Here is a 57,671-nt window from a genome sequence, read left to right as displayed (position 1 = left end):
CATCCGCGCGGTCGGCACGGTCACCGTGCGCGCCGGCGACCCCACCGGGCAGCCGTGTGCGCCCGCGCACGCCGCCGGCGGGTCGCGGTGAGCGGCGAGCCCGGGCGTCGCCGCAAGTCGCCCGACCAGGTCACCATCGTCGACGTCGCCCGGCACGCCGGGGTCGCCGTGAGCACCGTGTCGTACGTGCTCAGCGGCAAACGGGCCATCTCCGAGGTGACCCGCACCCGGGTGCTGGCCAGCATCCGGGAACTGGGCTACCACCCGAACGCCGGGGCGCGTGCCCTGGCCAGCCGACGCGCCAACACCATCGCCCTGGTGCTGCCGCTGCGCGCCGGCATGCAGGTGCCGGTGGTGATGCAGTTCGCCATCGCGGTGGTCACCACGGCCCGCCGCTTCGACCACGACGTCCTGCTGGTCACCTCCGACGAGGGGCCGTCCGGGCTGCGCCGCATCGCCGGCAGCGCGATGGTCGACGGGATGCTGGTGATGGACGTCGAGCTGGACGATTCCCGGGTGCCGCTGCTGCGGGACCTGACCCGGCCCAGCGTGCTGATCGGCGTACCCGCCGACCCCACCGGCCTGACCTGTGTGGACCTCGACTTCCACCGCGCCGGCCAGGTGTGCGTGGAGCACCTGGCCCGGCTGGGGCACCGCCGGGTGGCGCTGCTCGGTGCCCCGGCCGCCGTCTACGACCGGGGCACCGGTTTCGCCCACCGCACCCGCGCCGGGGTGTCCGCCGCCGCCGACCGGCACGGCGTCACCGTGGTCACCCAGCCGTTCGAGGAGGGGCCGGCGTCGGTCCGGCAGGAGCTGGCCGCCCTGCTCGACCGGCATCCCGACCTGTCCGCGCTGGTGGTGCAGAACGAGGCGGCCGTCGGGCCGGTGCTGGCGGCCCTGCCCACCCTCGGCCGGCAGGTCCCGCAGGACATGTCGGTGGTGGCGATCTGCCCCGACCCGTTCGCCGAACAGGCCGCGCCCCGGCTCACCTCGGTGCCGGTGCCCGCCGAGGAGATCGGTCGGCAGGCCGTGGCGCTGCTGATGCGCAAGCTGCACGACGAGCCGGTGCCGGAGGTGACCCTGCTGCCGCCCCGGTTGACCATCCGGGACAGCACCGCCGCACCGGCGGTGCGGACCCACCGGTGAGCGGTGGCCCCGCCCGGCAGACGGTGCTGGCCCGCCCTCGGCGACAGGCCGCAGGGCAGCCGTCCGTCCGGGTGCCCGGTCACAACGCGTCAGGCCGGCACAGGCCGGGATGCCGCTCGCCCGGCCGGGCGAACCACGCCACGTCACCGGGCATCGTGGCCGTGTCCAGGCGCAGCCGCGCCCACTCGTTGAGCTCGGGCAGCTCGTCGGGGGCGAACCAGGCCACCTCGGTGGACTCGTCGCCGTCGGCGCGGGCCTGCCCGCCGACCGGCCGGCACCGGAACCAGACGTTGAGGTACTCGCAGGCGTCGCCGTTGGGGTAGACCACCGGGTGGGTGGCGAGGCCGGCGATCCGGTCGACGACGACCCGTACGCCGGTCTCCTCCCACACCTCGCGGACGACGGCGTCGGCGGGTTGCTCACCCGGGTCGACCACCCCGGCGGGCAGCGACCAGCGGCCGTTGTCGCCCCGGCGGGCCAGCAGCACCCGGCCGGCGTCGTCGTGCACCACCCCGGTCACCCCGGGCAGCATCAGCAGGTCGTGCCCGATGTGGGCGCGCAGGGTGGCGATGTACCGGGAGACGGTCACCGGCCCACGGTAGCGGTCGCGGTGCCGGCGCGGCGGAACCGACCACCGCGGCGACCGGTCGCGGAGCCCGTCCCCGCGGGGGTGGGCGGCCGGGGTGGGCTGGCCGTCGACGCCCCCGGGCAGGCTCTAGACTTGCCCGTCGATGGACCCGCAGCCCACCCCCACCGACCTGCGTCCCTGCGCGCACTGTGGACGTGACGTGCCGCAACGCGCCGGCGCGGGACGCCCGTTCCGCTACTGCCGGGACAACGACGGCGCCTGCCAGCGGGCGTCGCGCAACTCGCGGATGCGCCACCGCAACGCCCCCGGCCTCCCCGGCCAGGTGGCCCGCACCTGGGAGGCCGTCGACCGGCTCGACCAGGTGGTGGAGACCCTCACCGAGGCGCTGCACGCCGAGCTGTCCCCGGTCGGGGTGGAACGGCAGCTCGCCCAGATCCGCGCGGACGCCGCCACCCAGATCGCCGAGGCGCACACCGCCCGCGACGAGGCCCGTGAGGCCGCCGAGACGGCCGCCGCCGAGACCACCCGCGCCCGGCAGGAGACCCGGGCCGCGACCGCCGCCGCCGACGCGGCGCAGACCCGCGCGGCCCAGGCCGACAGTCGGGCCGCCGACGCGCAGCAGCGGGCCGCGCAGGCCGAGGCCGCCACCGAGGCGGCCCGCCGCGACGCCGCCGCCGCACAGGCGCTGCGGGTACAGGCCGAACGCGACCGTGACGCCGCCCGCCACGAGCTGCGGACCCTCCGCGGTGAACTCGACGCGCAACGCCGACACGCCACCGACCTGACCGCCGAACGCGACGCTGCCCGCGCCGACGCGGCCCGGCAGCAGGCCGACGCGCAGCGGGCCGTCGACGAGGCCACCGCCGCCCGGGAGGACGCTCAGCGGGTCCGCGCCGACGCCGCGGCGGCCCGCACCCGGGCCGACAGCGCCGCGCAGCAGGCCCGGCGGGCCGAGGCGACCGCCGACACCGCTCAGCGGGACGCCGCCGCCGCGCGGGCCGACGCCGAGGCCGCCCGGCAGGAGAGCGCCGCGCTGACCGCCCGCGCCGCCGAGGACCTGGCCGCCGCCCTGGCCCGGGTGGACACGCTGACCGCCGCGCTGGCCGAGGCGCAGGCCGAGGTCAGCGCGGCGCACCGGGCGACCGCCGCCGACCGGGCCCGGCTGGCCGAACTGGACCGGCTGCTGCCGGCGGCCCAGGCCGACCGCGACGCCGCCCGACGACGGGCCGATCAGCTCGCCGACCAGGTCAGTGACCTGGCCACCGCGTTGGCGCGGCTCGGCGGCCCCCCTCAGCCCGGCTGAGGAGGCGACCCCGACGGCCCACCCGGGGCCGGGTCCGCGTCGGCCGGGGCGGCCCGCACCTCGACCCGGGTGTCGTGGAAGGTGGGACCGCCGCCCAGGTCGGTGTCGCGCACCGCGGTGACCGCGTTGACGGTGCTGCCGCCGGGGCTCAGCCGCGCCCAGTACGCCTTGTAGGTGAACGCCAGCCCGGGGCGGGTGGCGTCGTCCACGGCGACGGTGGCCAGGAACTCGCCCCGGTCGTTGTACACCCGGGCCGGGTCGCCGTCGGCCAGGCCCCGGGCGGCGGCGTCCACGGGATGCAGGTGGATCCGGGGCGGCCCGGTACGGCCGAGGTGCCAGGGCAGCGACGCGAACGTCGAGTTGAGGAAGAACCGGCCGGCCGGGGAGATCAACGCCAGCGGGAACCGGCGGGCCAGCGCCGGGTCCGCGACCTCCACAGGTGGGGTGTACCCGACCAGCGGATCCACCCCCTGCGCGGTCAGCCGCGAGTCGTGGAACCGGGCCCGCCCGTCGTGGCTGGGGAAACCTCCCCGCGCGTACGGCGCGCAGCCCGCCGTCACGCCGGTGGCCCGCAGGTAGGTGCGGCGGGACAGCTCGTCGTAGTCGATCCCGGTGCCGTCGAGCAACTGTCGGGCCAGGTCCTCGTCGCTGTCGCGCAGCCGGGGATGGTCCAGCCCGAGGGCGGCGGCGATCCGGCGGAAGATCTCGGTGTTCGGCAGCGCCTGCCCCGGCGGTTCGAGCACCGGCCGGTTCAGGGTGGCGTAGTGGTGACCGTAGGAGGTGTGCAGGTCCAGGTGCTCGGGTTGCATGGTGGCCGGCAGCACCACGTCGGCGAAGTCGCAGGTGTCGGTCCAGCGCTGCTCCAGCACCACGGTGAACAGGTCCGGGCGGGTCAGCCCCGCGCGCAGCCGGTTCTGGTCGGGGACGGTGGCCACCGGGTTGGTGTCGAAGACCACCAGCGCGTTCACCGGCGGATCGGCCTCCCCGGTGAGCGCGGCGGCGAGCCGGCTCATGTTGATCGACCGGGCCGGCGGCGCGGGCATCCCGGCGGGCCGGGCGACCCGGTCGGCGTCGATGCGGTGATGCCCGCTGGTGGTGGCCAACGCCCCACCGCCTGGATACCGGAAGTCCCCGGTGAGCAGCGGGATCGCCGCGATCGCCCGGACCGCCTGCCCGGCCCCGGCGTGCCGCTGCAGACCGAGCCCGATCCGGATGGCGGTGGGGCGGCTGGTGGCGATCCGCGCGCCGAGGCGGCGCACCACGTCGACGTCGAGGCCGCACTCGGCGGCGGCGCGTTCGACCGGCCACTCGTCCAGGCGGGCCGACATCCGCTCCCAGCCGACGGTGTGCGCGGTCACCCACTCCCGGTCGACGCCGCCGAGGTCCCGCACGTGCCGCATCAGCCCCAGGGCGAGCGCGGCGTCGGTGCCGGGCAACGGCGCGACGTGCTCGTCGCTGCGGGCCGCGGTGTCGGTGCGCAGCGGATCGACGGTGACGACGTACGCGCCACGCTGCTGGGCCTCCCGCACGAACGGCCAGTGGTGCAGGTTGGTGGAGAGCAGGTTGGCCCCCCACAGGACGATCAGGTCGGCCTCGACCACCGACTCCGGTTCGAAACCGACGGACCCGCCGTACACCGACCCCAGCGCGGCCCGGGACGCGGCGGTGCAGATGGTGGTCCGCAGCCGGGACGCCCCCAGGTGGGCGAAGAGCCGAGGACCCATCGACCAGCCCTGCACCAACCCCATGGTGCCGGCGAAGTAGAACGGCAGGACCGACTCCGGGCCGTGCACGCGGATGCTGGCCCGCAGCCCGTCGGCGACCCGACGGACCGCCTCGTCCCAGCCCGCCGGCCGGTACGACACCGGCCCCACCCCCTTGGGGCCGACCCGGACCAGCGGCGTGGTCAGCCGGTCCGCGCCGGTGACCGCGTCGAGGTAGCGGTTGACCTTGCCGCACAACGCGCCCCGGGTGAACGGGTGGTCCGGGTCGCCGCGGAGTCCCACCGGCCGCCCGTCGGTGACGGTGAGCTGCCAGACGCAGGTGTCCGGACAGTCCAGCGGGCACGCGCCGGGATGCACCGAGGTGGCCATGCCGCGGATGCTATCGCCGCCGGGACCGGCCGGGTGCCCCGCCCGGCGCACGCCGCCGGGACCGGCCGGCGTGGCACCGCTCGTCACCGCCCGCGGGGCGGCCCCAGCGGCTAGCATTCCGGTGCACACCGATGCACACCCGGCCGGGGAGACGACCCCGCCGGGACGGTGCGGTGGCCGGTTACCCTTGCCGGGGTCGTCCCACCCCGTCGGGCGGGAATGCCCCGACGGCAGCCGGCCGTTACACCGGTAGACCAGCACCACGAACGAGGGGAAGTCGATCATGGGCGAGCGTATGCTGCGCGGAAGCCGTCTGGGCGCGGTCAGCTACGAATCCGACCGCAACACGGAGCTCGCGCCACGCCAGACCCGCGAGTACCTCTGCGCCAAGGGCCACCAGTTCGAGGTCCCCTTCGCCGTCGACGCCGAGGTCCCCACGACCTGGGAGTGCAAGTTCGACGGCAGCGTCGCCCGGCTCGTCGACGGCACCGAGCCGGAGCAGAAGAAGGCCAAGCCGCCGCGTACCCACTGGGACATGCTGCTGGAGCGGCGCTCCATCGCCGAGCTGGAGGACATCCTCGCCGAACGGCTCCAGGAGGTCCGCACCCGCCGCGGCCGCGCCTGACCGACCACGCACACGACGGCGCCCCCGGGAACACTCCCCGGGGGCGCCGTCGTGTCGTCACCCGCCCGCCCGGATGTCAGGGCCGGCGCGGCTCCACGATCTCCCCCTCGATGGCCTGACCGCCGTCGACCACCGGCGGAACCACCACGTCGTCAGCGTCCACCGGCGACGCCGCCGGCTCACCCTGGCGCACCCGCACCGTCCGCGGGCCGAACAGGTCACCGGCCACCATCGACGACACCCGCCGCTCGGTGGCCCGCTGCACTCCGGACCGGACCAGCCGCCGCACCGGCGGCACCAGCAGCACCACCCCCACCAGAGCACTGAGCAGACCCGGAACGGCCAGCAGCAACGCCCCGGCCAACCCGACCAGACCATCGGTCACCTGCCGGCCAGGCGGCTGCCGGGACTCCACCGACGTGCGGAAGCCCCGCCAGGCGCGCATCCCCTCCCGGCGCAGCAACACCAGACCCAGCAGCGACGCGGCGAACACCAGCAGCACCGCCGCACCGAAACCGACGGCCCGGCCCACCACGACGAACACCGCCAACTCCGCCACCACCGCCAGCAGCAGCACCAGTGGCACGAACCTCAGGTATCGGCGCATCTCACCTCATCCGCGTCACGCGGTGCCTGCGCACCACCACCGGCCGGACAACGCCGGGGCGGCAGGACCGCCCCTCCAGCATGCCACGGCCCACCTCACGGCCACCGGTCGTGACCGCGACGCCGACGGTACGGCCGCCGGTCCCGCAACCCCCAGGTGGTGATCCGCCACAACGCCTCCGCCACGATCAACGGGCTCATCTTGCTCGCCCCCCGCTCCCGCTCGGCGAACGTGATCGGCACCTCCACGATCCGCACCCCCGCCCGGTGCGCCAACCGCGACAACTCCACCTGGAACGAATACCCCTGCGAACACACCGACTCCAGCCGCATCACCCGCAGCGCCGACAACCGGTACACCCGGAACCCGCCCGTCGCGTCGGACACCGGCACCCCCAACGCCACCCGCGCGTACAGGTTCCCGCACCGCGACAACACCAGCCGCCGCCACGGCCAGTTCACCACCCGCGCCCCACCCACCCACCGCGACCCGATCACCACATCGGCGTCCCGGGCCGCCGCCAACAGGGCGGGCAGGTCCTCCGGCGCGTGCGAACCGTCCGCGTCCATCTCCACCACCGCGTCGTAGCCGCGCTGCCGCGCCCACCCGAACCCGGCCAGGTACGCCGCCCCCAACCCCTGCTTACCGGACCGGTGCAGCACGTGCACCTGCCCGTCGGTGTCGGCCATCGCGTCCGCCAGCACCCCCGTACCGTCCGGGCTGTCGTCGTCGGCGACCAGCACGTCCACCGCCGGCGCCGCCCGACGGACCCGGGCCACCACGTCGACCACGTTGTCGGCCTCGTTGTAGGTGGGAATGACCACCAGCACCCGACCCACCCCCGGCTGCCCCGCGACTGCCCCGCCCACGGTCCACCCCCGTCCTGCCGGCTCAACCGGCGACGGTGACCTCCCGCCGCCGGCGCAGCACCCCCGCGACGGCCAACGCCGCCACCGCCAGGCCCACCAGCGCCGACTCCGGCCACCCTCCGGCCCGGGTGGCCGGGGTCCGCCCCTGCGAGAGCGTCACCTGCCGCACCACCACCGCCCGGGTGTTGAACCCGGTGGCGTCGCTTACCCGCCCGTCCGGGGCCACGAACCCGGACACCCCGACCGTCGAGGCCATCAACGCCGCACGACCGTGCTCCACCGCCCGCAACCGCACCATCGCCAACTGCTGCCGGGCCTCCGCCACGTCGAACGTGGCGTTGTTCGTCTGCACCACCAGCAACTGCGCCCCACCGTCGACGGTCTCCCGCACCAACCCGTCGTAGGCCACCTCGAAACAGATCACGTCACCGAGCACCACCGCGCCCGCGTCGACGACCCCCGGGGCCACCCCCGCCACGAAATCGGCCCGCACCCGGTCGACCTGCGACGACACCATCCGGGCCAGCGACCGCATCGGCACGTACTCGGCGAACGGCACCGGATGCCGCTTGGTATACATCTGGGTCAGGTCCGGACCCGTACCCGGCCGCCACAGGATGCCCGCGTTACGGACCTCACCCGCGCCGGGACCGGACAGCACCGCACCGACCAGGATCGGCGCACCGATCGCGTCCGCCGCCGCGGAGATCCGCGCCCCGGCCGCGGCACTACGCAACGGGTCGATGTCCGACGAGTTCTCCGGCCACACCACCAGGTCCGGACGCGGCACCGCCCCCGCGGCGACCTGCCCGGCCAACTTCACCGTCGCGTCGACGTGGTTGTTGAGCACCGCCTGCCGCTGGGCGTTGAAATCCAGCCCCAACCGCGGCACGTTGCCCTGCACGATCGCCACCCGCACCGACCGGCCACCCCCACCGGCACCCGTGGGCACCGCCAACCCCACCCCCACCAGCACCAACAACCCGGCGGTCACCCCGGCCAGCGGCCGCCACACCCCCTCCGGGGCCGACCACCGCCGCCAGCCCCCCACCACCAGCAACCCCCCGGCCACCGCCACCACCCCGGTGACCAGCGGCGCCCCACCCAGCCACGCCCATTGCAGCAACGGCGACTCGTCCTGGCTGAACGCCAACCGGCCCCACGGGAACCCGCCGAACGGCGTGCGGTCCCGCAGCGCCTCCTGAGCCACCCACAACACCCCGGTCACCGGCGGCCACACCCACCGCCACCGGTCCACCACCGGCGACACCCACGCCGTCGCCGCACCCAGCAACGCCAGATAGCCGGCCTGCAACAACGACAGCAACACCCACGGCAGCAGCCCGGTGTGCAGATTCGTCCACGCCAGCAACGGCGCGAACAACGCCACACCGGTCAGGAACCCCAACCCCGCGCCGGCCCGCAGCCGACGCCGGTGCGCGGCCACCGCCAACCCGGCCACCCCCACCGGAGCCAACGGCCACCACCCGTACGGCGGAAACGCCAGCAGCAGCGCCACCCCGGCGGCCACCGCCACCGGCACCGCCACCCGCAGCGGCAACCCCGCACTGGCCGCCCGTACCACCACCGGGGCACGGGTCTCGTCCCGGTCGAGCGTCGTCACCGGCACCTCACCACGATCACGGGGCGAAGGCTACCCGCCCCGACACCACCACCAGGCAGGGCCACGACCGCAGCCGACCCCGCCCCCGGCGACCCTGACACAACGGACACCGGGAGCAGGTCACCGCCAGGGACACGAAATCGGGGCGCGGCCTAAGCCGCGCCCCGATGCTCCCAGGCCCTCCCCGGCCGGTGGGGCGAGAACGAGCGGCGCCGACCTTCGGACCGACCAGGCGGTGGACTGGCTGCCCCCGCCGGGCCGTTGTCTACTGGCCGTACCCCTCACCCTGCCCGTACACCGGTAACCGCGGCCGGTTCGCGCCGCCCCGCCGACCCCCGCCCGCTGGACCTGGCCGCCGCGACGAATGCACCTACGATGTCGCTCGGCCAGCGGACGAAGGGACGAAGCGAACAACAGCCACTTCCCGTGGTAGGACTCAAAGACGGTACGGCCTACACCCCCGCCACTGTCAACCCACCCCCGGCCAGTCGCCCCCGCCGACCCGGCGTGTCGCGTCGGCGGGTCTCAATCCCCACCGAGATGCCGCCGCAGCAACGCCCCCGCCGCCACCGGATGCTCCCCGGCGAGCAACCCCCCGGCGGCCAGCACGTAGTCCACGTCCACCACCGGCCGCGCCGCCCGCGGCAACGGCCACCCCCCAGCATGATCGGTGAGCACCCGCGTCAACACCCCCACCGCAGCAGCCGGATCGGCGTGACGCAGCACACCACCGGAACCCACCAGCAACCGCACGTCCCGCAGATCCCGACCCGCCCGCTCCCCACTGCCCGCACCCCGGGCATGCCGACGCAACGCCACCGTCGCCGCCAACCCCGCGATCCGCCCCTCCACCAGCCGGTCCCCGTCACCCGCCGGCAGGAACCCCGGATCCGCCGCCCGTACCGCCGCCGCAGCCGCCAACGCCTCCTCCCCGGCGGCGTCGAGCAGCCGCTCCTCCACCGCCGCCCGCACCACCCCCGGCGCACTCCACCGCATCCCCAGATCCCCCTCCACGGTCCGCGCCCGCCACCACGTCCCGGCCACCTCCCGGCCCGGCCCCCCGGCCCGCTCGTCCGGCGTCAACACCGAATACACGTCCGTCGTCGCCCCACCCACGTCCACCACCACCAGATCCCCACCCACCGCGTCGGCCAGGACCTCCACCCCGGTCAACACCGCATCCGGCGTGGCCGCCCGCACCAACCGGGCGAACCGGTCACCCCGCGACAACCGCTTACCCCCGATGACGTGCCGCAGGAACACCTCCCGGATCGCCGCCCGCGCCGATGCCGGCGCCAACACCCCGATCCGCGGCAGCACGTTGTCCGCCACCGTCACCGGCACCCCCGCCGCCGACAACACCGCGGCCAACCCGTCGCGTACCTCGACGTTGCCGGCCAACACCACCGGCACCCGCCACCGCGCCCGCGCCAACCGGGTGGCGTTGTGCGTCACCGTGTCGACGTCCCCCCCATCGGTGCCGCCCACCAGCAACACCACGTCCGGCCGGGCCGCCCGCAACGCCGCCAGATCCGCCGCCGCCAACCGGCCGGCCGCCACGTGCACCACGTTCGCCCCCGCCGACAACCCCACCCGCCGACCCGCCTGCGCGGTCACCAACGGCTCGTAACCGACCACCGCCAGCCGCAACCCACCCCCCGCCGACGAACACACGTACCAGGGCAACGTCGCCGCACCAGCCGCACCGGCCCGGCCCACCGCCGCCGCGACCGCCGCGTCCAGACCGTGCAACACGTCCGAGCCCACCGTCGTCGGCACCGACGCCGCCCCCGCCAACGCCCCCGCATCCAGATCGACCACCGCCGCCTTCGTCCAGGTCGACCCGACGTCGGCGCAGACCACCCGACTCACGCCGCCGCCGGCACGACCACGGTGCCCGTCGCGGTCACCGCCACCAACGGCTCCGCCAACACCTCCGCCGCCGACCCACCCCGATCCGGCCGCCCCCGGCACACCACCCGCGCCACGAAATCGAGCGTCCGGCTCCGGGTACCCACCCGCACCACCGTCGCCGTCACCTCCACCACGTCACCGGCCCGCACCGGCGACACGAACTGCACGTCCGCGTACGACGCGAACAACCCCTCGTCACCATCGGTACGGACACACACCTCCGTCGCCACGTCACCGAACAACCCCAACACGTACGCCCCGTCCACCAGGTCCCCCGCATAGTGCGCGTGCGCGTACGGCACGTACCGCCGATGGGTGACCGTCAACCCGACCCGCGAATCACTCATACCCTCGCCCTTCCACCCGTGATCAACGCATGCACCAGATACGACGCCACCTCACCCGGAGTGGTGCCCCGACCGAAGATCCGGTCCACCCCCAACTCGGCGGTCATCGTCTCGTCGAACCGCGGCCCACCCACGATCAGCAACGGCCGCCGCCCCGCCGGCATCGCCTCCCGGAACGCCGCCGACATCTCCCGCGTGTTGTGCAGATGCGCGTCGCGCTGCGTCACCACCTGCGACACCAACACCGCATCGGCCCGCTCCACCCGGGCCGCCTCCACCAACTCCGGCACACTGACCTGCGCCCCCAGATTGGTGACCTTCAACTCCCGGTAGTACTCCAGGCCCTTCTCCCCCGCGATGCCCTTCACGTTCAGGATCGCGTCGATACCCACCGTGTGCGCGTCCGTACCGATACACGCACCCACCACCGACAACTTCCGCCGCAACCGCCGCTTCACCACCGCGTTGACCTCCTTGGCACCCAGCAGCGGAAAATCCCGCTCCACCACCTGCACCGCCGACAGATCCACCAGATGGTTCACCCGCCCGTACACCACGAAAAAGGTGAACCCGTCACCCATCGGCTTCGCGTGCACCACCATCGCCGGATCGATGCCCATCCGGTTGGCCAACTGCACCGCCGCACCCTCGGCCCGCTTGTCGTGCGACACCGGCAACGTGAACGACACCTGCACCATGCCGTCCCCCGTGGTGTCCCCGTACGGCCGCACCACCCGCTTGCCCGCCGCCGCCTCCACGCCCTTACCGGCCGCGACCGCGCCCGAATCCACCGCGCTCACGCCGGCTGCTCCAGGATCTCCGTCGCCGGGTTGTAGTAACCCGCCTCGTGCCGCGCCACCCCGGCCAGCCCCTTACCCCGGTCCGCCGGCCGCTTCATGATCCCGAACGTGCCCTCGGCGATCGCCGTCAACAACGACTGCTCACCGATCCGCTCCAACAACTCCACCGCCTCACCCAACACCCGGTTCGCCCGCTGCTGGATGAACCCACCCGGCGCCGGCACGAAATCCTCGTGCAACCCACCCGCCGCACCCAACACGTACCGCACGTTCTGCAAGGCGATGTCCCGATCCGACAACCACGGCGTCACCACCGCCTCCGTCATCATCCCCACCAACAGAATCCCCTGCCCCGTCATCGCCCCCGCCAGATTGAAGAACCCGTCCAACAGATTCCCCCGGAAGACGTCCCCCGTCATGTGCTTCGTCGGCGGCATCCACTTCAACGGCGCATCCGGAAACAACTCCCGCGCCAACAACGCATGCGCCAACTCCAACCGGAACGACTCCGGCACATCCGGATTGATCTCGAACGCGTGCCCCAACCCCAACTGCCAGTCCGCCAACCCCGCCTCGTACGCGAAGAACTCGTTGAGCAACTGCGACACCGTCACCGTGTGCGCCTCGTCCACCGCATCCGCCGTGGTCAGATAATTGTCCTCACCGGTGTTGATGATGATCCCCGCCCGCGCGTGCATCTGCCGGGAAAACCGCTGGTCCACGAATGTCCGCACCGGATTGATGTCCCGGAAAAGAATCCCGTACATCGAATCGTTGAGCATCATGTCCAACCGCTCCAGACCGGCCAACGTCGCCATCTCCGGCATACACAACCCCGACGCGTAATTCGTCAACCGCACATACCGGCCCAACTCCCTCGACGACTCGTCCAACGCCGCCCGCATCAACCGGAAATTCTCCTGCGTCGCATACGTCCCCGCGAAACCCTCCCGCGTCGCCCCCTCCGGCACATAGTCCAACAACGACTGCCCCGTCGACCGGATCACCGCGATCACGTCCGCACCCGCCCGCGCCGCCGCCTGCGCCTGCGGAATGTCCTCGTAGATGTCCCCCGTCGCCACGATCAGATAGATCCACGGCCGCCGCGGCGGATCCCCGAACCGCCGCACCAACCGGTCCCGCTCCACCCGCCGCCGATCCACCCGCCGCATCCCCGCCGCCACCGCCCGCCGCGAAGCCCGCCGCGCCGCCGTCGCCGCCTTCCCCGACGGCACCCCGAACCGCACCGACCCCGCCGCCGCCTTCTGCGCCAGCAACGTCACCTCCGCGACGCCCTCCCGCGCCATCGCGTCGAACACCGGCACCGCCACCCCATGCCCCAACCCCACGTCCGCCACCACCGCGTCCACCAGCCGGTTCACCCACGGAATCCCATCCGGATCCGCACCCGACACCCCGGCCAGCCGCAACACCGCCCGCTCCACCGACACCGTCGTGTGACTCCGCGCCAGATCCACCACCGGCTGCCCGGCCCGACGCGCCAACTCCCGCGCCCGACCCACCAACACCGGATCGAGACCCAACTTGCCCGGCCCCGCCACACCCAGGGATCGCTCGCTCACGACACGCCTTCCTCGAAGATGACCTCACCACGCAACACCGTGCGCCGACACACCGGCAACGGCGTCGGATCCGCAGGCCCCCGCAACTCCGGATCCGCCGCCAACACCACCGGCAACCCCCGCTCCACCCCCGCCGGACTCGACCACACCGCGAACGTCGCCGGCGCACCCAACGCGATCACCCCCTCGGTGTCCCGCCGCACCGCCCGCCACCCACCCCGGGTGTGCGCCGCGAACGCCGCCCGCACACTCATCCGCTGCGCCGGACTGTGATGCGCCGCCGCCGCCCGCACCGACCCCCACGGATCCAACGGCGTCACCGGCGAATCCGACCCGAACGCCAACGCCACCCCCACCGCGTGCATCGCCCCCATCGGATTCGACTCCAACGACCGGTCCAGACCCAACCGCGACTCGTACATCCGACCCGCACCACCCCACAACCGGTCGAACGCCGGCTGCACACTCGCCACGATCCCGAACTCCACGAACCCGGCGATCAACCGCTTACTCATGATCTCCGCATGCTCCACCCGGTGCCGGGCCGCCCGCACCCGCTCCGTCCCTAACGTCGCCGCCGCCCCCGCGAACCCCGCCAACACCGTCGCGATCGCCGCGTCACCGATCGCATGGAACCCGCCCTGCACCCCGTGCGCCGCACAGTCCACCAGATGATCACGCACCTGCTCGGCACTCAGATAACCGTGCCCACAACCCTCACCATCGAGGTAATCCCGCGACAGGTGCGCCGTCCGCGACCCCAACGCCCCGTCCGCGAACAGATCACCACCCGCCCCCACCGCACCCAACTCCCGCGCCCGCGCCGCCCCCGACAACTCACCCCAGTACCCGTACACCTCCGGCAGACCCACCCCCGACAACCGCAGCAACCCGGTGAAATCCTCCTCGTCGGAGATCTGCGGACCACCACACTCGTGCACCGCCGCGATCCCCAACGACGCCGCGTGCGCCAACGCCACCCGCTGCGCCGCCACCCGCTGCGCCCGACCCACCGAACCCTGCGCCGCCGCCCGCACCACATGGTGCGCGTCCCGCCGCAACCACCCCGACGCGTCGAAACCCGGCATCGCCGCCGCCTCCGGACACGCCGCCAACAACGCCGACGACACCAACGCCGAATGGATCGACGCCTGCGACAGGTACACCCGCCGGCCACCCGCCGCCCGGTCCAACTCCCCCGCCTCCGGCAACCGCCGGTCCACCCAACCCGACTCGTCCCAGCCGTGCCCCAGCACCACCGCATCCGACGGCAGACCCGCCGCGAACGCCGCCACCGCGTCCAGCAACCCGGCCGCCGCCCGCACCGACGACAGACCCAGCCCCGACAACACCAACCCGGTGTCCGTGGCATGCACGTGCGCGTCCACGAACGCCGGCGTCACCAACGCCCCGTCCAGCTCCACCACCCGGTCGGCGGCCGGCGCCTCCGCGTCCCCACCCAACCAGGCGATCCGCCCGTCCCGCACCAACAGCGCCGTCGCGCTCGGCTCCGCCGGACAGTGCAGCACTCCACCGCGGTACAACGTCGAGGGATTCGTCATGGCACTCAGTCTGCCGCCAACCGGGACTCGAACAGCGCACGTACCCCCGGCTCCGACCGCACCAACCCCAACGCCAACTCCGCATGACCCGGCACGAAACCGTTGCCCACCAGCATCGTCACGTCCGCCGCCAGCCCCTCCGCACCCAACGCCGCCGCCGCGAAACTCGTCGCCATCGAGAAGAAGATCACCGTGCCGCCCTCCGCCGTGGCCAACACCGCACCGTGCTCACACCCCGGCACGTCCACGCACACCACCGTCACGTCCGCCGGCCCACCCAACGCCGAGGTCACCGCCGACGACAACGCCACCGGATCCCGGGCATCGGCCAACGCCACCACCGACGCCACCCCGGCCGCCGCCAGCGCGTCCCGCTCCGCCTCCACCGGCACCACCCCGACGGTACGAGCCGCACCCGCCCGCCGCGCCGCCACCAACGACAACGACCCGCTCTTCCCGGCCCCACCGACCACCGCCACCGTCACCGGCGACCCGTCACCCGCGCGCTCCCGCCGCGCCACCTGCTCACCCACCACCCGCGCCGTCAACGCCGGCGCCCCACACACGTCCAACACCGCCAACGCCAACTCCGCGGGCAGATCCGCCGGCAGCACCGCCGCGATCGACCGGGCGAACAGGATCGCGTACCCGTCACACGGCACCTGCTCACTGCGCCCGTCCCAGCGCGCCAACCCGTCGAGGATCGTCAACGGCGTCAGGGTCAACGACACCAGCGTCGCCACCCGGTCACCCACGGCCAACCCCAGCGGCGACCGGCGACCGACCTCCTCCACCGTGCCGATCAACATCCCACCCGACCCGGTCACCGGATTCTGCATCTTGCCCCGGGTCGACACGATCTCCAGCACCTCGGCGCGGACCTTCTCCCCGTCCCCGCCGTGCCGCTGCGCCAACTGCCGGAAACTCGCCGCGTCGAGGTTCAGCCGCTCGACCCGGATCCGCACCTCGTTCGGGGCGATCCGCGGATCGGCGTCCAACCGCCAGGCCGCCTGCGGCAGCACCCCCGCCGGTTCCACGACACGGTGCAGACCCACCGGTGACGTCACGCCTACCTCCCCTCGTCGCCGCGCGAAGCCCCGGCCAGGACTCGCATCGCGGGAAAACTTACGGCAGACTAATTTCTTCGCCGGATATTTTCCAGTAGCCTTCGGATTCACCGATCATCGCACCAGCCCGCCGGCCACCCCGGCCACGCACCACGAGGAGGGGCCGTGACCCAGACCCACCCGATGGAGACCATCCCCGGCCCCCGCCCCGCACCGGTCGCCGTACCGACCGCCGGTCAGCCCTACGAGTACCGCCGCAGCCCCCTGGTCGAACCCGACTGGACCCGCTTCCCCGGCTGGCGCCACGTCACCCGTGAGCAGTGGGAGAACGCCCAGTGGCAACGCGTCAACTGCGTCAAGAACATCAAGCAGCTGCGCGCCGTCCTCGGCGACACCGTCGACGAGACCTTCTACACCGACCTGGCCGCCGACCAGCAGGCCCTGGCCACCATGTCGATGCTGGTGCCACCCCAGATGATCAACACGATGGTGCCGTTCGCGCCGCTCACCACCGACGCCTTCCGCGCCGACCCCATCCGGCGCTACATGATCCCCATCGCGACCGACCGGCGCACCGACTGGCCGTCACACCCCTACGCCAGCCGCGACTCGCTCCACGAACACGACATGTGGGTCGCCGAGGGCCTCACCCACCGCTACCCCACCAAGGTCCTCGCCGAGCTGCTCTCCACCTGCCCGCAGTACTGCGGGCACTGCACCCGGATGGACCTGGTCGGCAACTCCACCCCCGCCGTCGACAAGCTCAAGCTCACCCTCAAGCCCGTCGACCGCTACGACGCCCACATCAGCTACCTCAAGGCCCACCCCGGCGTCCGCGACGTCGTCGTCTCCGGCGGTGACGTCGCCAACGTCCCCTGGCGCAACCTGGAGACGTACCTGATGCGGCTGCTCGACCTGGAAACCGTCCGCGACATCCGGCTCGCCACCAAGGCGCTGATGGGCCTGCCCCAGCACTGGCTCCAGAACGACGTGGTCGAAGGCCTGGAGCGGGTCGCCCGCACCGCCGCCCGCCGCGGCGTCAACCTGGCCATCCACACCCACGTCAACCACGCCCAGTCGATCACCCCGCTGGTCGCCAGGGCCACCCAGACCGCCCTCGACGTCGGCGTCCGCGACGTCCGCAACCAGGGCGTCCTCATGCGCGGCGTGAACGCCACCGCCCCCGACCTGCTCGACCTCTGCTTCGCCCTCCAGGGCGAGGCCGGCATCCTGCCCTACTACTTCTACATGTGCGACATGATCCCCAACGCCGAACACTGGCGGGTTCCCGTCTGGCACGCCCAGCAGCTCCAGCACGACATCATGGGCTACCTGCCCGGCTACGCCACCCCCCGGATCGTCTGCGACGTCCCCTTCGTCGGCAAGCGCTGGGTGCACATGCTCACCGAGTACGACCGGGAGCGCGGCATCTCCTACTGGACCAAGAACTACCGCACCTCCATCGAGTCCGCCGACCTGGAGGCGCTCGACAAGCGGTACGCCTACTACGACCCGATCGACACCCTGCCCGACGCCGGCCGACAGTGGTGGGTCACCCACCGCGACGACTGAGCGGTGCCGTCCGTCGCCCCCGGGACCGACCGGTCCCGGGGGCGACGACGTTCACGCCCCGCGTGGGGCGTACATGATCACCGCGACGCCGAGCAGGCAGATCGCCGCGCCGGTCAGGTCCCACCGGTCCGGCCGGAAGCCGTCCACCACCATCCCCCAGGCCAGCGAACCGGCCACGAACACCCCGCCGTACGCGGCGAGGATCCGGCCGAAGTTGGCGTCCGGCTGGAACGTCGCCACGAACCCGTAGACGCCCAGCGCGACCACCCCGCCGGCGATCCACCACAGTCCCCGGTGTTCCCGCCAGCCCTGCCAGATCAGCCAGGCGCCACCGATCTCGGCGAGCGCGGCCAGGGCGAACAACACCAGCGAACGGGCGACCAGCATGACCGCACGCTAGCGCGGGTGACCCGCCGGTTCTCCCGCAGGGCGATCACCGGCTACCTCGGTGCGGGGATCGCGTCCCATAAGCAAACGAACTGCGCCGCAGGCGCTGGTGTTTCGGGGTGCGCCTTGGCGCACTACCCCTAGGCCATCCTAGGACGCTAGGGTGTGCTGACGACGGCCCGGCTCTCCAGGGTGCAGGCCGGGTGCGGCAGCGCACGCGCGCCGGCCCACCGCTGCAGCCGGCACGAACTCATGCGCCGGGTCGTCGGTTGTCGCGGTTGCTGAAGTCGGCCACGACAGCCCAGCCGAGCGCTTCGACCACGCCGGCGGCGGTCACCGCGTTGATGGCGTTGCCGACGAAAGGGATCCAGCCCAGTGGATGATCGCGTGGCACTTCTGTCGATCCTTTTCGGAGAGTTCCATCCGGGTCGCCCTTCTGCCGGCCACGGCACCTTCCGGCGGCGAGGCACTCGATGACGACTGACGGACGGCTTGCTACCACGGTTCCAGGGCCGCCGGGATGGCTCTGGCGAAGACCGAGTCCGGGCCGAGGGTCCGTTCCAGGTCCCGGCGGAGTGCGTCGGCTTCGGCGAGGGCACGCTCCCGGTCACCGCTGCGGTTGCGCCAGCGGATCAGCAGGAGCCGGCTGTCCAAGGTGTGCGGATGCTCCGGTCCGAGCGCGGCGAGGCGGTCCGCCAGCAGGCGCTCCATCCCGGCGACCGCCGCGTCGAGCTGACCGCTGCGGGCGACCCACTCGTGGAGTTGGTGCCGGGCGGAGAAGGTGCTCGGATGCCCGGGCACCGCGCCCTGAAGGTGTTCGGCGAGCGCCCGGTAAGCCTCGACGGCGCGCTGGATCTCGCCCATCTCCCCGCGGTGGCGCATGGCGGTGGCGCGAGCCCGGAGGGTGTCCGGGTGGTCCGGGCCGACCCGGGCCTCGGTCTCGCGCAGCGCCTGGTCGTGCAGTTCCCAGGCACCCTGGAAGTCGCCACAGTAGGAGCGGAAGTTGGCCAGGTGGTTGCGGTTACTGATGGTGTCGCGGTGGTGTGGTCCCTGGATGCGGATGCGCTCCAGGTAGAGCTGTTCCAGTTGCTGCCGGGCGACGTCGAGGTCGCCGCTGTGGCCCCGCCAGACCGCCGCGCTCTGCCGGGTCTGCATCAGGTCGGGATCCTCGGGGTCGAGCACCTCGGCCTGATCGGCGTAGAGCGACTCGAACGCGTCAGCGGCCTCGCCGTGCCGCCCGGCCTGGGCCAACCACCAGGCGAGGTATCCGCGGCTCTTGAAGGCCAGCACAGAGGTGCCGCCGGTGGTCCCGTCGTGGACCCGGGCGTCGATCTGCCGGAAGTGTTCGACGGCCGCCGCCGCCTGGCCCGCCTCGCCCAGGCTCCGCCCCATCCGGAACAGGACCTCGTGTGGTTCCGGCGTGAACAGTGCTTCCGGTTCGCGCCGGTAGAGGACGAAGGCGTTGGCTCTGAGCATCCGGTCGAGCGCGGACCCGGACGGTGGGGCCGCCCAGCAGTCGAGGAGAGCCTGTGCGGCGGTCTGTGCCACCTCGTAGCGGCGCGCAGCCGACATGAGTTCGGCGGTGGACCGCTGGTGCAGGACGTGCACCCGCAGGATCCGGGTCTCCGCGGTCGCGTCGTCGACGGCGATGTCGAGCAGATTGAGGCGGCGGAGGTTGCGCACTCCGTCCCGCTGGGCGTCGCGGCGCAGATCCTCGTCCGCAGACGGCATCAACGCGGTCGCCGCCGGTGTCCGCAGCACCGATTCGGGTACGCCGTTCGGGTCGAGGACGCTCAGGATCTGCAACACGGTACGGGCCGTTCCAGCCGGATGCAGTTTGTCGGCTTCGACGACCGACAGCTCCAGCGCCGCGTCCAGGCCGACCGGATAGTCGTCGGGTAGCGCGCTGGGCTCCGGGATGAGGTCGGCCAGTCGACGCCGGGTGTCGGCCCACCGGGCCCGGAAGGTACGGCAGTCCAGCTCCCGGTCGCACATGTAGGTGCTGACCTGGGCCAGCGCCAGGGGTAGGAAGCCGAGGTCGTGGGCCAGGCCGGCGAGGTCGTCGTCGCTGCCGGCGTCGGCGGGGAGTCGTGCGCGCAGGAACGTGACGGCCTGGTCGCGGCGGAACACCCCGACCTCCACCCGTCTGCCGTAGCCTCGCAGACCGTCGTCCTGCCGGCGGGTGGTGGCCAGGGTGATGCCGCGTGCCGACGGCAGCGGCCACAGCCCCCGTACGTGGGAGATGTCGCTCAGGTCGTCCAGGACGACACACCACCGGTGCCGGGTGCCGGCGAGCCAGGTACGCAGCCGGTGGGCCATGAGTTCCGGGTCCTGGTAGCTCGCTCCGGTCAGGTCGGTGGCGGCGGCGGCCATGCCGGAGACGATCGTGTCGCGGGCTCCGGCGGAGATCCAGATGGCCAGGTCCAGGTCACCCGCGGCCAGACGCCCGCGGATGTACTCGGCAGCCGCCTGGGTTTTTCCGACACCACCGGTGCCGGTCAGGATGAAGGACCCGGCCACCCGGTCGACCAGTGGGTCGAGCCGCTCCTGGAACGCCTCGACGGCCCCCGGGATACTGCCGAGGCGGCGCGGCCAGATCCGTCCCTCCTCGTCGGCGACGGCGTTGGCGATCGTCCGGCTCCCCTGCCCGAGGACGATGAGCCGCTCCTGCAGCCGGTCGTAGTGTCGTTCCCAGACACCGAGATCGGGCTCGCCGGGGCGTCCGGCATAGGCGTGCGCTGCCCGGACGATCTGCTCCACCATCTCGGGCTTCGGGTGGGTCCTGCCGTTCAGGATGCGCTCGATCGTGCTTTTGGACAGGCTCGCCCCGAGCGCGTCGATCCCGAGTGCCAGCTGTCGGTACGACGGACCGCCCGCCCCGGCCACGAACTCCCTCAGCTGGCGCGCGAACCAGAGCTGGATCTCGTCCACCTGGTTGCCCTGCTCGCTCGAAGGCATGGCGATTTCCCCGCTCGATCCGGTCGCACCGGAGAATGTCCGACCGCCGCGGTGCGAGGGGCACTTTCCGGATCCACCACGTCATTCCATCAAGGACGGTCGGACGTCGACGTCGTCCGGTCGGCTGATTTCCCCCGCCGTACCCGCTGCCCGAGCCGGCCCACCGCCCAGCCGGCGGTCGCCAGGGCCGACACCAGCTTCGCCGTGAGGATGATGTCCGGTACGTGTGCCCAGAGCTCGTTGATCGACATGACGCCTGCTCCCTTCTCCGTGGATGTCTCCCAGGTTGGGGCCTCCAGGGGTGTCCCAGGTCGTAGTGGGACACCCCTGGAGGACAGGACCGACGCCGACGAATCACGGTGGTCCGGGCACACGGCGGCACAGGGGCCGGCACCGTTCCTCCCGGTTACCGGTCTGCGGCGTACCTCAGCCGTGCCCGCAGGCACCGCGGGGCTGGTTGACTGGGGGGATGAGCGAGATCATCCTGATCCGGCACGGCGAGACCGACTGGAGCGCCAGCCGCCGGCACACCTCGTACACCGACCTGGAGCTGACGCCCGACGGTGAGCGGCAGGCCCGGGCGCTGGCCGGGGTGCTCACCGGCCGCCGCTTCGCCCGGGTGCTCGCCAGCCCCCGCCGACGCGCCCGGGACACCGCCGAACTCGCCGGCCTCACCGTCGACGAGATCGACGAGGACCTGGCCGAGTGGAACTACGGCGCGTACGAGGGGCGGACCACCGCCGACATCCAGCGGGAGCGCCCGGACTGGACCATCTGGACCGACGGCTGCCCCGGCGGGGAGTCCCCCGCCCAGCTCGGCGTGCGGGTCGACCGGCTGCTCACCCGGGTCGCCCCGCTGCTGGAACTCGGCAACGTGGTGTTCGTCGGGCACGCGCACACCCTGCGGGTGGTCGGCGCCCGCTGGATCGGCCTGCCGGCGTCCGGCGGCGGGAAACTACGGCTGGACACCGCCACCGTCTCCGTCCTCGGCCACGAGCACGGCCGACCGGTGATCCTGCGCTGGAACGGCGGGTGAGCCGGCCCGTCCACGGCACCGAATGCACGCCGGGGGCTCAGCCGCCGTCGCGGGACCGCCGGGGGGTCGCCGCCAGCGGGATCTTCGGCGGTCGCGCCTCGTAGGGGGTGGACAGCACCACCGTGGTACGGGTGGTGACGTTCGCCGCGGTGCGGATCTCCTGGAGCACCCGCTCGAGGTCGGCCGGCCCGGCGACCCGCACCAGCAGCAGGTAGAAGTCCTCCCCCGCCACCGAGTAACAGGAGTCGATCTCGGGCAGGTGGGCCAACCGCTCCGGCGCGTCGTCCGGCTGGGACGGGTCGAACGGCCGGATCGCCACGAACGCGGTCAACGGCAGGTCCAGCGCCTCGAACGACACCCGGGCGGTGTAGCCGCTGATCACGCCGCGCTGTTCCAGCCGGCGGACCCGCTGGTGCACGGCCGAGACCGACAGGCTGACCTTCTCGGCCAGGTCCGTGTACGACAGGCGGCCGTCGGTGGTCAGCGCGGCGACGATGGCACGGTCGATCTCCTCCACGCGTGCAACCTACCCGGTGGCGCGCGGGCGCGGCGACGGCCTCCCGCCCCCGGTGACGCTCAGCGGGCCCGGCGGTCGCGCACCGCGTCGGCGGCGAAGTGCAGCACCTCCGCCAGATCCTCCTCGTCGAGGAAGGGCAGATCGGTGAGGATGTCCGTCACCGACATCCCCTCCGCCATCATCGCCAGCAGGGTCGCCACCGGGATCCGGGACTGCCGCACGCAGGGTGCGCCGCCCATCACCTCGGGGTCGACGGTGATCCGGGGGAAGGTCACCGGCACAGGTTAACCCTTCGCCGACTCAGCCCTTCGCCAACGCCCGGGAGATCACCAACCGCTGGATCTGGTTGGTGCCCTCCACGATCTGGAGCACCTTGGCCTCCCGCATGAACCGCTCGACCGGATGGTCGGCGACGTAACCGGCGCCGCCGAGCACCTGCACCGCGTCGGTGGTCACCCGCATCGCCACGTCGGTGGCGAACAGCTTCGCCTTGGCCGCCTCGATCGAGTACGGCCGACCGGCGTCGCGCAGCCGGGCGGCGGCCAGCGTGAGCGCGCGGGCCGCGGAGATCTGGGTGGCCGCGTCCGCCAGGAGGAAGCCGAGCCCCTGGAAGTCGATGATCGCCCGGCCGAACTGCTGCCGGTCCCGGGCGTAGCCGGCGGCATGGTCCAGCGCCGCCTGGGCCAGGCCGACCGCGCAGGCGGCGATGCCGAGCCGCCCCGAGTCCAGCGCGGACATCGCGATGGTGAACCCGGCCCCCTCCCCTCCTATCAGTCGGTCGGCGGGCACCCGGGCGTCGTCGAGGACGAGCTGCGCGACCGGCGAGGAGCGCAGCCCCATGGTCCGCTCCGCCTGCTGCGGCGCGATGCCGGCGGTGCCCCGGTCGGCCAGCAGGCAGGAGATGCCCTTCGGTCCCGGCCCACCGGTACGGCAGAAGAGGTTGTAGAAGTCCGCCACCTGGGCGTGGGTGATCCAGGCCTTGACCCCGGTGACCCGGTAGTCGTCGCCGTCGCGGACCGCCCTGGTGGTCAGCGACGCGGCGTCCGACCCGCCCTGCGGCTCGGAGAGACAGTACGCCCCGAGCAGCTCCCCGCCCAGCAGGTCCGGCAGCAGGGCGCGCTGCGCGTCGGTGCCGAACTGGGCCAGCGGGTAGCAGGACAGGGTGTGCACGCTGACCGCCTCGGCGACGGCGAGCCACCGACCGGCCAGGATCTCCAGCACCTGGAGGTAGACCTCGTAGGGCTGGGCGGCGCCGCCGTGCTCCTCGGCGTACGGCAGGCCGAGCAGTCCGGCCCGGCCGAGGGTACGCAGCACCTCCCGGGGGAACTCGGCCCGCTCCTCGAAGTCGGCGGCCCTCGGCGCGAGCTCGCGGTCGGCGAGTTCGGTGGCGAGGTCGAGCAGGTCGTGGGCCTCGTCGGTGGGGAGGATCCGGTCGACAGTCATAGCGCGATGAGCTCCAGGGGTGGTGTTGAGCCGTTGCCCGCCGTGGTCGGGCACCACCCGGTCAGCTTAACGGTCGTTTGGGCCGTGGCCCACTCCGGTCGTCACCACCGCTCCGGTCAGCACGGCCCACTGCGGTCGCGCGGTCCGGCCCGGCGGTGAACCGTCGCGGCCACGGCTGCGTACCACCGGTTGCCCTCCCCGGGCACCGACGAGCCCGACGGAGTTCTCCGATGCACCGACGCGCAGTACTGACCTCGGCGGGGGTGGCCCTGGCCGCGCTCGTCACCGGCTGGGCCGCCCTGGCCGTCCCCACCGCGAACGCCGAGACCGAGGCGGGACCGCCAGCCGTCACGGCACCGACGCCGACGCCCACCGGCGGCCCGACGGCCACCGTCGACGGGCCGACCACCGGCGGGCCGACGACCACCGCCACCGGCCCGCCGGCCACCACCGACCGGCCGACGCCGGCCGCCGCCGACGCCACCGAAGGACCGGCCGGTTCCCCGGTGGCCGTCCACGGCCGGTTGCGGGTCTGCGGCGTGCACCTGTGCGACCAGGCCGGCGAGCCGGTGCAGCTCCGCGGGATGAGCAGCCACGGCCTCCAGTTCTTTCCGAACTGCCTCAACCCGGACTCGCTCGCCGCGCTGCGCACCGACTGGCGGGCCGACTTCGTCCGGGTGGCCATGTACGTGCAGGAGGGCGGATTCGAGACCGACCCGGCCGGCTTCACCCGCAGGGTCGACGAGGCCGTGGTGACGGCCAGCGCGCTCGGCCTGTACGTGGTGGTCGACTTCCACATCCTGACTCCGGGCGACCCCAACCTCAACCTGGACCGGGCGAAGTCCTTCTTCGCCGAGGTCGCCGCCCGGCACGCCGCACGCACCAACGTGCTCTGGGAGATCGCCAACGAGCCCAACGGGGTCGGCTGGGCCGCCATCAAGAGCTACGCCGAGCAGGTCATCCCGGTGATCCGGGCCGCCGACCCGGACAGCGTGGTGCTGGTCGGCACCAGGGGCTTCTCCTCGCTCGGTGTCTCCGAGGGCGCCGACGAGACCGAGGTGATCGACGACCCGGTCGACGCCACCAACATCATGTACACCTTCCACTTCTACGCCGCGTCCCACCGGGACCTGCAACGGGCCACCGTGGCCCGTGCCGCGCGGAGCCTGCCGCTGTTCGTCAGCGAGTTCGGCACCCAGACCTTCACCGGCGACGGCCCGAACGACCTGGACAGCGCGACCACCTGGCTCGACCTGCTGAAGAGCCTGAAGATCGGTTACGCGATGTGGAGCTACTCCGACGGCCCGGAGAGCAACTCGGTGTTCCGGCGGGGCACCTGCGCCGGCACCGACTTCACCGGCACCGCCGTGCTGACCGAGTCGGGGGCGTTCATCCGGTCCCGGATCCGCAGCTGACCTGCCGCACCGCGTCGCCCCGCTGGCCGCAACCGACCCGGTGCGCCCGGCGGGAGGACGCGCCCCACCGGGAACGGCCGGCCGGTCAGCCGGCGACGACCGCCGAGACCCGGCGGACCCGGTCGGGGTGGGTCAGCACGTCCACGCTGTCGACGTACTGGTCCACCGCGCCGACCAGGGGGCGGTCCCGCAGCACGGGGTCGACGATCGCGGCCCGCAGCGCGGCGGCCAGGCGGGGCGCGTCGAGCACCAGGAAGGGCCGCCCGTGGAAGGGCCGGACGGTGGGCTCGACCGGCGCGGCCAGCCCGGTGGCGTTGGACCACCCGGCGACCGTCTCCAGCGCCCGGACCAGGCCCGCCTGCCGGGCCGGCCAGTCACCCGGCCCGAGCGCGTCCGCCAGCGCCGCCACCACCGGCGCGGCGTCCGGCAGCGCGGCGAACACGCTGCCGAGCCACTTGTCGTACGGCGGCCACCGCCGGTGCAGCAGCAGGCCGAGGCGGATCAGGTCGCGGGCCACCCGGGCGGTCACCAACCGGCTGCCCAACGCGTCCCCCACCTCCGCGCACCGCCCGACGAGATGCTCGGCCTGCCCCACCCGGGTCCACCCGGCGGCCAGCACGTGCCGCCACACGTCGTTCGGATACCAGGCCAGGGTGGCCCGGACCGCGCCGACCGCGCCGTGCAGGCCGTCGTGGAAGACCGCGCCGCCGGTCAGCTCGGCCAGCCGCTGCGTCGGCACGGCGAGCCAGTCGTCGCGGGTGACGGCGACGGTGGGGTCGAACCCCAGCCGGCCGCGCAGCCAGTCCCGCCAGACGGCCACCTCCACCCCGGTGCGGTCACCGACGACGTCGGGCACCCCCACCCGGGCGGTCGGCCAGCCGAGGAACCGGGTGGGCCGGCCCAGGAACCACGGCGGCAGGTCGGCCACCGCCGCGCGGACCGGTGCCACCGCCGCCGGGTCGGCCACGAAGACCTGTGCCCGCGGCCCCCAGTCGTGGTCGGTGGAGCGTTCGGTGTCCAGGCCCAGCAGCTCCGAACCCCCGTCGAGCAGGGCGGCGGAGTACCGCAGGCCGGGCAGCCGGTCCGCCAGCAGCGGCGCGACGACCTCGTCGTGGAAGCGGCGGCACAGCACCAGGCCGGGCACGAACTCCATGCCCGGCAGTCTCGCCCACCGGCCGGCCGGCGTCACGCCGGTTTCCCGCCCACCGGTGTCCCCCGGCCGCCCGGCAGCAGACCAGCGGGGCCGCCGACGGGCGGTGGGCGTCGAGGCGACCCACCCGGTCGTCCCCCCGGTCGTCGGTGGGCTGTGCCAGGCTGTCGGGCGTGGCAGACCAACCCCCGATCCTGCTGATCGACGCCCCCAGCCTCTACTTCCGGGCCTACTTCGGCGTGCCCGAGTCGGCCGCGAAGGCCGGGGACGGTCAGCCGGTCAACGCCGTGCGCGGCTTCCTCGACATGCTCGCCCAGCTCGTCCGCACCCGCCGGCCCGACCGGATGGTCTGCGCGCTCGACCACGACTGGCGGCCCGCCTGGCGGGTGGAGCTGCTGCCGTCCTACAAGGCGCACCGGGTCGCCCCGGCCGGCGGCGAGGAGGTGCCGGACACCCTCTCTCCGCAGGTGCCGGTGATCCTCGACGTGCTGGCCGCGATCGGCATCACCGCCGTCGGCGCCACCGGCTACGAGGCCGACGACGTGCTGGGCACCCTGTCGGTCACCCAGCCCGGCCCGGTGGAGGTGGTCTCCGGCGACCGGGACCTCTTCCAGCTCGTCGACGACGCCCGGGGGGTCCGGCTGCTCTACGTCGGGCGCGGGGTGGCCAAGCTCGACGACTGCGACGACGCCGCGGTCCGGGCCCGCTACGGCGTACCCGCCGACCGGTACGCCGACTTCGCCGCCCTGCGCGGCGACCCGAGCGACGGGCTGCCCGGGGTGCCCGGGGTGGGCGAGAAGACCGCGGCCCGGCTGATCGACCGCTACGGCGACCTGCCCGGCATCCTCACCGCGCTCGACGACCCCGGCTCCGGGTTCGCCCCGGGGCTACGGGCCAAGCTCGACGGCGCCCGGGACTACCTGGCGGTGGCCCCGAAGGTGGTCCGGGTCGCCACCGACGTGCCGCTGCCTACGCTGTCCACCGCCCTGCCGGCCGCGCCCGCCGACCCCGACCGGCTCCTCGACCTGGCCCAGCGGTGGAACCTGGCCGGATCGTGCCGCCGGCTGGTCGACGCCCTCGCCGGGCACCCGTGACGGTGCGCGGGCGGCCGGGAACGGTCGCCCGCCACCGGCGGCACGACGGGCCGGGCTGAGGCCGCCACCGGCGGCGCGAGGGGCAGCCGCTGCCGGCGACACGACGGGCAGCCATCACCGGCGGCGCGAGGGGCGGCTGTCAGCGCTGCGGCGCGGGGCGGCCGTCGTCAGCGCTGCGGCGGGGGCGGGACGTCCCGACGGGACGGGAACGGCGTGCCCGGCCGGCCGAGCGTCGTCGACCGGCTGCGCAGGCCCACCGGGTCCGGGGCGGTCTCCGGCTCGACCACCGGCGCGCTGACCTGCCGGGCCTGCAGGTACGCGGCGGCGGCCCGGTCGTCGTCGGTGGGGGCGGCGAGCAGCGCGTAGACCAGCCCGACCACCACCAGGATCACCGCGAGGACGATCGGCACCAGCAGCGTGCTCACCCCCGCACCGGTCAGCTCGCCGCGCCGCTCGTGCAGGTGCACCGACAGGGCGCTCATCCCGGTGAAGTGCATGCCGTTGACGGCGACCCCCATCACCAGGGCCGAGCCGGCGATCGCCAGTCCCCGGCGGACGGTCATCGCCAGCCACAGCGCCACGGTGGCCGCCACGACGGCGATGACCACCGACAACCCCACCCGGGTGCCGTCGTACGCCAGATCGCCGTTGAGCCGCATCGCGGCCATCCCGGTGTAGTGCATGGCGGCGACGCCGATGCCGGTGAACAGGCCACCGCCGAGGACCTTCACGGCGCTGAGCCGGCCGGTGCCGACGATGGCCAGACCGATTCCGACCGCGCTGACGGCGATCACCGTGCTGGCGGCGGTGAGCGGCACGTCGTACCGGATCCGGGTGCCGGTGACCGCGAACCCGAGCATGGCCATGAAGTGCATCGCCCAGATCGCGGTGCCACCGATCGCCCAGGCGGCCAGCAGCCCCCACCAGAAGCGCTGACCGGAACCGGTGGCGGTGCGGATCCGCCCGGCGCAGACCAGTCCCAGGAACGAACCGAGCACGGAGAGCGCGTAACTCAGCGCCGGTGTGATCCACCCGTACTCAAAGTGATTGATCTCCGCCACGGCGGCCTTCCCCCCACTCGTTACCGGCGCGTAGGAGACCGCGCCCGAGCAATGATCGGGGAGCCTGCTAGCAGGCGCAACAGCGCCCCCCGGGTTATCCGTGGGGTGCTGTCGCGGTGACCGTCCGATGCGTCGATTCCCCCGACCGACGGTGACCGAAAGTGATGATCAGGCCGAGGTGTAGTGAGCCAGCACACCCCGGTTGACGGCGACGATCGCCTGCCGCGCGGTGGCCCGCAGCTCGGTCGACGCCCCGCCGGAGTCGGCCAGCTGACCGAGCAGGTCGGCCACCTGCCGGGCCCACCGGACGAAGTCCCCGGCGGGCATCTCACCCTCGATCTGGTGGCCACTGGCCAGCACCTTGGCCAGCGTCTCCCCCCGCGCCCAGCGGTAGATCGGCCAGGCGAAGCCGAAATCCGGCTCCCGGGTCGCGGTCAGGCCCCGCTGCGCCTCGTCGGCCTCGATCTCGCTCCACAGCTTGAGCGTCTCGTCGACGGCGTCGGCGACCGGGCCGCGCGGCAGCGACGCCCGCTCGTCGGCGTCCCGGCGGGCCTCGAAGACCACCACCGAGACGGCCGCGGCCAACTCCGACGGGGACAGCCCGTCCCAGACGCCCCGCCGCAGGCACTCCGCGACCAGCAGGTCCGCCTCGGTCCAGATCCGGCCGAGCATCCGCCCGGCGGCGGTGACCCCACCGTCGGCGGACAGGTAACCCCGGGCGGTCAACAGCGCCACGATCCGGTCGAAGGTGCGGGCCAGCGAGCCGGTACGCCCGGAGACCCGCTCGCGCAGCTCCTCGGTGTCCCGCTCCAACCGGCGGCGCCGCTCCGCCCAGCGGGCGTGCTCCTCCCGCTCCGGGCAGGCGTGGCAGGGGTGCCGGCGCAGCTCGGTGCGGAGCTGGCTGAGCCGGTGGTCCTCGCCGGTCGCCTGCCGGGACCGCCCGCCCCGACGCCCACCGTGCCGGTCCAGCCCGATGGCACTGACCTCGGCGGCCAGATCCCGCCGGGCGCCCGGGGAACGGTGGTTGAAGTGCTTCGGCACCCGGATCCGGGCGAGCACCTCGGCCGGGGTGGTGAAGTCGCCGGGGCTGACCCGGCCGGCCCAACGGTCCTGGGTGAGCACCAGCGGCCGGGGCTCGCCGAACCCGCCGGTGGCCGGGTCGAGGACGACCGCGAGGCCGGCCCGCCGCCCCGAGGGCACCCGGATCACGTCGCCGACCCGCAGCCGCTCCAACGCGGCCACCGCGGCGGCCTTGCGCTGGGTCTGCCCCTGCCGGGCGATGGCCCGCTCCCGGTCGGCGATGGCGACCCGCAACGCGAAGTACTCGTCGAAGTCTCCCTGGTGGCAGGCCGCCTCGGCGCCGTACGCCTCGATGGTCTCGGTGTTGCGCTGCACCTGCCGGGCCAGCCCGACCACCGACCGGTCCGCCTGGAACTGGGCGAACGACGACTCCAGCAGGGCGCGGGCCGGGTCGGCCCCGACGCTGCCGACCAGGTTGACCGCCATGTTGTACGACGGCCGGAAACTCGACCGCAGCGGATAGGTGCGGGTCGAGGCCAGCCCGGCCACCTGCCGGGGGTCGGTCTCCGGCGACCAGACCACCACGGCGTGCCCCTCGACGTCGATGCCCCGCCGGCCGGCCCGTCCGGTGAGCTGTGTGTACTCCCCCGGGGTGAGGTCGACGTGCGCCTCGCCGTTGAACTTCACCAACCGCTCCAGCACCACGCAGCGGGCCGGCATGTTGATGCCCAGCGCCAGCGTCTCGGTGGCGAAGACCGCCTTGACCAGGCCCCGGACGAACAGCTCCTCGACGACCTCCTTGAACACCGGCAGCATCCCGGCGTGGTGGGCGGCCAGGCCGCGTTCCAACCCGTCGAGCCACTCCCAGTAGCCCAGGACGGTCAGGTCCTCACCGGGAATCGCGGTGACCCGGGACTCCACCACCCGGCGGATCTCGGCCCGCTCCTCCGCCGAGGTCAGCCGCAGGCCGGCGGCGAGGCACTGCTGCACGGCCGCGGCGCAGCCGGCCCGGCTGAAGATGAACAGGATCGCCGGGAGCAGCCCCTCCCGGTCGAGCCGGTCGACGATGTCGGGGCGCATCGGCCCGCGCCACCGCGGCCCCCGCCGGCCGCCGCCGGGACCGGCGCTGCGCCCCTCCCCCAGCTCCAGCCGGCGGACCTGCTCCCGGGTGTAGCGCAGCAGCTCCGGGTGCACGTCGTGCTTGCGGGCCGCGTCGGCGTCGTGGAACAGGTCGAACATCCGCCGGCCGACCAGCATGTGCTGCCACAGCGGCACCGGCCGGTGCTCGCTGACCACCACCGCCGTCTCACCGCGCACGGTGACCAGCCAGTCGGCGAACTCCTCCGCGTTGGAGACCGTCGCGGACAGCGAGACCAGGGTGACCGAGGAGGGCAGGTGGATGATCACCTCTTCCCACACCCCGCCCCGGAACCGGTCGGCGAGGTAGTGCACCTCGTCCATCACCACGTAGGCCAGCCCGGTCAGCGTCGCCGAGCCGGCGTAGAGCATGTTGCGCAGCACCTCGGTGGTCATCACCACCACCGGGGCGTCCCCGTTGATCGCGTTGTCGCCGGTGAGCAGGCCGACCTGCGCGGCACCGTACCGCTGCACCAGGTCGTGGTACTTCTGGTTGGACAGCGCCTTGATCGGCGTGGTGTAGAAGCACTTGCGCCGGGCCGGCGGGGTCGACGGCCCGTCGGCCGCCGTGGTGGCCGTGGTGGGCGTGCCCCGCAGCGCCAGGTGCACGGCGAACTCGCCGACCACCGTCTTGCCCGCCCCGGTCGGGGCGCAGACCAGCACCCCGCTGCCCCGCTCCAGGGACTCGCACGCCTCCCGCTGGAAGTCGTCGAGCTCGAAACCCAGGTCGAGCGCGAACTCTTCCAGGGCCGGGAACTGGGCGGCCTGGGCGGCCCGACGGCGGGACGCGGCGTACCGCTCGGCTGGGCTCGACATGTCAGCAAGATTAATCGGTACCACCGACGCTCCACCCGCCAAGGCCGTCCGGCACGGGCGTCGGGGCGGGTCGGTAGGGTGCACGGGTGCCGGATCACGCCGAACCGCGCGACGCCTCCAACGACGTCGTGGACGCCACCCGAGCGGGCGCCTCCCGCCGCCCCGTGGAGGCGGTGCTCTTCGACTTCCACGGCACCCTCGCCCAGGTCGAGCAGGCCCACGACTGGGTGGTGGCCGCCGCGGCCTCCTGCGGGGTGAGCCTGGAGCGGATGCGCGCCACCGCGCTGGCCGACCGGCTGCTCACCGCCGGGCGGGCCGGCGGCCCCCTGCCGGCCCGGGTACCGCCCGGCCTGGCCGAGCTGTGGGCCGACCGGGATCTCTACGAGCACGCCCACCGGGCCGCCTACACCGGGCTGGCCGAGACGGTGGACGCCGGGATCGAGGGCTTCGCCGAGGCGCTCTACGAACGGGTGCTGGTGCCCGACGGCTGGGTTCCCTACCCGGACACCGGGCCGGTGCTGACCGCGCTGCGGGAAGCCGGGATCAAGGTGGCCGTGGTGAGCAACATCGGCTTCGACCTCCGCGGGCACTTCGCGGCGTGGGGGCTGGCCGAGCTGGTCGACGCGTACGCGCTGTCGTACGAGGTGGGCCGGTGCAAGCCCGACCCGGGCATCTTCCTGCGGGCCTGCGGCATGCTCCGGGTGGACCCGGAGCGGACCCTGATGGTCGGCGACACCCCCGCCGACGCGGGCGCGGTCGCCGCCGGCTGCGGCGTGCTGGTGCTGCCGGCCGCCGGCCCGGGACGCCCCAGCGGCCTCGGCGCCGTGCTCGACCTGGCCCTGCCCGCCCCGTGACCGCCCCGTCCGGGCGGGCGGCGTCGGTCGGGCTGGTGCTGGGCGGGGCGCTGTCGGTGCACTTCGGCTCGGCCGTCGCCGCGCTGCTCTTCCCCCGGGTCGGGGTTCCCGGCACGGTCACCCTGCGGCTGGCCATCGGGGCGGTGCTGATGCTCCTGGTGTGCCGGCCCCGGCTGCGCGGGCACGACCGGGCCGACTGGCTCGCCGTCGGCGCGTTCGGGCTGGCGCTGGCCGGGATGAACTCGGTCTTCTACCAGGCCATCGAACGGATCCCGCTCGGCCCGGCGGTGACCCTGGAGGTGCTCGGGCCGCTCACCCTGTCGGTGCTGACCGCCCGCCGGTGGACCGCCTGGTGCTGGGCGGGGCTCGCGCTGGCCGGGGTCGCCCTGCTGGGCCAGGGCGGATTCGACCGGCTGCACCCGGCCGGCGCGGGCCTGGCGCTCGGGGCGGGCGCGCTGTGGGCGGCGTACATCGTCTGCTCCGCGCGGGTCGGCGGCCGGTTCCCCCGCGCCGACGGGCTGGCCCTGGCCCTCGCCCTGGCCGCCCTGCTCACCCTGCCGTTCGGGCTGGCCGACGCCGGGGCGCGGCTGTGGCAGCCGGGAGCGGTGGCGCTCGGTGCCGGGCTGGCGCTGCTCGCCTCGGTGCTGCCGTACACCCTGGAGCTGCTGGCGCTGCGTCGGCTGGCCACCTCGACCTTCGCGGTGCTGATGAGCCTGGGGCCGGCGCTCGCCGCGCTCGCCGGCTGGCTGATCCTCGGTCAGGACCTGCACCCGGTCGAGGTGCTGGCGATCGGCCTGGTGGTCGTCGCCAGCATCGGCGCGGTCCGGGCCGCCGGTCCCCGTGCCGGTGCACCGCCGGACGGTGGTCCGACGCCGCAGCCGGGTGCGCCGCTCAGCGCAGCAGACGCACCGCCTGGGGCACCGCGCTGATCCGTACCGGCAGGTCGAGGGAGCGCTCGCCGTCGGCGTAGGTGGTGATGCCCTCGGCCGCCAGCTCCACCGTGCCGGCCCGGTAGCTGCGCACCAGCGGATGCGCCACGTGGGTGCCGGCGTAGATGCGCGGTTTGACCCGGATCAGGGTACGCCGGTCGAAGCGGCCGCCGACCACCACGTCCAACAACCCGTCGGTGGGGTCGGCCGCCGGGCAGACCCGCATCCCACCGCCGTAACTGGCGCAGTTGCCCACCGCGACCAGCACCCCGTCGAACCGGTGTTCCACCCCGTCGAGGCGCAGCGTGTACCGGCGTGGCCGCAACCGGGCCAGCTCGACGAGGATGGCCAGGTCGTACCGGCGGGGTCCACGGGGCCAGCGCATCCGGTTGGCGCGCTCGTTGACGACCGCGTCGAAACCGGCGGCGAGGACCGCCCCGTACCAACGCTCGGGGCCGGTGCCGGCGGACATCCGGGCCAGGTCGACCGGGTGGGTACGGCCGGTCCGCAGCGCGGCGACGATCAGCGCGACGGCGGCGAGCGGATCGGCCGGGAACCCGGTGTCGGCGGCGAAGTCGTTGCCGGTGCCCGCCGGCACCGGGCCGAACGGCACCGAGGTGCCGGCGACCGCCTGGAGGGCCCGGTGGACAGTGCCGTCGCCACCGACCGTGACCAGCGCGGACGCCCCGGCGGCGACCGCCGCGTGGCAGGCCTGCTCGGCGGCGGCCGGGGTGTCCGCGGTGAGCAGTTCCACCGGACGGCCGGCGGCGGCCAGGCCGTCGAGGATCCGGGGCAGCAGCCCCCGGTGCCGGCCCCGGCCGGCGGTCGGGTTGGCGAGCACGGCGACCGGGCCGACCGCCGGGTGATCGTCTGGGGTCACGGCGAGCACCGTACCGGGCGCGCGGCGGGGTGTCCGGCCGGTCGTGACCGGCTAGCCGTGGCCGCAGCCGGGGACAGGGCTCTCGCTGTGGGCGATCACCTCGTCGAGTCGCTCGCGGGTCCGGATCAGCGCGGCGATCTGCACGTCGACCCGGTCCCGCTCGGCGGCCAGCAGCGCCCGCGACTCGGGCGTGCTGACTCCCGCGTCGACGCAGGGCAGCAGTCGGGCGATGGTGGTGCTGGTGAGGCCGGCCGGGTAGAGGTTCTGGATCAGGCGGACGCGGTCGGCCGCGTGGTCGGGGTAGAGCCGCTGCCCGCGTGGGCTGCGGGTGGACGCCAGCAGGCCCTGCTCCTCGTAGTAGCGCAGGGCACGGACGCTGACCCCGGCCCGCGCGGCCAGCTCACCGATACGCACGTCACTTCCCTTGCCTCTGACGTCAACGTCAGGTCCTAGCGTAGCGGCATGCAGATCAACGGAGCAGTCGCCCTGGTCACCGGGGCCAATCGCGGCATCGGCCGACAGTTCGCGAGCCAGTTGCTCGACCGCGGCGCACGGGTGTACGCCACCGCCCGCCGCCCGGAGCTGGTAAACCTGCCGGGCGCCACGGTGCTGGCACTCGACATCACCGATCCCGCCTCGGTGGCAGCCGCCGCCGAGGCCGCCCCGGACGTGAACCTTCTGATCAACAACGCCGGGGTGACCACCGCCACCGACCTGGTCGGTGGGGACCTCGCCGAGATCCGGCGCGAGCTGGACACCCACTTCTGGGGCACGCTGTCGGTGATCCGCGCGTTCGCCGCGCAGCTCGGCGACGGGGCCATCCTCAACGTGCTCTCGGCCCTGTCGTGGTTCGCCCACCCGGGCAGCGGCGCCTACTCGGTGGCCAAGGCGGCCGAGTGGAGCCTCACCAACAGCGTGCGGCTCGAGCTGGCCGCGCAGCGGACCCTGGTGACCGGCCTGCACATGGGCGCGGTCGACACCGACATGATGGCCGGCTACGACATTCCGAAGATCGACCCGGCCGACGTGGCACGGCAGGCGCTCGACGCGATCGAGGCGGACCGGATCGAGGTGCTGGCCGACGGGACGGCCGCCACGGTGAAGGCGGCCCTGGCCGCCGACCCGGCCGACTTCTACTTCCCGGCCGGGCCGTAGGCCGGTCGGCGGGTCGCTCCACCGCCGCCGCGTCGGGGCTGGCCAGCGGCGGCGGTGGAGCGGGGCGGCACACCACCCGTAAAGCATCCTAGGCTGCTAGGTGGAAGTGTGGCCGGGTCAGCCCCGGGTCTTCTGCTGGCAGGGCACGCAGAAGCGGGCCTGGGGCAGCACCTCCAGCCGCTCGGCCGGGATCGCCACCTGGCAGCGCTCGCAGCGACCGTAGCTGCCCTCGGCGAGCCGCCGCAGCGCACCGGCCAGGTGGTCGAGGCTCTGCCGGGTGGCCACGAGCAGCGCCGCCCGGGTGTGCGCCTCGGCCGGGTCGCCGGTGTCGGCGGTCAGCTCGGTCAACCGGGCGGTCTGCACCGCGAACTGATCGGTGAGGGTCTGGCGGAGCATGGTTAGCCGATGCTGTTCGGCCTGGTCCTGCAGCTCGGTGGTCATGTCAGATCCTTTCGGGCGCGGCATCCGCGGGACGGATGCTCGGACGACGACGGGGTAGCCGGACGGAAACCCCGGAAAACAGAAAAAGGGCCGAAGCCGAATGGCTTCGCCCTGGTGGCCGTACCGGAGGATGAGCGTCTCCGGTGGGCCACGGCCGGCGGGGATCGGGCTCGGCCGCCCCGGGGCGGGCACCACGACGGGCCGCGCGGCACCGGGCAGCACCGACCCGCACCGGCCGACGACGACCACCGCCACCGGGGAACCGGTGGCGGTCGGCGACAGCGGTCGGACGGCCGGGGACATGCGGCCCACCATAGGCCGTGCCCCGGGGAAAACCAACGGACAATGCACCCCGACCGCCCGTCGGCGGCGCGGACGCCCGCGCGGGAGCCTGTGCTTACATGGGCACCATGGCACAGCCGGTGATCCTCACCATCGACGACGACCCCGCCGTCTCCCGGGCGGTCGCCCGGGACATCCGCCGCCGGTACGGCGACCGCTACCGGGTGGTCCGGGCCGACTCCGGCCCCGGCGCACTGGAGGCGCTACGGGAGATCAAGCTGCGCGGCGAACGGGTGGCGGTGCTGCTGGCCGACTACCGGATGCCCGAGATGAACGGCATCCAGTTCCTGGAGGCCGCGATGGACCTCTTCCCGGCGGCCCGCCGGGTGCTGTTGACCGCCTACGCCGACACCGAGGCCGCGATCGACGCGATCAACGTGGTCGACCTGGACCACTACCTGCTCAAGCCGTGGCACCCGCCGGAGGAGAAGCTCTACCCGGTGATGGACACCCTGCTGGAGGCCTGGGCGGCCACCCCCGACCAGGCCAGCGAGGAGATCCGGGTGGTCGGGCACCGCTGGTCGGCCCCGTCGTTCGCGGTCCGCGACTTCCTCGCCCGCAACCTGGTGCCCTACCGCTGGCTGCTCACCGACGACCCGGAGGGCGGCCGGCTGCTCGCCGCCGCCGGGGCCACCGCCACCGACGTGCCGCTGGTGGTCACCCCGGACGGCAAGGCGCTGGTCGCCCCCACGGAGGCGGAACTGGCCGCGGTGGCCGGGCTCACCGTCGTGCCGTCCGCCGACTTCTACGACCTGGTGGTGGTCGGCGGCGGACCGGCCGGGCTCGGCGCGGCCGTGTACGGGGCCTCCGAGGGCCTGCGCACCGTGCTGGTGGAGCGGCAGGCCACCGGCGGCCAGGCCGGGCAGAGCAGCCGGATCGAGAACTACCTCGGCTTCCCCGACGGGGTGTCCGGCGCCCAGCTCACCGACCGGGCCCGCCGGCAGGCGCTCAAGTTCGGCGCGGAGCTGCTCAGCACCCGCGAGGTGGTGGGGCTGGAGAGCGCCGGCACCGCCCGGCTGCTGCACTTCGGCGACGGCAGCACCATCGCCGCGCACACGGTGGTGCTCGCCACCGGGGTGTCCTACCGGGTGCTCGACGCGCCCGGCCTGGCTGACCTGACCGGTCGGGGGGTGTTCTACGGCGCGGCCGCCACCGAGGCGCCGAGCTGCATCGACCAGGACGTCTGGATCGTCGGCGGGGCCAACTCCGCCGGCCAGGCGGCGGTGCACTTCTCCCGGTACGCCAGCCGGGTGCACCTGCTGATCCGGGGCGCCGACCTGACCGCGTCGATGTCGTCGTACCTGATCCAGCAGCTCGACCGGATCGACCGGATCGTGGTGCACCCGCACACCGAGGTGGTCGGCGGCGAGGGAGACGGGCACCTGGAACGGTTGCGGCTGCGCGACACCCGCACCGGTGAGGTCCGCGAGACGGACGCCTCCTGGCTGTTCATCTTCATCGGCGCGGCACCGCGCACCGACTGGCTGGACGGGGTGCTGGCCCGCGACGAGCGGGGCTTCATCGTCGCCGGCCCCGACCTGACCACCGGCGGCCGACGACCACCGGGCTGGACCCTGGCCCGCGACCCCTACCACCTGGAGTCCAGCCTGCCGGGGGTGTTCGCCGCCGGTGACGTGCGGGCCTCGTCGGTCAAGCGGGTCGCCTCGGCGGTCGGTGAGGGCGCGATGGCCGTCTCGCTGGTACACCGCTACCTGGAGGCACAGTGACCGACTCCGACGAACGACTCACCCCGGACCAGCTCCGCGAGCTGTTCCTGTTCGCCGCCCTCGACCCGGCGCAGCTCGACTGGCTGGCCGAGCACGGCCGGGTCGAGCACCGGGCCGCCGGCACCGTGGTCTACGCCGAGGGCGAGGACGCGACCTGCTTCTTCACCCTGCTGGCCGGCACGGTCTCGATGAGCCGGCGGGTGCGCGGCGACGACCTGGAGATCACCCGCACCGACCAGCGCGGGGTGTACGGCGGGGCCACCCAGGCGTACCTGGGCGGGCAGACCGACCAGGTCTACCTGAACACCCTGCGGGCGGTCACCGACGCCGAGTTCCTGGTGCTGCCCGCCGAGACGTTCGCCCACGCGGTGCGGACCTGGTTCCCGATGGCCATGCACCTGCTGGAGGGCCTCTTCGTCGGGATGCGCGACACCCAGACCATCATCGGCGAGCGGGAGCGGCTGCTCGCCCTGGGTTCGCTGTCGGCCGGGCTCACCCACGAGCTCAACAACCCGGCCGGCGCGGCCGTGCGGGCCACCTCGGCGCTGCGGGACCGGGTCGCCGGGATGCGGCACAAGCTGGCGATGATCGCCGACGGCCGGCTCGACGGCAGCCGGCTACACGCCCTGGTGGAGTTGCAGGAGGAGGCGGTGAAGCGGGCCGCCCGCGCGCCGCAGCTGTCCGCGATGGCCACCAGTGACGCCGAGGACGAGCTGGCCGACTGGCTGGACGGGCAGCAGCTCACCGCCGGCTGGGACCTGGCCCCGACGCTGGTCGCCGCCGGGCTGGACGTCGCCTGGCTGGAGCAGGTCCGCGAGGTGGTCGGCCCACAGGACCTCGAGTCGGCGGTGCGGTGGCTGTCGTACACCCTGGACACCGAGCAGCTGATGGCCGAGATCGACGACGCGGTCACCCGGATCTCCACCCTGGTCGGCGCGGCCAAGCAGTACTCGCAGCTGGACCGCGCCCCGCACCAGGTGGTCGACGTGCACGACCTGCTCGACGCCACCCTGGTGATGTTCAAGGCGAAGGTCCCGGCGGGGGTGCGGGTGGTCCGCGAGTACGACCGCGGCCTGCCGCCGATCCCGGCGTACGCGGCCGAGCTGAACCAGGTGTGGACGAACCTGATCGACAACGCCCTGTCGGCGATGGGGGCGACCGGCACCCTGACGCTGCGCACCTCGCGGGCCGGCGACCTGCTCGCGGTCGAGGTCGCCGACACCGGGCCGGGCATTCCCGAGGCGGTCCGGCCACGCATCTTCGAGCCCTTCTTCACCACCAAGGCGGTCGGCGAGGGCACCGGACTGGGGCTGGACATCTCCTACCGGATCGTGGTCAACAAGCACCACGGCGACATCCGGGTGGACAGCGTCCCGGGGGCGACCGTGTTCCGGGTGCTGCTGCCGTTCACCGCGCCGGCCCGGGTCGCCTGACCGGCCGCCCGGCGCGGCGTGGCCGGTCAGGCGACCCGGGCCGGGCGGTCAGCCGGTGGCCGGGACGGTCCCCGGCAGGGCGTGCCGGCGCAGCAGCCGCTGACCGATGAAGGTGCGCCACACCCGGTCGGCGACCGTCGGCTCGACCACCCAGAGCCGGTGCTGCGCCTCGGCCAGGGTCAGCGGGGCGGTGAACAGGTCCAGGAAGGTCCGGCTACTGCGGTTGAGCGCGAAGACCTGCCCGTCGGCCCGGCGGAACAGGTGCCGGTCGACCGGCAGCAGCGCGCCGGGGGTGCCCTCCTGCTCCTCCGCCCGCATCCTGCGGTACGCCTCCCAGGCCTGCTCGTCGGCGCGGTCGACGAAGACGCCGTTGGCGACGAACTCGGTGCGGTCGTCGTCGTGCTGGCGGACCCGGTCGTGGGCGAGGACGCCGCGCACGTCGGTGCCGTACCGGTCGTGGTAGAAGAACGAGTGCGGGGTGTCGGTGCTGCCCAGCCAGGGCCGGTGGTAGTGACCGGGGTTCAGGGTGGACTTCGCCCGCATCACCTCGTCGTGCGCGGCCTCGGTGACCGGCTCGTCGTAGCGCAGCACCCGGACGATGTCGGACCCCTCCACCGGGCGGACGTTGCTGATGCCGAAGCGCTCGGGCTCCTTGGCGACGATCGCGCCCGGGGTGAGCATGAAGTCGCCGAGGCCGCCGAGGGTCCACAGGTCGGGGTTGTCGCGCAGGAACCCGATGCTGTCCAGGGCCTCCTCCCGGGTCTCGGTGGGGAACCCGGTGAAGCCCATCATCTGCACGCCGATGTTGGCCTTGGTCATCGCGGTCATCGTCCGGCGGACCTGCTCCGGGCGGGTGCCCTTGTCGATCAGGTCGAGGATGCGCTGGTTGCCGGACTCGAAGCCGACCGAGACGGCCACGCAGCCACTGCGCCGCAGCAGCTCGCAGCGCTCCTCCGACCAGTACTTCTCCAGCCGGATCTCGGCCCCCCAGCGGAAGTCGAGCCCTCGCTCGACGACCTTCTCGGCGAAGCGCAGGATCGTCGCGGGGGCCAGCACGTCCACCGAGAAGTAGATGAACTTGGCGAACTTCGCCAGCTCCGTCACGTCGGCGATCATGGTGTCGGCGGTGTCCTGCCGCCAGGGGCTGGTCGGGCCGTCGGTGTTCAGGCCGTAGTCGCAGAAGGTGCACTTGTTCCAGTAGCAGCCGCGGGTGGGCGAGTAGTAGACGAACTTCTCCGGGCTCAGGTAGAGGTCCCAGGGCAGGCCGGAGAAGTCCGGCACCGGGATGTTGCCGAGCCGCTCGTAGCGCAGCGGGAGCTGCCGCTGCCGGCCGTACTTCGGGTGCAGCCGCACGTTGGGGTGCCCGGCCGGCAGGGTGCCGGTGGCCACCGCGTCGAGGATCTCGGTGTAGGCGCTCTCCCCCTCGCCGACGACGATCGCGTCGAAGTCGCCGAGCACCTGGAACACCTGCTCGGGGCGGCTGGCGCACTTCCACACGTCGGAGATCTCGGTGCCGCCGGTGATCACGAACGCGTCCGGGCAGGCCTGCCGGATCAGCCGGGCCAGCCAGAGGGTGAACGGGAGCTGCCACTGGTAGGTGGCGCTGATGCCGATCACGTCGTACCCGCCGGCGGCCAGCCGCGGGATCAGCACGTCCTCGTAGTACGGCTGGAAGGGCCTGTTGAGCCGGGCCAGCGTCGCCTCGTCGGTGAGCGCGGCCACCGAGCCGATGGAGACCGCCGGCGGCGCCTGCAACCGGAACCCGGCCCGGAACTGCCCCGGGAAGCCGACCGCGCCGAGCGCGTCCATCCAGGAGATGACGCCCTCGACCGCCTCCTGGTAGTGCCGGTAGTCGTAGAACAGCACCGGATCCTGCAGCACCCCGATCGACCGACGCAGCCGCTGCGGGTCCGGCTCGGGCAGGCCCAACCGGTTCGCCCGGGCCATCAGCGCGTCCGGTCCGGTCAGGTCGGTCACCGGCGGACGGGCCAGCTCCCGGCGCAGCCACTCGTACGCCGAGGGGGTGTAGGAGTGGTGGAACGCCTCGATGTTGGCGTCGATGATGTCCGCCGCCCGGTGCCCCTGGGCGCGGGCGTAGGAGTCGAGGTAGTTCAGCGAGTGGTACCCCGAGGTGGGGTCGGTCAGCGGGGGATAGATCAGCGCCGTCTTCACCGTGCCGCCCATCGGATCCTCCTCAGCCCGTCCGGGCCGGCGCGCCGGCCCGGGACTCGTCGTTGACCAACCCGTCGTGCGTGGCGGGCGGGCCGCCGGTCGCCGGCCCACCGGGCACCGCCGGCAGCCGGGGCGGGCCGAACGCCCGCAGGTACCCGACCAGTGGCTCGGCGGCGTACCGGAACGACTCCAGGTCGACGAAGCCCCGGTCCCAGGCCGCCGCGGCCAGCGCGTCGGGCGGGCAGCCCCACAGCGCGGCGAAGCAGCGGTCGATCACCTCGGTGCGGAAGTGCAGCCGGCCGCCGGGACGCCGCCCGCCGGTCGTGCGCGGCAGCAGCGTCTCGTTGAGCGACATCGCCGTGGCGGCGACCTGCCGGGCGGCGGCCCGCAGCGCGGGCCGGCGCAGCGGTTCGGCCACCATCCACCAGGCCAGGCTGCGGTACGGGGTGGTGCCGAAGGCCCGCACCAGCAGCCGCAGCACCGCCTCCCGGACGTCGAGTTCCCGTTCGGCGTCGGTCAGCCAGTCCTGACCGGTCGGACCGCCGGCGGACAGCCCCTGCTCCCGGGCCACCTCGACGGCGCGGTCCTCGACGTCCGGGTCGGCGGGGTCGCACCCGGCCACCCCGGCCAGGACGCTGCGCCGGTGCCGGGCCGGCGACTCGGGGTGCAGCAGCATCAGCACCGCCGCCACGTCCCGGTCGCTGACCCGGTGCCCGCCGACGGCGACGCCGGCGTGCCGGGACCGCCAGCTGTCCAGGAACCGGGTGCGCAGGTTGTCGATCGGTTGGTCGTCCGGACCGGCCGGGCGCAGTTCGGGACCGTCGGCCGCGGCCATCGACAGCAGCAGCCGGGCGTCGGCGCCCTTGGCGTCCCACGGATCCCGGCGGTGCCAGGTGAGGAAGCGGTCGACCAGCGCGGCGGCGTCCGGTGGCGCGGTGCGTTCCAGCGCCCGGTAGGAGCGACGCCGGAAGGGCAGCTCGGCGCAGAGCTGCCGCAGCCGGGTCGACTCGGTGTCGTCGAGCACCCCGGCGGCCACCGCCCGGCGCAGCGCGATCCGCACGTTGACCAGGGGCTCGCTCAGGATGCGGTGGCCGTCCTCGGCGGGACCGTGCACCACCGCCACCTCGTCGTCGCCGGTGACCACCCCGTCGCGGTAGAGCTGGAACACGTCGCCGACCCCACGCATCCCGAACTGCCACAGCTCGGCGGCCCGCAACGCCCCCATGCTGGCCGCTCCGGCGACGGTGACGCCCCGGGCGAGCAGGTCGAGGATCTCCCGGTGCCGCACCGGTGGATGCTGGAGGAAGAACCCGTCGATGATCAGGACGCGGTCGCCGGGGCCGACGTCGAGCCGGAGCAGGTCGCCGTGGGCCACCGGCGGACGGATCCGGGCGTCGGGCAGCAGCCGCCCGACCTCCCCGGCCGGGAGGCTGGGGCCGATGAAGACGATGTCGGTCACGCCGGCACCCCCGGTCGGGTGCTCAGCGCCCGCTCGTCGAACATCCGCAGGCCGGGCGCGAAGACCTTGCTCACCGCGATGCCGATGTCGTCGTGGGTCAGGTCGACCGCGAACGGTTCGACGCCGGTGCTGCGCTGCACCCGCAGGGCCAGCTCGCGCAGCACGTCGGTGACGGTGCCGGTGGGCGGTCGGTCGGCCCGTACCGGACCGGCGGGACGGTCGACGGTGGGCGGTCGTACCGGCGGGCCGCCCACGTCGTGGTACGCGGCGGCGTCGATGTCGTCGCGGGCGCCGGAGACCATCACCAGCCGGGACTGGGCGGCCTCGGACATGGCCCGGCCGACGGCGATCTCCGGGTCGACGTGGCAGCCGAAGCCACCGAAGGTGACCGGCAGGTCGGGCGACCAGATCGACGCGGCGTAGCAGGGCACCCCGATGCTGTTGGTGATGTCGCAGACCTCCACCCAGCAGCCGGCCCGCAGCAGCGCCTGGTGCACGCCCCGGGTCATCGGGTTGGTGGCGGTGCCCGGGTCGGTGTACGTCCGGTCGGCCAGCGCCGAGGTGCAGTAGGGGGCGATGCAGTCCCGCTCGACCACCTCCAGCAGGGCGTGCAGGCTGGCCTCGGCGAAGGTGTTGCCGGTGGCCAGGCCGTTGCTGCTGGGGTTGAACAGGGCGCGGGCCCAGCCCCGGCGGACGGTGAAGTCCAGCTCGATGGTGGCCCGGGGCACCAGGCAGGGCGTGCCGGTGACCAGCCCCCGGCCGGCCACCCAGTCGAGCACCACCGCCGGGGTGAGCGGTGAGCGTTCCGCCAGGTGCAGCCAGCGCACGTCGTACGGCAGGTCGAGCCCCTCGGCCGGGGACCGGGTGACGGTCCCCAGCCGGAGGTTCTCGGCGTGCCAGGACTCGATGCTCTCCATGACCGCGCTGACCTGCGACTGCATCGGCGTGGCGCCGGTGCCGACGCTGACCGCCATGGTCGCCCCGACCGGCCGGTAGGCCACGTGCACCGGCAGGCCGATCTCGTCGAGGCGGGTGATGTCGGCGACCCGGGTGATGCGGAACCGGTCGAGCAGCGCGCGGACGCGGTGCCAGGTCTGCTCGACGGTGGCCGTCCGGTAGGTGCCGGCGCGGAAGGCGATGGTCTCGGTGGTGGGCATCAAGGCTCCCGGCGGGGTGCGGAATCTAGAGGATGAGGACGGCGACGATGTTGACGTTGTTGTCGGCCGGGGCCTGGACCCCACCGGCCACCGTCTCCAGCTCGGCCTCGGTCAGTTCGTTGAGGTCGACCAGCGGCACCTCGGGCACGTGCAGGACGTGCCGCCCGGGGGTGCCCGACCAGTCGGCGACGATCTCGTCCTTGGTGTAGAGGGTGGTGGGCTGTGCCCGGTCGACCTCGACCGTCGCACCGGGGCTGACCGGCAGGCCCGCGGCGGTGGCGTAGCCTGTCGGGTCGGCGAGCAGCCGCTGGAGCTCCTCGTCGCTGCGCCACACCGCGGTGACCAGCTCGGAGTATTTGGTGACGAACCTGGCGCCGAACTCCTGCTCTTCGTTACTCATCGATCGCACCTTTCTTCGGGTTCGCCGCGGAAATAGCGGTTAATTGCTGTGTCGAGAACGTTAAGAACATCGCCGCTCGACTATCAAGGATTCCGGTGGACTGCCACCAGAAGTGGCCATGGCTCGCACCGGACGGCAGACATCGGTGGCAGGCCCGCCGCCGGCACGGCAGCGGGTGGCGGTCAGGTGCAGCAGCACGGGCAGCAGCAGGCGCAGCTGGAGTCCAGCCCGGCCACCACGCTGTCCAGCTCGTCCTCGGCCAGCTCCGCCTCGGCCACCGGCAGCAGCGCCGGCACGAAGAGCACGAAGATCCCGGTGTCCGCCGCCTGTTGCCACGACCTGACCTGCACCTCCAGGTCCGGGTCGGCGTCGGCGACGTCCCGCACCACCCGGACCAGCACCTCCTCGGGCAGCCCGAGACCGTAGTCGGCGAGCAGTGTCCGGGGGTCGCTCTCCAGCGCCCGCTCCCGTGCCGGGTCGGCCCAGACGTCGGCGACCAACCGGCTGTAGGCGGCCACGAAGACCGCCCGATCGACAGGTGTCACAGTTCCTGCTCCCTTCGACAGCCGGGCCGCGCCCTGCGGCGCGACGACGGCGCAGGGCGGCCAGGCCCACCCGGGCCACCCATTCCGCTTCATCCTCGGACAGCGCGGACGGGGCGGGATCAGCCAGGGGGGAATTTCATCGAATGTGGCCGCGAATGGGGCGGGAAACGGCGGAACTCGGGTAATGCGGAATTGCTGTGATCGCGTGGTCACGGAGGATAATGGTTGACCACCGCCGAGGGCAAGTAGAGGTTCCCCTTCTGTCCTCCGTGGGTCGCCCGGTCATACGCTCGGCCCGGGGAGACCGCCGTCCGCCGCAACCGGACGGCAGCCGCCGGACCCCGTCCCCGACGCCTGCGGAGGCCACCGTGACCATCGACCGGGTGACGACGACCGGGCCGGCGACCGCCGGCGCTCCGGCCGGCTACACCGTGGAGGAACTCGCCCGCAAGGTAGGGATGTCAGCGCGCAACATCCGGGCCCACCAGGCCCGACGGCTGCTGGCCCCGCCGGTGCGCCGGGGGCGGGTCGCGCTCTACGACGACTCCCACGTCCGCCGCCTCGACGCCATCCTGACCCTGCAGCGGCAGGGCTTCAACCTGGTCTCCATCGAGGCCATGCTCGGGGTACGGGCCAGCGACGAGGCCCCCGACGGGCTCACCGCGATGCTGCAACGGCTGGCCACCGAGCGCCCCGCGCTGACCCACGCGCTGACCCGGCACGGGGTGATCGGCCGCGCCCCGGACGGCACGGTACGCACGGTGCGGCCCCGGCCGCTGCGGGCCGCCCTGGACCTGCACCGGGTGCGGATGGGCACGGTGCCGGCCCTGCAGGCGCTCAGCGAGGTGCTCGACACCGTCCGGCCGCTCGCCGACGAACTGGTCGCGGCCGTCACCGCCCGGATGCTGACCCTCGCCCCCGAGCTGGCCGGCGGCTCCCGACCGTCCTGGGCGGACGTCGACCGGGAGACGATCCTGCTGACCCAGGGGGTGGTCAACGTGCTCACCGAGGCGTTCCGGCTCGCGGTGGAGAACCAGGCCGAGGCGCACGTCGCCGACCTGCTGGAGAATCACCTCGGCGCGGAGCTGTCCGTCGAGGACGGCAGCCCCGTCGACAACGGCTGACCGTCGGGCGACGGCTGTTCTCCGGCCGGCGACCGGTCTCCGGGCGACGAGCCTGGCGACCGGTCTCCAGGCGACGAGCCTGGCGACCGGGGACCGGCCGCCGGGGACCGGCCCTCGGGGTCGGCGAGCAACTGCCGCCGGGCCAGCCGGTGGAACAGCCCGTCCGGCTGCTCCATCAGCTCCTCGTAGCTGCCCCGCTGCACGATGCGGCCCTGGTCGAGCACCACGATGACGTCCGCCTCGCGGACCGTGGACAGCCGGTGGGCGATCACCAGCCGGGTGGCCGCCAGCGTCGCCGTGCTCCGGGTCACCACCTCCTGGGTACGGTTGTCCAACGCGCTGGTCGCCTCGTCGAAGAAGAGGATCCGGGGCCGGGGGGCCAACGCGCGGGCGATCAGCACCCGCTGCCGCTGCCCGACCGAGAGGGTGCCGCCGCCGAACGGCACCATCGTGCTCATCCCCATCGGCAGCGCCTCCAGGTCGTCGGCGAGCCCCGCCATCCGGGCCGCCTCCCAGACCTCGTCCAGGGTGAACCCGCCGGCGCCGCAGATGTTGTCGCGCACCGACCCGGCGAAGAGCTGACCGTCCTGCAGGACCACCCCGCACTGCCGGCGGACGGCCTGGACGTCCAGTTCGGACAGGTCCTGCCCGTCGTAGAGCACGGCGCCCTGCTGGGGGCGTTCGAAACCGAGCAGCAGGCGCAGCAGGGTGGACTTGCCGCATCCGCTCGGTCCCACCACCGCGACGAACTCACCGGGCCGGATCTGCAGGTCCACGTCGACCAGCACCGGCGGGTCGTCCGGCTGGTAGGCGAAGGTGAGCCGGTGCAGGCTGATCCCGCCGCGCAGCTCCCCCGGATCCACCCGGTCCGGCCGGGCCTCCGGCTCGGCCCGCAGGATGTCGCGCAGGCTGCCCAGCCGGGGCACCGCGGCGACCACCTCGACCCCGGCGGAGACCAGCACCAGCAGCGCGCCGAGCAGCATCGCGAACCCGACGTTGAGGACGAAGAAGTCGGTCGGCGACACCTGCCCCGCCAGCGGCCCCATCAGGACGGCGAAGAGCACCAGCTGCCCGGCGACCGGGAGCACGGTGGCGAAGGCGATCAGCCCGGCCTGACTCTGCCGGACACGTTGCAGCGCCGCCCGCGCGGTGGCCGCCAGCTCGGACCACCGGGCGTGCGCGCGGGACTCCGCCGCGGCGAGCTTGAGCTTGACGATGCCGCCGAGCAGCTGGTTGGTCATCGCCGCCGACCGGTGCTCGGCGGCCAACGCGGCCCGCTGCCGCCGCAGGACGAGCAGCGTGAACACGGTGAAGGCCAGCAGGCAGACACCCACCACGCCCAACCCCCACAGGCCGAGCACCGGCTGCACGACCAGCAGCATGGCGGTGGTCACCAGCACGGTCGCCGCCGCGGTGAGCAGCTGCGGCAGCAGGGCGCTGAGCGCCTCGCCGACGAACGCGACACCGAGCATCGAGTTGGCGATCTCGCCGCTGCTGCGCCGGCTGAAGAAGCGGGCCGGCAACCGCATCAGCCGGTCCCACAGGGCCAGCTGCACGCCGGACTGCATCCGGCCGTCCAGCCGCAGCAGCAGCAGGTTCTGCACCACGCCGAGCAGACCGGCCACCACGGCCGCGCTGAGCATCAGGACGAGGAACCCGGCCAGACCCTCGACCTCGCCGCGACGGGCCAACTGGCCGAGCACCGCTCCGGTGGCCAGCGGCACACCGAGGCCGAGCACCGCCACACAACCGGCGGTCAGCAGCAGGGTACGCACGTCGTGGGCCGCGCCGACCAGGCCGGCGCGCAACAGGTGCCGCAGCGCGGCGACGTGCGGCAGCGGGGCCTGGACCTGGGTGGCCGCGGCGGCCAGGTCGGCGGCGAAGGCCGGGGAGACCCGGCGGTGCACCCGGGTCTCCGGATCCACCCGGTGGTAGTGGCCCCGGCGGAACACCATCGGCACCGCCACCGGCGGGCCGCCGTCGTCGCCGTCCCGCCAGCCGATCAGCGGCCCCAGATCGCGCCGCCACCACCGCCCGGGTAGCCGGACGTCCCGCAGGAACAGGCTGGAGGCGCGGGCGACGGCGTGCACGGCGGCCCGCTCGCCGGCCGGGGTGCGGCTGCGGTCGGTCGGTTCGTCGACGGTGACGTCCCACCCGGCGGTGACCGCCCGCAGTACCGCCGCCGCCGGCCCGAACAGGTCGAACTCGGTGGCCCGCTCCGGCACGGCCACCGCCTCACCCGCACCGATCACCCCGATCGCCCGGCGGGCCGCCGCGGCCAGCACGGCGGCGTCGGCCCGGCGGCGGCGCTCGACGGCGCTCAGCAGCGCGGCGTCGGCGTCGGCGGCACGCGCCTCCACCGTCCGCAGCAGTCCGGCCAGGTAGCGGTCCACCGCCGTCCGGAGCTGGCCGGCGGCGAGCAGGTCGGCGCTGCCGTGGCTCTCCACCACGCAGGACGCGTCGGCCACCACCCAGTCCCGGCCGGCGAGCAGCAGCAGCTCCTGCTCGCCGACGGTCTCGCCGGGGCCGCCGTCGTTGCGACGCAGGTGGCCACCGGCGCAGCGCAGCCACCAGACGCCGCCGTTGGCGGTCAACGTGCTGCCCTGCGCCAGTGAGACGATCTCCCGGGCGGCCAGCGTGGACGCCTCCCGGGGCGCCTGGCCGGGGCGCAGCGCGTCGGCGAGGGTGAGCAGCGCCAGGTCGACGGCGTCGACGAGCTGCGCGGCGGCGGCCCGGGCCCGCGCCCCGGTCGGATCGGCCGGACCCCGTTGCCGGCGGGCCTGCCGTTGCAGCACCGACAGTTCGCGGACGCCGAGCCCGCGCAGCTCGGTGCCGGGCAGCGGCACCAGGATGAGCTGCCACGCGCCGATCGCGGTGGACGTCGGCAGCAGCGCACCGGCGGGCAGCCGGGCCACGTGGAACCGGCGTGACGGGTGCAGCCCCGGGCGTCGTACCGCGAACAGGTCGGCCTCACCACCGGTGACCAGCCAGCCGGCGTCCGGCCCGTCCAGCCGGCAGGTACGGCGTACCGCGTCGCCACAGAACCCGACCAGGCCACCGGCCGGGCTGTCCGGCGTCGCACCGCTCATCGTCGTCTCCTCACCCGCTCGGGTCAGTTGTCCCGGACCAGCCGGGTGTACGCCCCGCCCCGGGCGACCAGCTCGTCGTGGGTGCCGCGCTCCACCTCCCGGCCACCGTCGAGCACGACGATCAGGTCGCAGTCGCGGACCGTGGACAGCCGGTGCGCGACGATCAGGCAGGTGGCTCCGCGTCGGCGCAGGTGCAGGTCGATCTGGCGTTCGGTCTCGGCGTCCAGCGCGCTGGTCGCCTCGTCGAGCACCAGCACCCGGGGGTTGCGGACCAGCGCGCGGGCGATCTCCAGCCGTTGCCGCTGCCCGCCGGAGAAGTTGCGGCCCCCCTCGCGGACCGCGCTGGCCAGCCCGCCGGCCCGCGCGGTCACCTCGGCGTGCACGCAGGCGTCGGTGAGGGCGGCGTGCACGTCCTCGTCCGGCACGGTCAGGTCCCACATGGTCACGTTGTCCCGGACGGTGCCCTCGAACAGCCGCTGGTCCTGGTCGACCATGGCCACGGTGGCCGCCCAGAGCCCGTCGTCGACCGCCGTCCGTTCGACGCCGTCCACGGTGACCCGGCCGGTCCACGGCCGGTACAGGCCGGCGACCAGCCGCCCGACCGTCGACTTGCCGCTGCCCGACCGGCCCACCAGGGCGACCCGGGCACCCGGGGGCAGGTCGAGGGTGAACCCGGTCAGCAACGGCTTACCCAACGGGTGGTAGCCGAAGGTGACGTCCTCGATGCGCAGGTGCCCCTCCAGCGGCGTCGCCGGCAGCGGCGGCGGGTCGTCGACCGGCAGCGGGTACCGCTCCACGTCGCGCAGCCGGTTGAGGTCGGCGCTCATGTCCTGCACCCGGGAGCCCAGCGCGGTGAGGTTGCCCAGCGGGCGGTTCATCGCGGCGGCCAGCCCCTGCATGCCGACCAGCACGCCGACGCTCATCGCCTCGGTCACCACCCGGTCGCTGCCCACGCCGAGCAGCACCGCCGTGGTCAGCGCGGCCAGGAACGCGGGCAGGACGGAGAGCACCGCGGTGGGCACCCCCAGCCGCTGCTGGCGGCTGGCGACCGTGGCGTGGCGGGCGGCGAACCGGGCGGCGGCGCGTTCCTCCTCACCACCGGCCTTCACCGTCTCGATCATCTGCACGGTGGTGTAGACGGCGGTGACCAGTTTGCTGCGGTCGGCCTGCAGTCCGGCCACCGCCACCGACCGGGTCGCCGCGACGACCCGCAGCACGGTGACGTTCAGCCCGGCCAGGACCACCGCGCACAGGCCGAGGAGCAGGTCGTACTGGCACAGCAGCGCGCCGTACGCCAGCACCAGGGCGGTGTCGACGACGGTGGTGGCCGCCCGCCGGGTCAGCACCTCGGCGACCATGTCGTTGCCGCGTACCCGCTGGCCGAGGTCGGCGGCCTGGCGTTGGTCGAAGAACGCCGGCGGCAGCCGCAGCAGATGTCGGAAGAAGCGGGCGGCGCTGGCCAGCGCCAGCGCGGTCTCCGCGCGGACGGTCAACCGCTGCTGCAACCAACTGGCCAGGAAGGTCAGCACGGTGGCCACCGCCACCGCCGCGACCAGACCGGCGAAGGCCGCCTGGTCCTCCTGGAGCAGCACCCGGTCGACGAAGACCCGGGCCAGCACCGGGACGGTCAACCCGACCAGGGCGATCAGCAGGCCGAGCAGGAGCATCTGCACGATGGCGGAGCCGGGGCCGCGCCAGCGTTCCACCAGCGCCCGGACCATCCGGTACCGGGTGCCGCCGGGCTGGAACTGCGGCCCGGGACGCATGGTGAGCACGATGCCGGTGAAGGCGCCGTCGAACTCGTCCCACCCCACCGTCCGGGGTCCGGTGGCCGGGTCGTTGATCCAGACCTTGCGGCCCAGCCCCTCCAGCACCACGAAGTGCTCGAAGCGCCAGAACAGCACCGCCGGCAGGGCCACCGTGCGCAGTCCGGCCAAATCCATCTGGAAGCCCTTGGCCTCCATCCCGTACCGGCGGGCGCCCCGCAGCACGGTGGCGGCGGTGGAGCCGTCCCGGCTGACCCCGCAGACCCGGCGCAGCTCCTCCAACGGCACGTGCCGGCCGTGGTGGCCGAGCAGGATGCCCAGCGCGGCGGCCCCGCACTCCACCGCCTCCATCTGGATCAGGGTGGGGGTGCGGACCCGCCGTCGGCGGATCCGGGGTCGCTGCGGTGCCGGGACCACCCCGGTCGTCGGCGCGCTCATCGCCGCAGCAGCCAGTCGACCGGGTGTTCCCGGGCCACGGTGAACCAGGCGGTGACCTCGCTGGCCGAGTTGAGCTGGAACGGTGGCGGGGCCTTGGTCCAGCGCAGTCCGCCGGGGGCGGCCGGATCGGGCTCCAGGGCCACGGTCACCCGTACCACGCTGCCGTTGGCCAGCAACCGCCGGACGTCCTGACCGGTGCCGAGGAAGGCCCGCAGCGACGCCTCGGTCTCCGGGAACGCGCCGACGGTGAGGACCCGCCCGGCCAGGGTGCCGAACACGTTGCGCGGCGCGGCGGCGGCGGCCACCTCGACGGGGACGCCCGGTTGCAGCAGCGGCGCGGCGACCGCGGGGGCGTAGACGACGGCCTGCAACGCGTCCCCGGCGGTGTCCAGGCGCTCCAGGTCGGCCAGGTGGCTGCCGGGGGTGACGATCTCCCCCTCGGACACCAGCCAGGACACCACGTACGCGTCGCCCGGCGCGGTCTCCACCAGGACCTTGCCGGCGACGGTCCGCAGGCTGTAGAGCGGGGTACCCTTCGTGACCCGCTGGTGCGGGGCGGCCCAGACCTTGGTGACCTGGCCGGCCTCCAGCGCGTCGAGGGCGGAGATGCCGTTGGAGTGGATCAGCACCCCGGCCGCCTCGACGGTGCGCGGCACCACCGTGCGGACCGACCAGACCCCGGCCACCACCACGGTGATCACCAGCGCGGCGGTGGCCAGCCAGCTCGGCACGGTGGTCAGCCGGACCGCCCGGTCCAGCTGCTCGGGGGCCTCGAGCTGCTGCAACGCCTGCCGACGGAACTTCACGGCCCGACCGCCCCGGGGGCGACCGTACCGAGCAGGAAGTCGGCCACGCTCGGTTCGACCAGCGGGTCGAGGCCGGACAGCTCGGCGAAGGCGTGCGAGTCGCCGGCACCGAGGGCGCACGGGGCGAGCCCCATGGCGGTGGCGACGAGGTACATCTGGTGGGTCAGCACCCCGGCGTCCTTGAGGATCATGGCGTAGCTCATCCCTTCGTACTTCCACATCAGCCGCTGCACCCGCGCCGTGACCACCAGGACGACCTGCGGCGGTCCGGCCATCGCGCCGGCCGCGCGGGCGTAGCCCAGCAGCCGGTCGGCGGCCGGCGCCCACCCGGCGACCGCCTCCAGCCGGTGGCCGGTGGAGTCGTAGTGGTACAGCCCCGGATCGAGGTCGGCGCACCGGCGTACCAGCGGATACAGCTCCAGCTCGTAGATCCCGCCGCCGCCCGGGTAGGGGCGGCGCCCCACCTGCTGTCCGCCGGACTCCCCGGCCAGCGTCCCGTGCTGGACCCGGTGCAGGAACTCGGCCAGCCGGTCGAGGGTGGGCGGGGCCGCGTCGTCGTGCCGGCGCACGCTGTGCCGGGCCGCGACGACCTGGCTGAACGACGGGTCCGCCTTGGCGATGGTGGCCAGGTCCGGCAGCGGCAGCTCGATGGTCCGTCCACCGTCGTACGGACGCGGCAGCGGCTGCGGGGGGAACCGGTCCCGCAGCCGGTAGGTGCCGCCGACCGGCATCGTGTGCCGGCCCACCCGGGAACGGTGGTGCAGCCGCAGCTCCTCCGGCGACCAGTAGGCCAGCGGCGCGTCCTCGACCTCGGCGGCGTACTCGGCGGCGGTGACCAGGATCCGCGCGGTGACCAGCTCGTCGAGGACCCGGCCGGCGACCTCCGGGGGCACCGCCAGGGACCGGGCCACCGTCTCCGGGCCGACGCCCTGCACCGCCGCGGCCAGCACCGCGCCGAGCGCCGCGTCGACGCAGCCGACGGCGAGGGTGCTCAGCGGCGACGTGGCGACGAGCATGTCGCGCTCGTGTTGCAGGGCGGCGAACCGGGACAGCCGGTAGCGGGCCCCGGGGACGTGCCGCCGGGTCTCCGGCAGGCTGCCCCGGCCCAACCCGGTCGGCAGCAGCTCGAGCAACGGCCGGTCGGCCACCTGTGCCCGCCGCTCCACCCACGAGTGGCTCAGCAGCCGGCGCAGCAGCAGCTGCGCGGGAAGCACCCGGGTCTCCCCCTCCAGGCTGCTGACCAGCCTGCCCACCTCGACGTCGCTGACCCAGCCGGCACCCAGCCGCAGCAGCAGCGCCCGCCGGCTCATCCCCGGCTGCTCCAGCCGCAGCCGGAACCGCCCCTGGCGCAGGGTCGCCGCGCCGTCCTCGTCGAGCACCAGCTCCGCGTCCCGGCGCAGCCGGTACAGGTCCTGCACGGCCGGGCCGGTCAGGGCCGTGCTCACCGCGACCACCGGCCGGTGGCGGCCGCCACTGCGGTCATCGTCGACTCCCCTCGTCCGGCCGGGCCGGGTGGTCCGGTCAGAAGAACACGTTCAACGGGTTGGCCGACCCCTCGTCGTCGGCCGACGGGGTGCGGCCCAATGCGGCCGGGACCTGCCACAGCCGGCCGGGGCCGAGCCGCCGCCAGAAGTGCCGCAGCCCCGGCACCACGACCTTCACCACCGCCAGCTCCACGTCGGGCCGGGACTGGTCGACGACGATCACCTCCAGGCCGGCCCGGTCGGCGATCCGGACGCATCGGCGGACGTCCTCGGCGACGTCCCCGGTGGTCAGGGTCGGATGGTCGGCCAGGGTGCGGGCCGGCCGGGTCGGATCCGGGGTCAGCCAGGGCTGGTCGGCGATCCGGACGGTGCCGAACCAGCGGGCGCTGTCCGGGTCGTCGACGCCGTAGCGCAGCCGCCCGCCGGCCGGGCCGGGCACCGCCGGCAGGAACTGGTTGACCTCGGTCAACGCCCGGCTCAACGCGACCCGCGCGTCGAGGTGCGCGCCGAAGCCGACCAGCACGTCCTCCGACGGGCCGTCGACCCGCCGGGACACCGCGGCGAAGGCGGGGATCCCCAGGTCGGCGGTGAGGTCCAGGGCCCACAGCTCGCGGCCCAGCACGGTGGCGTGGTGGTCGACGCAGGCGGTCGTCCAGGGGTCGGCGAACGAGGCCAGGTCGACCCCGGGCAGCCGGGACCGGTGGTACCACCACAGGGCCACGCTGTCGCGTTCGACGAGTTCGCAGAAGCCCTGGAGGATCGCCTCCGGCAGGTTCGACCCGGCGGCGCAGCCGTTGGAGTCGGCCGAGCAGACCTGCAGCCTGGTCAGCTCCGGGTGGCCGTACCAGCAGTGCGCGGCGGGCAGTTCCCGGGGCGCGTCGCGGGTGAGCGACCAGCCGGTGGTCCAGTCCAGCTCCAGGTCGTCGGGCAGCGGCCGGGGCACCCGGTGCAGGTGGCCGAGGTCCCGGTTGAGCCGGTCGGCGTCGGCGTACTGGCGGTCGGAGTAGAGCAGCAGGTCGCGCAGGTGCACCGCGCGGTCCGGGCCGAGCTGCCGGTAGCTGGCCCGGTGCACCGGGCGGTCGCCGCGCCACACCCCGCACCAGCGCTCCACCGCCTCCCCGATCGCGCTGACCCGCGCCTGGGTGTCGGTGCGACCCTTGCCCCCGCTCTGCCCGCGCAGGTTGCGGCGCAGTCCGGCGAGCTGCCGGGGCTGGGCGAAGTTGTGCCCCGCCGAGTAGGTGTGGGCGATCCCGTTGTCCACGGTTTCCAGGCTGGTCAGCCGGCTGACCACCCCGAGGTACCGGCTGACGTGGTGGGCCAGCGCCCGGTACGTCTCGGCGGGGTCGCGGGTGCGGGAGCCGTCCGCCCGCCCGGGCAGGACACCGGCCGGGGGCAGCGTGATCCGGGGGTCCGCCTTGCCGACCAGGTCCGGGTCGCCGCAGGCGGGGCACTGGGGTTGGCGGACGAGTTGGTGGCTCTCGGTCGTCAGGTCACGGGTGTCCAGGGCGATCATCCGGCCGGTCAGCCGGGGTGAGCGGCCCCGGGTGGCCAGCACCGCGAGGTCGGCGGCGAGCAGTCCGGCCACCGCCAGGGCCGCCCCGGGAACGACCGCGCGGGCGGCCGACGGCACCTCGCCGGCCGGGTCCTGCCCGGTCAGGAACGCCGCCACCTGTTCGTTGGCCTCCCAGCGCTGACGCAGGCAGGCCCAGCAGCCGGTCTCGCCGGGGACCAGGTGCGGGCCGAGGAACACCACGTTGCCGTGCGCCCGCAGCAGCGTCCAGGGCCGCCCGGCGGCCAGGTGCCGGTCGTTGAGGACGGCCAGCGCGGGGTCGAGCATCGACGACGGGGCGACCAGCACGGGATCCCGTCCGGTCGCCGGGTCCGCCTCGGGGGCGTCCGGCCGGGTGACCGTGACGGTGAGGCCCACCGCCCGCAGCGCCTCGGCGATCTCGAACACGGTGGGGGCGCCGAGGTCGACGAGGGTGACCGTGCCGTACCGGGTCCAGTGCCGCCCGGCGGCCGGGTCGACGCCCCGGGCGTCCCAGCCGGCGGCCTCGGCGACGGGGACACCCGCCGGGCCGGAGACGAGCAGGCCGTGGCCGCGCAGCCGGGCCAGGGCGGCGGCGACCGCGGCGACCGGGTGCCGGGCGGCCAGCCGGGCCAGCACGTCGGCCAGCGGCGCGGTGCCGTCGAGCAGGTCGGCCAGGTCGGCCGCCACCGGGTCGTCGATGAGCAGGCTGCGGGTCTCGCCCAGGACGACGAGGTGTCCCTCGGGCAACCGCACCGGCACCTGGTCGGAACGGAAACGCGGATGCCACATGGGTTCCTCCCCGCGCCGGCGTGCCACCGGGGATGTCCGGCGGGATGCCGTCGACAATCACGGCTGCTGTCATCGTCGCCGCTGACCGGCGGTAACCGGACCGATGCCACCGGTTTCAGCCGTCGGCCCGCGGCCCGGCGCGACGGGTCCGGCCAGCGCCGCGGCGGAGACGGCCGGGGCGGTCGCCACGACACCGCCGGGGCAGTTCCGGTCAGCCGGTGGTGACGGTCAGCGCGGTGTCGTTGAGGCCCAGCACCGCGGTGCCGGTGGCCTGCGCCGGCACCAGCAACAGGAACGTCTCGACCCGGGTGACCCGGATGCGCTTGCTCGTGACCGGGGCACGCTTGCCGGTGGAGATCATGTCGGGGCTCTGCGGGACCATCGTCACCGTGGCCGGTCCACCGGGTGTCGGGCTGAGGGTGTCGGTGGCGTATACGGTCAGGAAGGTCAGCGTCCCCTCGGGCACCGTGACCGCGCAGTCCGACCACTCCGCCCGGTCGAGGGTGCGCGCCACCCGCGCCCCGGCACCGGCGAGTTGCTGCTGGTAGACCTCCCAGCCGCCGGCGAACTGGCCGTCGAGCAGCGGGCTCGACGCGACCAGCGCCCGGTTGCCGGTGCTCGCCCCGGTGGTGCGGGCGAACAGTTCCGCGGCGAGTGCCCGCCGGCTCGTCTCGTCCACGGCGGTCCCCCCGGCGGTGGCCGGCCGACCGGCGATGCCCCGGACGGTGACCAGGGCCGGCTGGGTGACCTGGACGTTGTGGCTGAGCTTCCACCGGCCGTCGGCGTCCCGGACGAACTGGCTCACGTCGGTCGGGGCCAGCTCCGCGCCGGCCAGCCGCAGGGTGGCGGTGGCCAGGAAGCAGCCAGGCTCACCCGGCGGTACGGCGAAAGCCGGGTTGACGTGCTGGAACGTCGGCTGCGGGCGCTGGTTGTACTCGGCCCGACGGATCGCCGCGATGCTGACGTCCAGCGACGGGGACACCTCCTGGGTGCGCAGGGTCTGCACGTCACCGGAGACGGACGCGGCCGAGTCGGCCTGGTCGAAGGCGGTGAGCACGAGCGCGGCCCGCTCCGCGTCGAACGCCGCGCCGGACGCGACGACGGTGGGGGTGGCGGCGTCCACCGGCTGGTTGCCGCAACCGGCCAGGACGAGCAGGCTCACCGCGAGCGCGACGGTGGGGCCGCCCACCGGCACCGTCACGGCGCGCGGCTTCCCGACGGATCGTGTGCCCACCATGTCGTTCTCCGTCCGTCGCCGGTTCCGCGGGATTCGCGTCCGATGGATCGAGTATGTGAGCGGGCGACGGTGGGTGCCGGGTGCGGTGCGGCCTCATGGTGCGCCGGGCGGCGGTGGTGCACCGTCCGGTGTCATCCGTGGCGGCGGCGGGTCACCGATCGGTGTCATCGAAGCGGGA

50 protein-coding genes (2 of these 50 only partly in view) are annotated in these 57,671 nt (G+C 74.0%); 14 read left to right on the top strand and 36 right to left on the bottom strand.

Annotation, left to right across the window (positions count from 1 at the left end):
- Both O7625_RS22345 and O7625_RS22340 read left to right on the top strand, forming a co-directional pair.
- On the top strand, positions 1-91 hold the 3' end of the coding sequence (locus O7625_RS22345) for a glycoside hydrolase family 3 C-terminal domain-containing protein (RefSeq protein ID WP_282341236.1). The gene continues 2,375 nt to the left of window position 1, outside the view; only the last 91 of its 2,466 coding nucleotides appear in the window; its start codon lies off the left edge, out of view; the stop codon is at positions 89-91.
- Positions 88-1,146, top strand: coding sequence for a LacI family DNA-binding transcriptional regulator (locus O7625_RS22340; protein WP_067308772.1), 1,059 nt, complete (start codon positions 88-90; stop codon positions 1,144-1,146). The genes O7625_RS22345 and O7625_RS22340 overlap by 4 nt, the downstream gene beginning before the upstream one ends.
- A 79-nt stretch (positions 1,147-1,225) precedes the next feature.
- Here O7625_RS22340 and O7625_RS22335 read toward each other — a convergent pair whose 3' ends face one another.
- A complete protein-coding gene (locus O7625_RS22335) occupies positions 1,226-1,735 on the bottom strand; it encodes an NUDIX domain-containing protein (RefSeq protein ID WP_067308755.1) in 510 nt (169 codons plus the stop codon).
- A 142-nt stretch (positions 1,736-1,877) separates the two neighbouring features.
- Between O7625_RS22335 and O7625_RS22330 the strand changes: the two genes are divergently transcribed.
- The gene (locus O7625_RS22330) at positions 1,878-3,038 is read left to right on the top strand and encodes a hypothetical protein (RefSeq protein ID WP_282341231.1); all 1,161 of its coding nucleotides are present in this window, start codon (positions 1,878-1,880) and stop codon (positions 3,036-3,038) included.
- Here O7625_RS22330 and O7625_RS22325 read toward each other — a convergent pair.
- On the bottom strand, positions 3,026-5,131 hold the full coding sequence (locus O7625_RS22325; protein WP_282341229.1) for a molybdopterin oxidoreductase family protein: 2,106 nt from the start codon (positions 5,129-5,131) through the stop codon (positions 3,026-3,028). The genes O7625_RS22330 and O7625_RS22325 overlap by 13 nt on opposite strands.
- Positions 5,132-5,414: 283 nt before the next feature.
- Here O7625_RS22325 and O7625_RS22320 point away from each other — a divergent pair, with 283 nt between their 5' ends.
- Positions 5,415-5,756, top strand: coding sequence for an RNA polymerase-binding protein RbpA (locus O7625_RS22320; RefSeq protein ID WP_007070998.1), 342 nt, complete (start codon positions 5,415-5,417; stop codon positions 5,754-5,756).
- A 76-nt stretch (positions 5,757-5,832) separates the two neighbouring features.
- Here O7625_RS22320 and O7625_RS22315 read toward each other — a convergent pair whose 3' ends face one another.
- The 9 genes from O7625_RS22315 to O7625_RS22275 all read right to left on the bottom strand — a co-directional run bounded on the left by O7625_RS22315 (position 5,833) and on the right by O7625_RS22275 (position 16,117).
- Complete coding sequence (locus O7625_RS22315; RefSeq protein WP_282341227.1) at positions 5,833-6,363, bottom strand: FxsA family protein; 531 nt, start codon at positions 6,361-6,363, stop codon at positions 5,833-5,835.
- Between the two features lie 95 nt (positions 6,364-6,458).
- Complete coding sequence (locus O7625_RS22310) at positions 6,459-7,232, bottom strand: polyprenol monophosphomannose synthase (RefSeq protein WP_282341225.1); 774 nt, start codon at positions 7,230-7,232, stop codon at positions 6,459-6,461.
- A gap of 22 nt (positions 7,233-7,254) precedes the next feature.
- Positions 7,255-8,817, bottom strand: a complete 1,563-nt coding sequence (gene lnt, locus O7625_RS22305; RefSeq protein ID WP_282347057.1) for an apolipoprotein N-acyltransferase — start codon at positions 8,815-8,817, stop codon at positions 7,255-7,257.
- A 564-nt stretch (positions 8,818-9,381) separates the two neighbouring features.
- Positions 9,382-10,728, bottom strand: a complete 1,347-nt coding sequence (locus O7625_RS22300) for a glutamate mutase L (protein ID WP_282341223.1) — start codon at positions 10,726-10,728, stop codon at positions 9,382-9,384.
- A complete protein-coding gene (locus O7625_RS22295; RefSeq protein ID WP_282341221.1) occupies positions 10,725-11,117 on the bottom strand; it encodes a hotdog domain-containing protein in 393 nt (130 codons plus the stop codon). Before O7625_RS22295 ends, O7625_RS22300 begins: the two co-directional genes overlap by 4 nt.
- Positions 11,114-11,908, bottom strand: coding sequence for an OAM dimerization domain-containing protein (locus tag O7625_RS22290; protein WP_282347056.1), 795 nt, complete (start codon positions 11,906-11,908; stop codon positions 11,114-11,116). Before O7625_RS22290 ends, O7625_RS22295 begins: the two co-directional genes overlap by 4 nt.
- 5 nt (positions 11,909-11,913) lie before the next feature.
- Complete coding sequence (locus O7625_RS22285; protein WP_282347054.1) at positions 11,914-13,479, bottom strand: lysine 5,6-aminomutase subunit alpha; 1,566 nt, start codon at positions 13,477-13,479, stop codon at positions 11,914-11,916.
- Positions 13,480-13,496: 17 nt separating this feature from the next.
- On the bottom strand, positions 13,497-15,062 hold the full coding sequence (locus O7625_RS22280; RefSeq protein ID WP_282341219.1) for an amidohydrolase family protein: 1,566 nt from the start codon (positions 15,060-15,062) through the stop codon (positions 13,497-13,499).
- Between the two features lie 5 nt (positions 15,063-15,067).
- Positions 15,068-16,117: a zinc-binding alcohol dehydrogenase gene (locus O7625_RS22275; RefSeq protein WP_282347052.1), complete on the bottom strand. Its 1,050-nt coding sequence runs from the start codon at positions 16,115-16,117 to the stop codon at positions 15,068-15,070.
- Positions 16,118-16,294: 177 nt separating this feature from the next.
- Here O7625_RS22275 and O7625_RS22270 point away from each other — a divergent pair, with 177 nt between their 5' ends.
- Entirely contained in the window at positions 16,295-17,701 is a 1,407-nt protein-coding gene (locus tag O7625_RS22270; RefSeq protein WP_282341217.1) for a lysine 2,3-aminomutase, read from the top strand.
- 51 nt (positions 17,702-17,752) lie between these two features.
- Here the strand turns inward: O7625_RS22270 and O7625_RS22265 are convergent, their stop codons facing one another.
- The 4 genes from O7625_RS22265 to O7625_RS22250 form a co-directional block, all read right to left on the bottom strand.
- Positions 17,753-18,088, bottom strand: coding sequence for a YnfA family protein (locus O7625_RS22265; RefSeq protein WP_067313194.1), 336 nt, complete (start codon positions 18,086-18,088; stop codon positions 17,753-17,755).
- Between the two features lie 250 nt (positions 18,089-18,338).
- Positions 18,339-18,482, bottom strand: coding sequence for a hypothetical protein (locus O7625_RS22260; protein ID WP_282341215.1), 144 nt, complete (start codon positions 18,480-18,482; stop codon positions 18,339-18,341).
- Between the two features lie 101 nt (positions 18,483-18,583).
- Complete coding sequence (locus O7625_RS22255; RefSeq protein ID WP_282341213.1) at positions 18,584-21,046, bottom strand: tetratricopeptide repeat protein; 2,463 nt, start codon at positions 21,044-21,046, stop codon at positions 18,584-18,586.
- A gap of 89 nt (positions 21,047-21,135) precedes the next feature.
- Positions 21,136-21,297, bottom strand: a complete 162-nt coding sequence (locus tag O7625_RS22250) for a hypothetical protein (protein WP_282341212.1) — start codon at positions 21,295-21,297, stop codon at positions 21,136-21,138.
- 218 nt (positions 21,298-21,515) lie between these two features.
- Between O7625_RS22250 and O7625_RS22245 the strand changes: the two genes are divergently transcribed.
- Positions 21,516-22,082 (top strand): histidine phosphatase family protein, encoded by a 567-nt coding sequence (locus tag O7625_RS22245; RefSeq protein ID WP_282341211.1) that lies wholly within the window; start codon positions 21,516-21,518, stop codon positions 22,080-22,082.
- 37 nt (positions 22,083-22,119) lie between these two features.
- Here O7625_RS22245 and O7625_RS22240 read toward each other — a convergent pair whose 3' ends face one another.
- The 3 genes from O7625_RS22240 to O7625_RS22230 are packed head-to-tail and all read right to left on the bottom strand — an operon-like array spanning position 22,120 to position 24,042.
- A complete protein-coding gene (locus O7625_RS22240; RefSeq protein ID WP_282341210.1) occupies positions 22,120-22,599 on the bottom strand; it encodes an Lrp/AsnC family transcriptional regulator in 480 nt (159 codons plus the stop codon).
- Positions 22,600-22,658: 59 nt separating this feature from the next.
- Positions 22,659-22,874: a DUF433 domain-containing protein gene (locus O7625_RS22235; protein ID WP_067313206.1), complete on the bottom strand. Its 216-nt coding sequence runs from the start codon at positions 22,872-22,874 to the stop codon at positions 22,659-22,661.
- A gap of 25 nt (positions 22,875-22,899) precedes the next feature.
- Entirely contained in the window at positions 22,900-24,042 is a 1,143-nt protein-coding gene (locus O7625_RS22230; RefSeq protein WP_282341209.1) for an acyl-CoA dehydrogenase family protein, read from the bottom strand.
- A 230-nt stretch (positions 24,043-24,272) separates the two neighbouring features.
- Here O7625_RS22230 and O7625_RS22225 point away from each other — a divergent pair, with 230 nt between their 5' ends.
- Complete coding sequence (locus O7625_RS22225; protein ID WP_282341207.1) at positions 24,273-25,457, top strand: glycoside hydrolase family 5 protein; 1,185 nt, start codon at positions 24,273-24,275, stop codon at positions 25,455-25,457.
- Positions 25,458-25,542: 85 nt separating this feature from the next.
- Here O7625_RS22225 and O7625_RS22220 read toward each other — a convergent pair whose 3' ends face one another.
- Positions 25,543-26,610 carry a DUF4037 domain-containing protein gene (locus O7625_RS22220; protein ID WP_282341206.1) on the bottom strand — a complete coding sequence of 356 codons (1,068 nt, stop codon included), beginning with the start codon at positions 26,608-26,610 and terminating at the stop codon, positions 25,543-25,545.
- A 170-nt stretch (positions 26,611-26,780) separates the two neighbouring features.
- Between O7625_RS22220 and O7625_RS22215 the strand changes: the two genes are divergently transcribed.
- Positions 26,781-27,701: a 5'-3' exonuclease gene (locus O7625_RS22215; RefSeq protein ID WP_282341205.1), complete on the top strand. Its 921-nt coding sequence runs from the start codon at positions 26,781-26,783 to the stop codon at positions 27,699-27,701.
- A gap of 167 nt (positions 27,702-27,868) precedes the next feature.
- On the opposite strand, the gene O7625_RS22210 is transcribed toward O7625_RS22215, so the two are convergent.
- Together O7625_RS22210 and O7625_RS22205 are read right to left on the bottom strand one after the other, a co-directional pair.
- Complete coding sequence (locus O7625_RS22210; RefSeq protein ID WP_089003899.1) at positions 27,869-28,762, bottom strand: MHYT domain-containing protein; 894 nt, start codon at positions 28,760-28,762, stop codon at positions 27,869-27,871.
- Positions 28,763-28,930: 168 nt separating this feature from the next.
- Complete coding sequence (locus tag O7625_RS22205; RefSeq protein WP_282341204.1) at positions 28,931-31,735, bottom strand: DEAD/DEAH box helicase; 2,805 nt, start codon at positions 31,733-31,735, stop codon at positions 28,931-28,933.
- 164 nt (positions 31,736-31,899) lie between these two features.
- Here O7625_RS22205 and O7625_RS22200 point away from each other — a divergent pair, with 164 nt between their 5' ends.
- Positions 31,900-32,589: an HAD-IA family hydrolase gene (locus O7625_RS22200; protein ID WP_282347051.1), complete on the top strand. Its 690-nt coding sequence runs from the start codon at positions 31,900-31,902 to the stop codon at positions 32,587-32,589.
- A complete protein-coding gene (locus O7625_RS22195) occupies positions 32,586-33,518 on the top strand; it encodes an EamA family transporter (RefSeq protein ID WP_282341202.1) in 933 nt (310 codons plus the stop codon). The genes O7625_RS22200 and O7625_RS22195 overlap by 4 nt, the downstream gene beginning before the upstream one ends.
- Here O7625_RS22195 and O7625_RS22190 read toward each other — a convergent pair.
- Together O7625_RS22190 and O7625_RS22185 are read right to left on the bottom strand one after the other, a co-directional pair.
- A complete protein-coding gene (locus O7625_RS22190; RefSeq protein WP_282341201.1) occupies positions 33,481-34,407 on the bottom strand; it encodes a diacylglycerol kinase family protein in 927 nt (308 codons plus the stop codon). The genes O7625_RS22195 and O7625_RS22190 overlap by 38 nt on opposite strands.
- A 42-nt stretch (positions 34,408-34,449) precedes the next feature.
- The gene (locus O7625_RS22185) at positions 34,450-34,812 is read right to left on the bottom strand and encodes a MerR family transcriptional regulator (RefSeq protein WP_282341199.1); all 363 of its coding nucleotides are present in this window, start codon (positions 34,810-34,812) and stop codon (positions 34,450-34,452) included.
- Positions 34,813-34,860: 48 nt separating this feature from the next.
- On the opposite strand from O7625_RS22185, the gene O7625_RS22180 reads away from it, so the two are divergent.
- A complete protein-coding gene (locus O7625_RS22180; protein WP_282341197.1) occupies positions 34,861-35,553 on the top strand; it encodes an SDR family oxidoreductase in 693 nt (230 codons plus the stop codon).
- Between the two features lie 117 nt (positions 35,554-35,670).
- Here the strand turns inward: O7625_RS22180 and O7625_RS22175 are convergent, their stop codons facing one another.
- Positions 35,671-35,994: a TraR/DksA C4-type zinc finger protein gene (locus O7625_RS22175; RefSeq protein WP_282341195.1), complete on the bottom strand. Its 324-nt coding sequence runs from the start codon at positions 35,992-35,994 to the stop codon at positions 35,671-35,673.
- 410 nt (positions 35,995-36,404) lie between these two features.
- Between O7625_RS22175 and O7625_RS22170 the strand changes: the two genes are divergently transcribed.
- On the top strand, positions 36,405-38,063 hold the full coding sequence (locus tag O7625_RS22170; protein WP_282341194.1) for an FAD-dependent oxidoreductase: 1,659 nt from the start codon (positions 36,405-36,407) through the stop codon (positions 38,061-38,063).
- Positions 38,060-39,496: an ATP-binding protein gene (locus tag O7625_RS22165; protein ID WP_282341193.1), complete on the top strand. Its 1,437-nt coding sequence runs from the start codon at positions 38,060-38,062 to the stop codon at positions 39,494-39,496. Before O7625_RS22170 ends, O7625_RS22165 begins: the two co-directional genes overlap by 4 nt.
- 48 nt (positions 39,497-39,544) lie before the next feature.
- On the opposite strand, the gene O7625_RS22160 is transcribed toward O7625_RS22165, so the two are convergent.
- The 5 genes from O7625_RS22160 to O7625_RS22140 form a co-directional block, all read right to left on the bottom strand.
- Positions 39,545-41,680 (bottom strand): radical SAM protein, encoded by a 2,136-nt coding sequence (locus tag O7625_RS22160; protein ID WP_282341192.1) that lies wholly within the window; start codon positions 41,678-41,680, stop codon positions 39,545-39,547.
- A gap of 10 nt (positions 41,681-41,690) precedes the next feature.
- Positions 41,691-43,127 carry a TfuA-like protein gene (locus tag O7625_RS22155; protein WP_282341190.1) on the bottom strand — a complete coding sequence of 479 codons (1,437 nt, stop codon included), beginning with the start codon at positions 43,125-43,127 and terminating at the stop codon, positions 41,691-41,693.
- Complete coding sequence (locus tag O7625_RS22150; RefSeq protein WP_282341188.1) at positions 43,124-44,284, bottom strand: YcaO-like family protein; 1,161 nt, start codon at positions 44,282-44,284, stop codon at positions 43,124-43,126. The genes O7625_RS22155 and O7625_RS22150 overlap by 4 nt, the downstream gene beginning before the upstream one ends.
- 25 nt (positions 44,285-44,309) lie before the next feature.
- The gene (locus O7625_RS22145) at positions 44,310-44,684 is read right to left on the bottom strand and encodes a hypothetical protein (protein WP_282265158.1); all 375 of its coding nucleotides are present in this window, start codon (positions 44,682-44,684) and stop codon (positions 44,310-44,312) included.
- Between the two features lie 182 nt (positions 44,685-44,866).
- Positions 44,867-45,229 (bottom strand): hypothetical protein, encoded by a 363-nt coding sequence (locus O7625_RS22140; protein ID WP_282341187.1) that lies wholly within the window; start codon positions 45,227-45,229, stop codon positions 44,867-44,869.
- Between the two features lie 368 nt (positions 45,230-45,597).
- On the opposite strand from O7625_RS22140, the gene O7625_RS22135 reads away from it, so the two are divergent.
- Complete coding sequence (locus tag O7625_RS22135; RefSeq protein ID WP_067306286.1) at positions 45,598-46,353, top strand: MerR family transcriptional regulator; 756 nt, start codon at positions 45,598-45,600, stop codon at positions 46,351-46,353.
- Here the strand turns inward: O7625_RS22135 and O7625_RS22130 are convergent.
- The 7 genes from O7625_RS22130 to O7625_RS22100 form a co-directional block, all read right to left on the bottom strand.
- The gene (locus tag O7625_RS22130; protein ID WP_282341182.1) at positions 46,299-49,442 is read right to left on the bottom strand and encodes an ATP-binding cassette domain-containing protein; all 3,144 of its coding nucleotides are present in this window, start codon (positions 49,440-49,442) and stop codon (positions 46,299-46,301) included. The two genes, O7625_RS22135 and O7625_RS22130, sit on opposite strands and share 55 nt — an antisense overlap.
- A 23-nt stretch (positions 49,443-49,465) precedes the next feature.
- Entirely contained in the window at positions 49,466-51,646 is a 2,181-nt protein-coding gene (locus tag O7625_RS22125) for an NHLP family bacteriocin export ABC transporter peptidase/permease/ATPase subunit (RefSeq protein ID WP_282341180.1), read from the bottom strand.
- Positions 51,643-52,452 carry a hypothetical protein gene (locus O7625_RS22120; protein WP_282341178.1) on the bottom strand — a complete coding sequence of 270 codons (810 nt, stop codon included), beginning with the start codon at positions 52,450-52,452 and terminating at the stop codon, positions 51,643-51,645. The genes O7625_RS22125 and O7625_RS22120 overlap by 4 nt, the downstream gene beginning before the upstream one ends.
- Entirely contained in the window at positions 52,449-53,897 is a 1,449-nt protein-coding gene (locus O7625_RS22115; protein WP_282341176.1) for a SagB family peptide dehydrogenase, read from the bottom strand. The genes O7625_RS22120 and O7625_RS22115 overlap by 4 nt, the downstream gene beginning before the upstream one ends.
- A 76-nt stretch (positions 53,898-53,973) precedes the next feature.
- On the bottom strand, positions 53,974-56,256 hold the full coding sequence (locus O7625_RS22110; protein ID WP_282341175.1) for a TOMM precursor leader peptide-binding protein: 2,283 nt from the start codon (positions 56,254-56,256) through the stop codon (positions 53,974-53,976).
- Positions 56,257-56,467: 211 nt separating this feature from the next.
- Entirely contained in the window at positions 56,468-57,493 is a 1,026-nt protein-coding gene (locus O7625_RS22105; protein WP_282341174.1) for a hypothetical protein, read from the bottom strand.
- A 151-nt stretch (positions 57,494-57,644) separates the two neighbouring features.
- Positions 57,645-57,671, bottom strand: partial view of a LuxR family transcriptional regulator gene (locus O7625_RS22100; protein WP_282341173.1) — the 3' portion only. Its footprint extends 2,826 nt past the window's final position; the window shows 27 of its 2,853 coding nt (coding positions 2,827-2,853); the start codon falls outside the window, past its right edge; its stop codon occupies positions 57,645-57,647.

This window comes from Micromonospora sp. WMMD714 (assembly GCF_029581315.1).
In the GTDB taxonomy this organism is placed as follows: domain Bacteria; phylum Actinomycetota; class Actinomycetes; order Mycobacteriales; family Micromonosporaceae; genus Micromonospora; species Micromonospora rifamycinica.
The sequence above is the reverse complement of the archived record's forward strand: the minus strand, read 5'-3'. Positions and strand labels throughout refer to the sequence as shown.

What these genes read in the sequence shown, in the direction of transcription:
- O7625_RS22330 (WP_282341231.1), top strand. Translation starts at nt 1,878, where the DNA reads ATGGACCCGCAGCCCACCCCCACCGACCTGCGTCCCTGCGCGCACTGT.
- O7625_RS22325 (WP_282341229.1), bottom strand. Translation starts at nt 5,131, where the DNA reads ATGGCCACCTCGGTGCATCCCGGCGCGTGCCCGCTGGACTGTCCGGAC.
- O7625_RS22320 (WP_007070998.1), top strand. Translation starts at nt 5,415, where the DNA reads ATGGGCGAGCGTATGCTGCGCGGAAGCCGTCTGGGCGCGGTCAGCTAC.
- O7625_RS22315 (WP_282341227.1), bottom strand. Translation starts at nt 6,363, where the DNA reads ATGCGCCGATACCTGAGGTTCGTGCCACTGGTGCTGCTGCTGGCGGTG.
- O7625_RS22295 (WP_282341221.1), bottom strand. Translation starts at nt 11,117, where the DNA reads ATGAGTGATTCGCGGGTCGGGTTGACGGTCACCCATCGGCGGTACGTG.
- O7625_RS22280 (WP_282341219.1), bottom strand. Translation starts at nt 15,062, where the DNA reads ATGACGAATCCCTCGACGTTGTACCGCGGTGGAGTGCTGCACTGTCCG.
- O7625_RS22265 (WP_067313194.1), bottom strand. Translation starts at nt 18,088, where the DNA reads ATGCTGGTCGCCCGTTCGCTGGTGTTGTTCGCCCTGGCCGCGCTCGCC.
- O7625_RS22255 (WP_282341213.1), bottom strand. Translation starts at nt 21,046, where the DNA reads ATGCCTTCGAGCGAGCAGGGCAACCAGGTGGACGAGATCCAGCTCTGG.
- O7625_RS22250 (WP_282341212.1), bottom strand. Translation starts at nt 21,297, where the DNA reads ATGTCGATCAACGAGCTCTGGGCACACGTACCGGACATCATCCTCACG.
- O7625_RS22245 (WP_282341211.1), top strand. Translation starts at nt 21,516, where the DNA reads ATGAGCGAGATCATCCTGATCCGGCACGGCGAGACCGACTGGAGCGCC.
- O7625_RS22230 (WP_282341209.1), bottom strand. Translation starts at nt 24,042, where the DNA reads ATGACTGTCGACCGGATCCTCCCCACCGACGAGGCCCACGACCTGCTC.
- O7625_RS22225 (WP_282341207.1), top strand. Translation starts at nt 24,273, where the DNA reads ATGCACCGACGCGCAGTACTGACCTCGGCGGGGGTGGCCCTGGCCGCG.
- O7625_RS22220 (WP_282341206.1), bottom strand. Translation starts at nt 26,610, where the DNA reads ATGGAGTTCGTGCCCGGCCTGGTGCTGTGCCGCCGCTTCCACGACGAG.
- O7625_RS22205 (WP_282341204.1), bottom strand. Translation starts at nt 31,735, where the DNA reads ATGTCGAGCCCAGCCGAGCGGTACGCCGCGTCCCGCCGTCGGGCCGCC.
- O7625_RS22180 (WP_282341197.1), top strand. Translation starts at nt 34,861, where the DNA reads ATGCAGATCAACGGAGCAGTCGCCCTGGTCACCGGGGCCAATCGCGGC.
- O7625_RS22175 (WP_282341195.1), bottom strand. Translation starts at nt 35,994, where the DNA reads ATGACCACCGAGCTGCAGGACCAGGCCGAACAGCATCGGCTAACCATG.
- O7625_RS22170 (WP_282341194.1), top strand. Translation starts at nt 36,405, where the DNA reads ATGGCACAGCCGGTGATCCTCACCATCGACGACGACCCCGCCGTCTCC.
- O7625_RS22160 (WP_282341192.1), bottom strand. Translation starts at nt 41,680, where the DNA reads ATGGGCGGCACGGTGAAGACGGCGCTGATCTATCCCCCGCTGACCGAC.
- O7625_RS22150 (WP_282341188.1), bottom strand. Translation starts at nt 44,284, where the DNA reads ATGCCCACCACCGAGACCATCGCCTTCCGCGCCGGCACCTACCGGACG.
- O7625_RS22145 (WP_282265158.1), bottom strand. Translation starts at nt 44,684, where the DNA reads ATGAGTAACGAAGAGCAGGAGTTCGGCGCCAGGTTCGTCACCAAATAC.
- O7625_RS22130 (WP_282341182.1), bottom strand. Translation starts at nt 49,442, where the DNA reads ATGAGCGGTGCGACGCCGGACAGCCCGGCCGGTGGCCTGGTCGGGTTC.
- O7625_RS22125 (WP_282341180.1), bottom strand. Translation starts at nt 51,646, where the DNA reads ATGAGCGCGCCGACGACCGGGGTGGTCCCGGCACCGCAGCGACCCCGG.
- O7625_RS22110 (WP_282341175.1), bottom strand. Translation starts at nt 56,256, where the DNA reads ATGTGGCATCCGCGTTTCCGTTCCGACCAGGTGCCGGTGCGGTTGCCC.
- O7625_RS22105 (WP_282341174.1), bottom strand. Translation starts at nt 57,493, where the DNA reads ATGGTGGGCACACGATCCGTCGGGAAGCCGCGCGCCGTGACGGTGCCG.